Source organism: Bradyrhizobium sp. CCBAU 45384, from assembly GCF_028128665.1.
Taxonomy (GTDB): Bacteria; Pseudomonadota; Alphaproteobacteria; order Rhizobiales; family Xanthobacteraceae; genus Bradyrhizobium; species Bradyrhizobium manausense.
In genome coordinates, this window is sequence record NZ_LBIZ01000117.1 from 285,885 (window position 1) to 343,555 (window position 57,671).

48 protein-coding genes and 1 pseudogene (1 of these 49 only partly in view) are annotated in these 57,671 nt (G+C 63.4%); 27 read left to right on the plus strand and 22 right to left on the minus strand.

Translation table 11 applies throughout. The features are described 5' to 3' along the window. Positions 1 to 96: 96 nt before the first annotated feature. Positions 97 to 315: a hypothetical protein gene (locus XH80_RS32840; RefSeq protein ID WP_271602181.1), complete on the minus strand. Its 219-nt coding sequence runs from the start codon at positions 313 to 315 to the stop codon at positions 97 to 99. Positions 316 to 574: 259 nt separating this feature from the next. Between XH80_RS32840 and XH80_RS32845 the strand changes: the two genes are divergently transcribed. Beyond that, positions 575 to 2,485 (plus strand): flavin-containing monooxygenase, encoded by a 1,911-nt coding sequence (locus tag XH80_RS32845; RefSeq protein WP_271602182.1) that lies wholly within the window; start codon positions 575 to 577, stop codon positions 2,483 to 2,485. Between the two features lie 10 nt (positions 2,486 to 2,495). On the opposite strand, the gene ald is transcribed toward XH80_RS32845, so the two are convergent. Continuing rightward, positions 2,496 to 3,611 carry an alanine dehydrogenase gene (ald, locus tag XH80_RS32850; protein WP_271602183.1) on the minus strand — a complete coding sequence of 372 codons (1,116 nt, stop codon included), beginning with the start codon at positions 3,609 to 3,611 and terminating at the stop codon, positions 2,496 to 2,498. 136 nt (positions 3,612 to 3,747) lie between these two features. On the opposite strand from ald, the gene XH80_RS32855 reads away from it, so the two are divergent. Beyond that, positions 3,748 to 4,227: an Lrp/AsnC family transcriptional regulator gene (locus XH80_RS32855; RefSeq protein WP_057759127.1), complete on the plus strand. Its 480-nt coding sequence runs from the start codon at positions 3,748 to 3,750 to the stop codon at positions 4,225 to 4,227. Between the two features lie 149 nt (positions 4,228 to 4,376). Continuing rightward, a pseudogene (locus XH80_RS32860) lies at positions 4,377 to 4,517 on the plus strand (GNAT family N-acetyltransferase); the annotation flags it as partial. A gap of 3 nt (positions 4,518 to 4,520) precedes the next feature. On the opposite strand, the gene XH80_RS32865 reads toward XH80_RS32860, so the two are convergent. The 3 genes from XH80_RS32865 to XH80_RS32875 form a co-directional block, all read right to left on the minus strand. Continuing rightward, positions 4,521 to 4,733 carry a hypothetical protein gene (locus XH80_RS32865; protein ID WP_271602184.1) on the minus strand — a complete coding sequence of 71 codons (213 nt, stop codon included), beginning with the start codon at positions 4,731 to 4,733 and terminating at the stop codon, positions 4,521 to 4,523. Positions 4,734 to 4,851: 118 nt separating this feature from the next. After that, positions 4,852 to 5,301, minus strand: coding sequence for a flagellar basal body rod protein FlgC (locus tag XH80_RS32870; protein WP_271602185.1), 450 nt, complete (start codon positions 5,299 to 5,301; stop codon positions 4,852 to 4,854). Between the two features lie 105 nt (positions 5,302 to 5,406). Further along, on the minus strand, positions 5,407 to 6,456 hold the full coding sequence (locus XH80_RS32875; RefSeq protein ID WP_271602186.1) for a hydroxyacid dehydrogenase: 1,050 nt from the start codon (positions 6,454 to 6,456) through the stop codon (positions 5,407 to 5,409). A gap of 252 nt (positions 6,457 to 6,708) precedes the next feature. Here XH80_RS32875 and XH80_RS32880 point away from each other — a divergent pair, with 252 nt between their 5' ends. After that, positions 6,709 to 7,266: a thiamine pyrophosphate-binding protein gene (locus XH80_RS32880; RefSeq protein WP_271602187.1), complete on the plus strand. Its 558-nt coding sequence runs from the start codon at positions 6,709 to 6,711 to the stop codon at positions 7,264 to 7,266. 8 nt (positions 7,267 to 7,274) lie between these two features. After that, positions 7,275 to 7,871, plus strand: coding sequence for a thiamine pyrophosphate-dependent enzyme (locus XH80_RS32885; RefSeq protein WP_271602188.1), 597 nt, complete (start codon positions 7,275 to 7,277; stop codon positions 7,869 to 7,871). A 76-nt stretch (positions 7,872 to 7,947) separates the two neighbouring features. Here XH80_RS32885 and XH80_RS32890 read toward each other — a convergent pair whose 3' ends face one another. From XH80_RS32890 to XH80_RS32910, 5 genes are all read right to left on the minus strand, one after another. After that, a complete protein-coding gene (locus XH80_RS32890) occupies positions 7,948 to 8,331 on the minus strand; it encodes a DUF1236 domain-containing protein (protein WP_057742034.1) in 384 nt (127 codons plus the stop codon). A gap of 115 nt (positions 8,332 to 8,446) precedes the next feature. Then, entirely contained in the window at positions 8,447 to 9,334 is an 888-nt protein-coding gene (locus tag XH80_RS32895) for a 2-hydroxy-3-oxopropionate reductase (RefSeq protein WP_271602189.1), read from the minus strand. Between the two features lie 95 nt (positions 9,335 to 9,429). Further along, positions 9,430 to 10,215: a hydroxypyruvate isomerase gene (hyi, locus tag XH80_RS32900; protein WP_271602190.1), complete on the minus strand. Its 786-nt coding sequence runs from the start codon at positions 10,213 to 10,215 to the stop codon at positions 9,430 to 9,432. An 11-nt stretch (positions 10,216 to 10,226) separates the two neighbouring features. After that, on the minus strand, positions 10,227 to 12,011 hold the full coding sequence (gcl, locus tag XH80_RS32905) for a glyoxylate carboligase (protein ID WP_271602191.1): 1,785 nt from the start codon (positions 12,009 to 12,011) through the stop codon (positions 10,227 to 10,229). 153 nt (positions 12,012 to 12,164) lie between these two features. After that, on the minus strand, positions 12,165 to 13,967 hold the full coding sequence (locus XH80_RS32910; RefSeq protein ID WP_271602192.1) for an adenine deaminase C-terminal domain-containing protein: 1,803 nt from the start codon (positions 13,965 to 13,967) through the stop codon (positions 12,165 to 12,167). A 236-nt stretch (positions 13,968 to 14,203) separates the two neighbouring features. On the opposite strand from XH80_RS32910, the gene XH80_RS32915 reads away from it, so the two are divergent. Beyond that, positions 14,204 to 14,503 (plus strand): hypothetical protein, encoded by a 300-nt coding sequence (locus XH80_RS32915; RefSeq protein WP_271602193.1) that lies wholly within the window; start codon positions 14,204 to 14,206, stop codon positions 14,501 to 14,503. Positions 14,504 to 14,618: 115 nt separating this feature from the next. Here the strand turns inward: XH80_RS32915 and XH80_RS32920 are convergent, their stop codons facing one another. Together XH80_RS32920 and XH80_RS32925 are read right to left on the minus strand one after the other, a co-directional pair. Continuing rightward, on the minus strand, positions 14,619 to 15,458 hold the full coding sequence (locus XH80_RS32920) for an IclR family transcriptional regulator (RefSeq protein WP_271602194.1): 840 nt from the start codon (positions 15,456 to 15,458) through the stop codon (positions 14,619 to 14,621). A gap of 137 nt (positions 15,459 to 15,595) precedes the next feature. Continuing rightward, complete coding sequence (locus XH80_RS32925) at positions 15,596 to 17,725, minus strand: acetate--CoA ligase family protein (protein ID WP_271602195.1); 2,130 nt, start codon at positions 17,723 to 17,725, stop codon at positions 15,596 to 15,598. A gap of 345 nt (positions 17,726 to 18,070) precedes the next feature. Here XH80_RS32925 and XH80_RS32930 point away from each other — a divergent pair, with 345 nt between their 5' ends. From XH80_RS32930 to frc, 3 genes are all read left to right on the plus strand, one after another. Next, positions 18,071 to 18,766: a GntR family transcriptional regulator gene (locus XH80_RS32930; protein WP_164933761.1), complete on the plus strand. Its 696-nt coding sequence runs from the start codon at positions 18,071 to 18,073 to the stop codon at positions 18,764 to 18,766. Between the two features lie 75 nt (positions 18,767 to 18,841). After that, the gene (gene oxc, locus XH80_RS32935; protein WP_271602196.1) at positions 18,842 to 20,575 is read left to right on the plus strand and encodes an oxalyl-CoA decarboxylase; all 1,734 of its coding nucleotides are present in this window, start codon (positions 18,842 to 18,844) and stop codon (positions 20,573 to 20,575) included. A gap of 60 nt (positions 20,576 to 20,635) precedes the next feature. Beyond that, the gene (gene frc / locus XH80_RS32940) at positions 20,636 to 21,913 is read left to right on the plus strand and encodes a formyl-CoA transferase (RefSeq protein ID WP_271602197.1); all 1,278 of its coding nucleotides are present in this window, start codon (positions 20,636 to 20,638) and stop codon (positions 21,911 to 21,913) included. Between the two features lie 230 nt (positions 21,914 to 22,143). Here the strand turns inward: frc and XH80_RS32945 are convergent, their stop codons facing one another. The 6 genes from XH80_RS32945 to XH80_RS32970 all read right to left on the minus strand — a co-directional run bounded on the left by XH80_RS32945 (position 22,144) and on the right by XH80_RS32970 (position 32,189). Then, entirely contained in the window at positions 22,144 to 24,249 is a 2,106-nt protein-coding gene (locus XH80_RS32945; RefSeq protein WP_271602198.1) for a tetratricopeptide repeat protein, read from the minus strand. Positions 24,250 to 24,622: 373 nt separating this feature from the next. Next, entirely contained in the window at positions 24,623 to 24,892 is a 270-nt protein-coding gene (locus tag XH80_RS32950; RefSeq protein ID WP_271602199.1) for a hypothetical protein, read from the minus strand. A 60-nt stretch (positions 24,893 to 24,952) separates the two neighbouring features. Next, positions 24,953 to 25,402, minus strand: coding sequence for a hypothetical protein (locus XH80_RS32955; RefSeq protein WP_271602200.1), 450 nt, complete (start codon positions 25,400 to 25,402; stop codon positions 24,953 to 24,955). After that, positions 25,399 to 26,904, minus strand: coding sequence for a DUF1254 domain-containing protein (locus XH80_RS32960; protein ID WP_271602201.1), 1,506 nt, complete (start codon positions 26,902 to 26,904; stop codon positions 25,399 to 25,401). The genes XH80_RS32955 and XH80_RS32960 overlap by 4 nt, the downstream gene beginning before the upstream one ends. Positions 26,905 to 26,947: 43 nt before the next feature. Then, complete coding sequence (locus XH80_RS32965) at positions 26,948 to 29,413, minus strand: arylsulfatase (RefSeq protein WP_271602202.1); 2,466 nt, start codon at positions 29,411 to 29,413, stop codon at positions 26,948 to 26,950. A gap of 91 nt (positions 29,414 to 29,504) precedes the next feature. Beyond that, positions 29,505 to 32,189, minus strand: coding sequence for an arylsulfatase (locus XH80_RS32970; protein ID WP_271602203.1), 2,685 nt, complete (start codon positions 32,187 to 32,189; stop codon positions 29,505 to 29,507). A gap of 338 nt (positions 32,190 to 32,527) precedes the next feature. Here XH80_RS32970 and XH80_RS32975 point away from each other — a divergent pair, with 338 nt between their 5' ends. From XH80_RS32975 to XH80_RS32990, 4 genes are all read left to right on the plus strand, one after another. Continuing rightward, positions 32,528 to 33,571, plus strand: a complete 1,044-nt coding sequence (locus tag XH80_RS32975; RefSeq protein ID WP_271602348.1) for a SphA family protein — start codon at positions 32,528 to 32,530, stop codon at positions 33,569 to 33,571. A gap of 421 nt (positions 33,572 to 33,992) precedes the next feature. Next, entirely contained in the window at positions 33,993 to 34,364 is a 372-nt protein-coding gene (locus tag XH80_RS32980) for a hypothetical protein (protein WP_271602204.1), read from the plus strand. Between the two features lie 689 nt (positions 34,365 to 35,053). Next, positions 35,054 to 36,076, plus strand: coding sequence for a methyltransferase (locus XH80_RS32985; RefSeq protein WP_271602205.1), 1,023 nt, complete (start codon positions 35,054 to 35,056; stop codon positions 36,074 to 36,076). Between the two features lie 246 nt (positions 36,077 to 36,322). Continuing rightward, positions 36,323 to 37,600 carry an MFS transporter gene (locus XH80_RS32990; RefSeq protein WP_271602206.1) on the plus strand — a complete coding sequence of 426 codons (1,278 nt, stop codon included), beginning with the start codon at positions 36,323 to 36,325 and terminating at the stop codon, positions 37,598 to 37,600. Between the two features lie 298 nt (positions 37,601 to 37,898). Here XH80_RS32990 and XH80_RS32995 read toward each other — a convergent pair whose 3' ends face one another. After that, the gene (locus tag XH80_RS32995) at positions 37,899 to 39,113 is read right to left on the minus strand and encodes a TAXI family TRAP transporter solute-binding subunit (protein WP_271602207.1); all 1,215 of its coding nucleotides are present in this window, start codon (positions 39,111 to 39,113) and stop codon (positions 37,899 to 37,901) included. Positions 39,114 to 39,515: 402 nt separating this feature from the next. On the opposite strand from XH80_RS32995, the gene XH80_RS33000 reads away from it, so the two are divergent. Beyond that, a complete protein-coding gene (locus XH80_RS33000; RefSeq protein ID WP_271602208.1) occupies positions 39,516 to 39,959 on the plus strand; it encodes an SRPBCC family protein in 444 nt (147 codons plus the stop codon). A gap of 135 nt (positions 39,960 to 40,094) precedes the next feature. Here the strand turns inward: XH80_RS33000 and XH80_RS33005 are convergent, their stop codons facing one another. Together XH80_RS33005 and XH80_RS33010 are read right to left on the minus strand one after the other, a co-directional pair. Next, complete coding sequence (locus XH80_RS33005; RefSeq protein WP_271602349.1) at positions 40,095 to 40,361, minus strand: DUF3551 domain-containing protein; 267 nt, start codon at positions 40,359 to 40,361, stop codon at positions 40,095 to 40,097. A 155-nt stretch (positions 40,362 to 40,516) separates the two neighbouring features. Beyond that, positions 40,517 to 41,842: an Hsp70 family protein gene (locus XH80_RS33010; RefSeq protein WP_271602209.1), complete on the minus strand. Its 1,326-nt coding sequence runs from the start codon at positions 41,840 to 41,842 to the stop codon at positions 40,517 to 40,519. Positions 41,843 to 42,121: 279 nt separating this feature from the next. Between XH80_RS33010 and XH80_RS33015 the strand changes: the two genes are divergently transcribed. From XH80_RS33015 to XH80_RS33075, 13 genes are all read left to right on the plus strand, one after another. Continuing rightward, a complete protein-coding gene (locus XH80_RS33015) occupies positions 42,122 to 42,259 on the plus strand; it encodes a hypothetical protein (protein WP_271602210.1) in 138 nt (45 codons plus the stop codon). 247 nt (positions 42,260 to 42,506) lie between these two features. Continuing rightward, positions 42,507 to 43,796: an oxalate/formate MFS antiporter gene (gene oxlT, locus XH80_RS33020; protein ID WP_271602211.1), complete on the plus strand. Its 1,290-nt coding sequence runs from the start codon at positions 42,507 to 42,509 to the stop codon at positions 43,794 to 43,796. Positions 43,797 to 44,056: 260 nt separating this feature from the next. After that, entirely contained in the window at positions 44,057 to 45,391 is a 1,335-nt protein-coding gene (gene oxlT, locus XH80_RS33025; protein ID WP_271602212.1) for an oxalate/formate MFS antiporter, read from the plus strand. 177 nt (positions 45,392 to 45,568) lie between these two features. Further along, a complete protein-coding gene (locus XH80_RS33030; RefSeq protein WP_188099180.1) occupies positions 45,569 to 45,997 on the plus strand; it encodes a CBS domain-containing protein in 429 nt (142 codons plus the stop codon). A gap of 97 nt (positions 45,998 to 46,094) precedes the next feature. Continuing rightward, positions 46,095 to 47,114 (plus strand): 2-dehydropantoate 2-reductase, encoded by a 1,020-nt coding sequence (locus XH80_RS33035; RefSeq protein ID WP_271602213.1) that lies wholly within the window; start codon positions 46,095 to 46,097, stop codon positions 47,112 to 47,114. Then, on the plus strand, positions 47,114 to 47,899 hold the full coding sequence (locus XH80_RS33040) for a fumarylacetoacetate hydrolase family protein (RefSeq protein WP_271602214.1): 786 nt from the start codon (positions 47,114 to 47,116) through the stop codon (positions 47,897 to 47,899). The genes XH80_RS33035 and XH80_RS33040 overlap by 1 nt, the downstream gene beginning before the upstream one ends. A gap of 263 nt (positions 47,900 to 48,162) precedes the next feature. After that, entirely contained in the window at positions 48,163 to 49,569 is a 1,407-nt protein-coding gene (locus tag XH80_RS33045) for a hypothetical protein (protein ID WP_271602215.1), read from the plus strand. 181 nt (positions 49,570 to 49,750) lie between these two features. Then, positions 49,751 to 49,954: a hypothetical protein gene (locus XH80_RS33050; protein WP_057753092.1), complete on the plus strand. Its 204-nt coding sequence runs from the start codon at positions 49,751 to 49,753 to the stop codon at positions 49,952 to 49,954. A 43-nt stretch (positions 49,955 to 49,997) separates the two neighbouring features. Beyond that, a complete protein-coding gene (locus tag XH80_RS33055; RefSeq protein ID WP_271602216.1) occupies positions 49,998 to 50,660 on the plus strand; it encodes a hypothetical protein in 663 nt (220 codons plus the stop codon). A 457-nt stretch (positions 50,661 to 51,117) separates the two neighbouring features. Then, on the plus strand, positions 51,118 to 52,113 hold the full coding sequence (locus tag XH80_RS33060) for an NAD(P)H-dependent flavin oxidoreductase (protein WP_271602217.1): 996 nt from the start codon (positions 51,118 to 51,120) through the stop codon (positions 52,111 to 52,113). A 25-nt stretch (positions 52,114 to 52,138) separates the two neighbouring features. Next, a complete protein-coding gene (locus XH80_RS33065) occupies positions 52,139 to 53,110 on the plus strand; it encodes a zinc-binding dehydrogenase (protein WP_271602218.1) in 972 nt (323 codons plus the stop codon). 319 nt (positions 53,111 to 53,429) lie between these two features. Beyond that, the gene (locus XH80_RS33070) at positions 53,430 to 54,803 is read left to right on the plus strand and encodes a cation-efflux pump (RefSeq protein WP_271602219.1); all 1,374 of its coding nucleotides are present in this window, start codon (positions 53,430 to 53,432) and stop codon (positions 54,801 to 54,803) included. Positions 54,804 to 55,028: 225 nt separating this feature from the next. Beyond that, complete coding sequence (locus XH80_RS33075) at positions 55,029 to 57,356, plus strand: PAS domain-containing sensor histidine kinase (RefSeq protein WP_271602220.1); 2,328 nt, start codon at positions 55,029 to 55,031, stop codon at positions 57,354 to 57,356. Positions 57,357 to 57,453: 97 nt separating this feature from the next. Here the strand turns inward: XH80_RS33075 and XH80_RS33080 are convergent, their stop codons facing one another. Next, a protein-coding gene (locus tag XH80_RS33080) for a LysR family transcriptional regulator (protein WP_271602221.1) crosses the window boundary here: on the minus strand, positions 57,454 to 57,671 show its 3' portion. The gene runs 676 nt beyond the window's last position; only the last 218 of its 894 coding nucleotides appear in the window; its start codon lies off the right edge, out of view; the stop codon is at positions 57,454 to 57,456.

The following is a 57,671-nucleotide window of genomic DNA, read 5'->3' on the forward strand; positions in this document are numbered from 1 at the left end:
CGGCGCCCGCGTTGGGGAATAAGTTTTCGACATATCAGGGCCGAGGGAAGTTTGATCCTCGGCGTGGAATAACCCGGCTCAAAACAGCGGTTCGTCTCAGAAGAGCAGGTCCTTGGCGAGCGAAGCCACGTGGCTGAACCTGTCATAGACGCCCGGCTCGAAGAACGCCGCACGTGCGAGCACGATGCCTGCGACCAGCGTCCAGAATACGGTGGTGCCGGCCCGAAGCAGCAGCTTTGAGGCACGCGATTGCGATTGGCTGTCCGTCGCGGACACCAGCTGCTCGCCGAAGGGCTCAAATCCAGTGCGTTCCATGGCCGTCAATCCATCAATTTCTGGATGGAATGTCGTCGTTTCGGCCCAAAACGGCAATGGAAGCGATTGGCGTTTTTGGTCCCTTGAGGGGAAACTCCTTCCGCAGGAACATCCCACGGCAATAGTTTTCTTCTTTCGCCCCATTTGGCACCTGGAGCCTGGACCCGGAAGCCGGCCGCATGGACGATTCCATCCGGGTCGACTAGCCTGCCGTCGCCCACAGGTCCGTCACGGGATCGCCGGAGATCAGAAGAAGAAGATGAACATCGAATCTCCCCGCAAGCCCCTCGACCTCGCCTCGGCCATTGCGGAAGGGGACATCCGCTGCCTCCTCATGGTGTTGGTGCACATGACCGGCGACGAGCGCTGGCTCGAGCCTCCTTATCTTCCCAAGCGCGACATCCGTCTCATCCCCGATCCCGAGGCCGGCGTCCCCCGACAGATCCAGGACGAGATCCGTGCCGCCGTGGTCGAGCTCTTTGCCGACGATACGCCAACACCCGTCATCACCGATCCCGGCGAAGAGCTGCTGCTCAAGATGATGCGCGCCTGCCTCGGCGAGAATGTCGCACCGGAATATGCGCCGCTGATGCGCGAGGAGATGGGCTTTGTGTCGCGCGAAGCGCAATGGACCAGGCGGCCATCGAACGAGAAGCTCACCGCGCAGCACGTGCTGATCGTCGGCGCCGGGGTCTGCGCCATCGCGCTCGCCGTGGCGCTCCGCCATCTCGGCATCCCCTACACCATCGTCGAGAAGAACGCCGAGCTCGGCGGCACCTGGTGGATCAACCGCTATCCCGGCTGCGGCGTCGACACGCCGAACCACTCCTATTCCTACTCGTTCGGCCCACGCAATGCCTGGACACGCTATTTCTGCCAGCGCGAGGAGCTGCTCGGTTATCTCCTGAAAGTCGCCGATGAATACGGCATCCGCAAGCATCTGCGCGTCAACACGGGGCTGACCTCGTCGCGCTGGGATGAAGGCAAGCGGCGCTGGATCTCGACGCTGAAGACGTGCAATGGCGAAGAAACCTTCGAATCCACCGCGCTCGTCGCGGCCATCGGCCAGCTCAACGATCCCTCCCGCGCGCGCTTCAAGGGGGAAGAGAGCTTCGAGGGCACGATCCTGCACTCGGCGTTGTGGTCGGACGACATCAAGCTCGACGGCAAGCATGTCGCCGTGATCGGCACAGGCGCGACGTCGATGCAACTGGTGCCGTCGATTGCCGGCCGCGTCGCCTCGGTCACGGTCTATCAGCGCAGCGCGCAATGGGCGCGACCGGTGAAGGGCTATGCCGATCCGATCACCGAGGGCGCGCGCTGGCTGCTCGCGCACCTGCCATTCTATGTGCAATGGTATCGCTTCAACATGTTCTGGCGCTACGGCGATGGCCTGCTGCCGTTCCTGCGCAAGGACCCGGCCTGGCCGCATCCGGAGCGCGCCGTCAACAAGGGCAACGATCGACACCGCCAGGAGCTGACCGACTTCATCCTGTCAGAGCTGAAGGACCGGCCCGACCTGATCGCAAAATGTGTGCCGACCTATCCACCCTATGGCAAGCGCATCCTGCTCGACAACAACTGGTTCAAGACATTGACGCGGGATAATGTCGAGCTCATCACCGATACGATCGACCATTTTGACGAAAGTGGCATCGTCACCGCCGACGGCACGCACCGCCCCGCCGACATCATCGTGGTTGCCACCGGCTTCAAGGTGACCGAGATGGCCGCGCGCCTCAACATCAGCGGCCGCGACGGCAAGGCTTTGCGGCAGGCCTGGGCCAACGACAATCCGACGGCGTTCCTCGGCCTGACCGTGCCCGATTTCCCCAACTTCTTCTGCATGCTCGGGCCCAATTCCGGTCCGGCGCATGGCGGCAGCGTCATCTTCCAGTCGGAATGTCAGAGCCGCTACATCTCGGCTTGCCTCGTCGACATGATCGAGCACGACATCGCCGCGATTGATGTCCGCCAGGATGTGCTCGACGACTACGTCAGCAAGGTCGATGCAGAGCACGAGGCGATGATCTGGACCCATCCGGGCATGAGCACTTACTATCGCAACGCAAGCGGCCGCGTTTTCTCGGCGATGCCATGGCGCTTCGTGGACTATTGGCGCATGACACACGATCCGGACATGCGACAGTACAGGCTGACGAAAGCGTAGGTTCGCGGCTCTACGCCGCGAGCCCGCTTTCCACCGGTGCGAATTCCAGCCCCAGGCTGTCCGCCACCGCCTTGTTGGTGACACGGCCGCGATGCACGTTCAGTCCGTTGCGCAAATGCGGGTTCTCCAGCATCGCGGCAAAGCCCTTGTTCGCCAGCATCAGGCCGAACGGCAGTGTCGCATTGTTGAGCGCCTGGCTTGAGGTGACCGGCACCGCGCCCGGCATGTTGGCCACGCAATAATGCACGACGCCATCGACCTCATAGGTCGGCTCCGCATGCGTCGTCGCATGCGAGGTCTCGAAGCAGCCGCCCTGGTCGATCGCGACGTCGACCAGCACCGCGCCTGGGCGCATCGATTTCAGCATCGCGCGCGTGACGAGTTTCGGAGCGCTCGCGCCCGGCACCAGCACCGCGCCGATCACGACGTCGGCGCTGAATACTTCTTCTTCGACGGACTCGATCGTCGAGAAGCGCGTGCGCACACGTCCGGTGAAGAGATCATCAAGCTCGCGCAAGCGCGGAATCGAGCGGTCGATCACGGTGACTTCGGCGCCGAGGCCTGCGGCCATCCGCGCGGCCTGCAATCCCACCACGCCGCCGCCAAGCACGACGACGCGCGCCGGCTGCACGCCCGGCACGCCGCCGAGCAGCAGCCCACGACCGCCGGCCGTCCGCTTGAGCGCGGCGCCGGCGGCCTCGATGGCGAGGCGGCCGGCGACTTCGCTCATCGGCGCGAGCAGGGGGAGGTGGCCGGCCGCGTCGGTGACGGTTTCATAGGCGATCGCTGTGCAGCCGGAAGCGAGCAGGCCCTTGGCTTGCTCCGGATCCGGCGCAAGGTGGAGATAAGTGAACAGGATCTGGCCTTCGCGGAGCTGGGCCCATTCGCCCTTCTGCGGCTCCTTCACCTTCACGATCATCTCGGACTTGGCGAAGATGTCGCTTGCACTCGCCGCAATGGAGGCCCCTGCCCGCTGGTACACCTCATCGGACGCGCCGATGCCGTTGCCAGCGCCGGTCTCGACCGTCACCTGGTGGCCGGCTGCGACATATTCGCGGACGGCGCCCGGGGTGAGCCCGACGCGATATTCCTGGACCTTGATTTCCTTGGGTACACCGACACGCATCCTGCTGGTCTCCATTTGATTCCTGCTGAGATCGTAGCGGCGCAGGCGGTTTGGTTTCGTGCAAATATCCGCTAGCTTTGACCTTCCCGCGCCGGTTTCGGTCGCGGAAACGCCCTTTCACGCCGGAAACGAAACCTTGGCCCTCGACCGCAAAGACCTCGCGATTCTCGCGGAACTCACGACCAATGCGCGCGCCAGCCATACCGAGCTCGCCAACAAGGTCGGCCTGTCAAGCACAGCGCTGGCGCGGCGGCAGAAGGCGCTGGAGGATGACGGTTACATCCAGGCCTACCAGGCCGCGCTCGACCTCGCCCAATTCGGCCTCACCACGACGGTGCTGGTGCGCATTGCGCTTGAGAGCCAGAGCGACGAGGCCCTGAAGGCCTTCGAGGCGGAGGTGGTGAAGTGTCCTTCCGTCGTGCGCTGCTTCCTGATGTCAGGCACCGACGATTACATCCTGATCGTGCTCGCACGTGACATCCAGGATTTCGAGCGCATCCACCGCACCGAGCTGTCGCGATTGCCGCGCGTGGCGCGGGTGCAATCGAGTTTTGCGTTGCGGGAGGTCGTCAACCGCGCAGTGCCGACCGTGGTGTTCGGCGAGACGAAGCGGTAGATCACGGTGCTCGATTGCCGCCAACTGTCATAGGACAGTCATCGAATGTGCAGAGACCTGTCGGCTCCGCAGATTCGGGACATGCCATGGACTATTTCAAGCGTTTCAACTTCCTGTTCGCCGCACCTGTGTTCGACGCCGGCGACCTCGAAGGCGTCGGTTTCGCGCGCGCTGGCCTGCTCTGCGGCGTCGCCTATCGCCACGGCCGCTGCTCCGACACCGTCATGGTGCAACGTTCGCTCGGTGCGGGGACGACGGCTCCCCCGCCGGTCACAGCGCCGGGCCGCTAGCCCTCACGACGGAAAATCGGACGGTCTGACCTGGATGCGATCGGCATGTAGCGACCAGTGATGCAACGCCTGGTCCTTGCAGAATTTTGCCTTCGCTCGCTCCGTGGCCTCGATCTCGTCGGTAGCGTCGATCTCGAGCGTACCCTGACAAACTTCGCTCTGCCGGCCGTACTCACCGAGCACGTCCTTCATGAACCTGACGACATAAGTTGACATGGGACCTCCTGCTGCGCCGCCGGCACTCTAATCCCATTTAGGCCGGTTGGGGGAGGGAGATTTTGACGCGGATCAAGGCAAGGCGGCGGTTCCCGCCACCGATACAGTCCGTCAGCAATCAGGCGGTGATGTCGAGCAGGGACTTTTCCGTCTCGGAATAGGCCTGAATGACCTTGGCATTGGCCATGAAGCTGTATTTTGCGGTCGCCAGCTGAACGAATTGGTCAGCGAGATCGACATTAGGCGCAGCGACCAGGCCATCCTGGTTTGCGAAGGGAGCGCTCGGGTCGGACTGCGCGATATAGCTCGGCGACACCGTCGACACGGTCGCAACCGTACCGCCCGGCGTCGAGCCGTTCGATTGGTCGACCTGATCGACGCGTAGCGGCACATAGGCCGCCGGAAACGTGGGAGCAATGCCCGAACTGCCCGCACCGGCCGGTGCGGGCGATCCGCTTGACGCGGGCAGCGGACCCGTCGTTCGAACATTGGCGATGTTGCTGGCGGCCACGTTCGCTCGCAAACTCGCCGCAGAAAGTCCTGACGTCGCAATCGAAGAGATGCTCATGGGCGCTGATCTACAGGACAAGTCATACGCGTTCACTGACGCAATCAGTAAAATCCGTTGCGTTCTGTTTTCATCCGCGTAACCAGCGCAGAGAGCGCTTCGCCCCTACCCCGGCGTCACGCCAAAGGCCTGCCTGAAGCGCTCGGCATAGACGGGCCAGACCTCGGGATTGATGATGCGCGGCGGCCGCTTGCCGTCGAGCGTCTCCAGCACCTGCTCGGCTGCGATGCGGCCCATGTTCCGGCGCGCTTCGATCGTCACACCCGCCGTATGCGGGCTTGCCAGCACGTTGTCGAACTGCAGCAGCGGATGCTCCGGCGGCGGCGGTTCCTTGGACCAGACGTCGAGACCGGCACCGGCGATGCGCTTGTCGCGCAGCGCCTGGAGCAGCGCATCCTCGTCGTGGATGAAGCCACGTGCGGTGGTGATGAAATAGGCGTGCGGCTGCATCAGGCCGAATTCGCGCACGCTGATCATGTTGCGGCTGCCCTTGTTGAGCGGGCAGGAGATCGAAACGAAATCGGCTCGGCGCAGCAGTTCGTCAAGCTCGACCTTCTCGCCACCCCGCTCGGCCATTGCCTCTTTGGTGAGAAAGGGATCGTAAGCCAGCACCGTCATGCCGAGCAGGCCCTTGCAGAGCGCGGCGATGCGGCGGCCGACATTGCCGAGACCGATGATGCCGACGGTCTTGTGCTCGACCTCGTTGCCGACGAGCTCGTTGCGATTGACATTGGCCTCGCGGCGCAGCCGGCGATCGGACTGGATGATACGCTTGGACAAGGTCAACATCATCGCCAGCGCGTGCTCGGCCACCGAATGCGCGTTGCCGCCGGACTGGTTGACGACCAGCACGCCTGCATCCGTGCAGGCCTCGACATCGACGGGATCGAAGCCCGCGCCGTTGCTGGAGACCAGGAGCAGGTTTGGTGTGCGCTTCAGGAAGGCGGCGTCGACATGGAAGTGCGGCGCCAACTCGTCTCGCGCGGCACCGATCTGGTAGACATGCGCCGCGCTCAGGATCGGCGCGTAAAAATCCTCTGGGCTCTCGTTCTCGATGCGGTCGAGCCGTACGTCGGACCGCGTCTTCAGGATGTCGATGTAAACAGGGTTGGCCAGGTATTTGACGTAGAAGACGCGCTTGCTGTTGACCGACATCAGGACCCTTCCGGCTCTGTCGCGGAGGCTCGCAAGGTCAGCGCAATGCGCGTCCGTTCCTAGCGTTCCTCCCGTTTCTCATTATCCCGCTTATGGCACGGCGGTGCCGGCCACGGGAGCCCGTCTGGCGCAGATCACGGTGCCGGCCCGGACATGTTGACAATCCCGTCCGCTCCGTCAAGTTCGGCAAACGCCAGGACGGCAAAAGAAGACGGCCAAAGAAGAAGCATGTGCGGCGCGAGGGAGAACGCAATGGCGATTGCGGAGCAGCATAATTCGACGCAGGCATCCGGCGACAAGAGCTGGCATGGCATCGTCCTGCAAACCCTGAAGCGGAATGAAATCAGTCTCATTCCCTACGTGCCCGACCGGGTGTTGACGCCGCTGATCAAGAATCTGCACGCCGATGCTTTCTTTACGACCTTTGCCACCGCCCGCGAGGAAGAGGCCGTCGGCATCGTCTCGGGCGCCTGGATGGGCGGACGGCGCGGCGCGGTGCTGATGCAGACCTCGGGCTTTGCAACGCTGGCAAACACCCTCGCCTCGCTCGCGGTGCCCTACCAGATCCCGCTGATCATGTTCGTCTCCGAGCGCGGCACGCTTGGCGAATTCAACTACGGCCAGTCGCTGGTCTGCCGCACCATGCGCCCGGTGCTGGATTCGCTGGCGATTGAGCACCACACCATCACCCGGCTCGACGAGCTGGAATTCATCGTCGACCGCTCGATCAAGCAGGCCGTCACCACACAGGCGCCGGTGGCGCTGATCCTCAACCCGCTGCTCACGGGCGGCAAGATCTTCGACAAATGAGCGCCGTCATGAACACTGGCAATACCAAGATCATGAATCGCTTCGATGTGACGTCGCGCCTGATCGCAAAACTCAAGCATGAGGAAGCGGTGATCGGCGGCATCGGCAATACCAATTTCGACCTCTGGGCCGCTGGCCACCGCCCGCAGAACTTTTACATGCTGGGCAGCATGGGGCTCGCCTTCCCGATCGCACTCGGCGTGGCGCTGGCGCAGCCCGATCGACGCGTCTTCGCGCTGGAAGGCGACGGCTCACTGCTGATGCAACTTGGCGCGCTCTCGACGATCGCGGCCTTGAAGCCGAAGAACCTGACTATGATCGTGATGGACAACGGTATCTACCAGATCACCGGTGCGCAGCCGACGCCCGCCGCTGGCGTCGCCGATCTCGTTGCAATCGCACAGGGCTCGGGCCTCACCAACAGCGCATGGGCCGCGGACGAAGAGGATTTCGAGCGGCTGGTCGATCAGGCGATGTCGGCTGACGAGCCCAGCCTGATCGCGCTCCGCATCGACGACAAACCCGGCGTCGGCACCACCCGCCGCGATCCCGTGCAGATCCGCGAGCGCTTCATGCACGGCCTCGGCGTGCGCGAGCCGCTCTGACATTCAATGGTCGACGACAAGGCCCCGCGGAGCGTCACTCCGCGGGGGCCATTTCAATTCCTGACGTTCAACCGGATCAGTCGATGATCTTGATCACCCGGCGCGTGCGCGGCTCGACGATCACGCGGCGATCATTCACCACTGCGTAGCGATACTGGGTGTAGTTCGGCACGGGGCGCAGCACCACGGTCGGGGGCAGCGGCTCGCCGACCTCGACGCGCTCGTGAATCACGACTGAATCATCGCGCGGGATGCCGCCGAGGATCGCGTTCGGAATCTCGAGACCGGCGCCGACCGCCGCACCCACGGTGCCCCCAACCATCGCGCCGATCGGGCCGCCGACTTCACCGCCCGTGCGTGCGCCGTTCCTGGCGCCTTCTTCGGTCGTCGACTGAGCAAAGGCTGCACTCGACGCCAGCAGCGACGCGGCAGCCAACGAAATCACAAGACGGGTCTTCATATCTACACTCTCCAGTGTTGTTGTATGCGCTTTCAACCCGCGGGGGCGCACCATTGTTCCGGTTCCCCTGTGACGAAAGTTGCATTAAACCTTGAGAGTGTTACGCCGTAACAATTCAGCTGGCTGCGATCTCGTGGCCCGCCATCAGTTCCAGCGCACGCACCATCGCCGAATGATCCCAGCCCTTGCCGCCATGCGCGGTGCAGGACGAGAACAGTTGCTGCGCGACTGCCGTGCTCGGCAGCGACAGGCCGAGAGCGCGCGCGCCTTCGAGCGCGAGATTGAGATCCTTTTGGTGCAGCTCGATGCGGAAGCCGGGATCGAAATTGCGCTTCACCATGCGCTCGCCATGCACTTCGAGAATCCGCGACGAGGCGAAGCCACCCATCAGCGCCTTGCGCACCAGCGCCGGATCGGCGCCGGCCTTGGAGGCGAACAGCAGCGCTTCACTCACCGCCTCGATCGTCAGTGCCACAATGATCTGGTTGGCGACCTTGGTCGTCTGGCCGTCGCCATTGGCGCCGACATGCGTGACGTTCTTGCCCATTTTGTCGAAGATCGGCTTCGTGGTGCCAAAGGCCCGCTCGGGACCGCCGACCATGATGGTGAGGCTCGCGGCCTTGGCGCCGACCTCCCCGCCGGACACCGGCGCATCGAGGTAGTCCGCACCGAGTGCCTCGATCTTCCTGGCGAATTCCTTCGTCGCCAGCGGCGAGACCGAGCTCATGTCGACCACGATCTGGCCCTTCGAGAGGCCGCCCGCAACGCCGTCCTTGCCGAACAGCACCGCCTCGACGTGCGGCGTGTCGGGCACCATGATGATGACGACATCGGCTTCCTCCGCGACCTCCTTGGCCGATTTGCAGGCGACGCCGCCTGCGGCAATCAACTCGGGGGCGACGGGCGCAATGTCATGCAGGAATAGGCGATGGCCCGCAGCAAGGAGATGGCCGGCCATCGGCCGTCCCATGGTGCCAAGTCCGATGAATCCGATGTCGATCATGGTCTCGTTTCCTCTCGATCAGGTAAGTCGATCCGCGCGCTCGCTCAACGCTCCCCCAAGCGCGAGAGGGAGCGCACCGCCGCTGTGGCTGCGTCTCACGTCTCAAATGTCTGCGCGGCGTGCCAGGACAGGCCTTCCAGCGTCGTGGTGCGCGGCTTGTATTCGCAGCCGATCCAGCCACGATAACCGATCGCGTCGAGATGGCGGAACAGGAAGGGATAGTTGATCTCGCCGGTACCGGGCTCGTGCCGGCCGGGATTGTCGGCGAGCTGGATGTGGGCGATCTGCGGAAGGTATTCCTGCATGGTGCGAGCGAGATCACCCTCCATGATCTGCATGTGATAGATATCGTATTGCACAAACAGGTTGTTCGACCGCACCTCGGAGATCAGCCGTAGCGCCTGCTCCGTGCCATTGAGGAAGAAGCCGGGAATGTCGAGCGTGTTGATCGGCTCGACCAGCAGCTTGATGTTCTCCCGCGCCAGCGTCGAAGCCGCAAAGCGCAAATTGCCGACCAACGTCTCCTGAAGCTCGCGCGGATCGGCGTCCGCAGGTGCGATGCCGACGAGGCAATTGAGCTGCTCGCAATCGAGCGCCTTGGCATAATCGATGGCGCGAAACACGCCGTCGCGGAATTCGGCGGTGCGATCGGGCATGATCGCGATGCCGCGCTCGCCGGCGGTCCAGTCGCCGGCGGGGAGATTGTGCAGCACCTGGGTCAGCCCGTGGGCCTCAAGCTGTTCGCGGAGCTGCGCCTTGTCGAAATCGTAGGGAAAGAGATACTCGACCCCGACAAAGCCTGCGGCCTTCGCCGCGGCAAAGCGGTCGATGAACGGCATCTCGTTGAAGAGCATGGTCAGGTTGGCGGCGAATTTCGGCATGATGCTGTCCCCTATTCTGCCGGCTGCAGCACGCGCGCAGACCCGACCTCGTCGAGCGGCAAATTCAGCACCTCCTCGAACTCGACGATGTTGTCGATCTCGGTGCCCATCGCAATGTTGGTGACGCGTTCGAGGATGAACTCCACCACCACGGGCACGCGGTGCTTCGCCATCAATTCGCGTGCGGTCGCGAACGCGGCCTGCGTGTCCTTGGGATCGGTGACGCGGATCGCCTTGCAGCCGAGGCCTTCGGCCACCGCGACATGATCGACGCCGTAGACGCCGATCTCCGGCGCGTTGATGTTCTCGAAAGAGAGCTGGACGTGATAATCCATCTCGAAGCCACGCTGGGCCTGGCGGATCAGGCCAAGATAGGAATTGTTCACGACGACGTGGATGTAGGGCAGATTGAACTGCGCTCCGACCGCGAGCTCCTCGATCAGGAACTGGAAGTCGTAGTCGCCGGACAGCGCGACGATGTCGCGATCCGGGCACGCCGCACGCACGCCGAGCGCTGCCGGCAAGGTCCAGCCCAGCGGACCAGCCTGCCCGGCATTGATCCAGTTACGCGGCTTGTAGACGCCCAAAAACTGCGCGCCGGCGATCTGCGACAGGCCGATCACCGTGACATAGGTGGTGTCGCGGCCGAACGCCTTGTTCATCTCCTCATAGACGCGCTGCGGCTTGATCGGAACGTTGTCGAAATGGCTCTTGCGCAGCATGGTCTTCTTGCGGTCGCGGCAGGACGCGGGCCACGCCTGGCGCTCGCGGAGCCTGCCGGAACGTCGCCACTCCCGGGCGACGGCAACGAAGAGTTCGAGCGCGGCCTTCGCGTCCGACACGATGCCGAGATCGGGGTTGAACACGCGCCCGATCTGCGTCGGCTCGATATCGACGTGAACGAATTTGCGCCCCTTGGTGTAGGTCTCGACCGAGCCGGTGTGCCTGTTGGCCCAGCGATTGCCAATGCCGAGCACGAAATCGGACTCCAGCAGCGTGGCGTTGCCATAGCGATGGCTGGTCTGGAGACCGACCATGCCCGCCATCAGCACGTGATCGTCGGGGATCGTGCCCCATCCCATCAGCGTCGGCACCACAGGCACATTGGCGATCTCGGCGAATTCGACCAGCAGGTCCGAGGCGTCGGCATTGATGATGCCGCCGCCGGCAACGATCAGCGGACGCTCGGCGGCGTTGAGCATCTCCAGTGCCTTCTCTACCTGCTTGCGCGTGGCGGTGGGCTTGTAGACCGGCAGCGGTTCATAGGTCTCGTCGTCGAACTCGATCTCGGCGAGTTGCACGTCGAGCGGCATGTCGACCAGGACCGGCCCCGGCCGGCCCGAACGCATCACATGAAACGCCTGGCTGAAGACGCGCGGCACCAGCGCCGGCTCGCGCACGGTCACCGCCCATTTCGTCACCGGCTTTGCGATCGACTCGATGTCGACAGCCTGAAAGTCTTCCTTGTAGAGCCGCGCCCGCGGCGCCTGGCCGGTGATGCAGAGGATCGGAATGGAATCGGCGATCGCCGAATAGAGGCCGGTGATCATGTCGGTGCCGGCCGGCCCCGAGGTGCCGATGCAGACGCCGATATTGCCGGCCTTGGCCCGTGTATAGCCTTCGGCCATGTGCGAGGCACCCTCGACATGGCGCGCCAGGATGTGGCGGATCGAGCCACGCTTCTTCAGCGCCGAGTAAAGCGGATTGATCGCCGCCCCAGGAACGCCGAAGGCGGTCGAGATGCCTTCCTTCTCCAGGATACGCACGGCTGCATCGACGGCTCGCATCTTCGCCATATCGGACCTCGCTCAAGTTTAAGTCAGCGAGCGAGATCATCAGGTGCGCAGATGCACATCTCAACGAGATCGATTTTATTTTCCACGATGCGGCAGCCGCTGGAAAAACGCGGCGGTCTCAATTGGTTAGATCGAGAAATGCGTGAAAGCTGGTCATTCGAACAACGGCGCCAGCTCCATCTGCGGCACCAGCACGAGGCCCTTGTCGGTGATGCGAATTTCCGGAATGACCGATAGCGGAATCAGATTGAATCCCATGTAGGGGATGGTGCAGCCGGCCTCGGCCCATTCCTTCTTCAGCACTTTGACCTCTTCGGCCACTTCGATGACGCGCTTGTCCGAGAGCAGCCCCGCGATGGGCAGCGGCACCAGCGCCCTCACCTTGCCGTCGGCGACGACGCAGACGCCGCCCTGCTGCTCCTTGATCGCAGCGATCGCGACCTGCATGTCGGGCTCGTTGGTGCCAGCGACGATGATGTTGTGGCTGTCGTGGCCCACGCTGGAGGCAACCGCGCCGCGCTTCAGGCCAAAATCCTTTAGCAGGCCGTAAGCGACGTTGCCGGCCGACTTGCCATGACGCTCCACGACAGTGACGAAGCACAGGTCATACCGCGCGAACAGCGACGGCCAATCCTTGGCCGGCTCGATCGCGACCTTCTCGTGGATCAGCGTAATGCCGGGCAGCGCGGTCTTGATGGCGTTGACGGTGCAGGCCTTTGTCGGTAGCTCCGGCGTCAGCTTGATCTTCTCCGGCAGCTTCACGGTCGCGTATGCCGCCTTCGGATATTGATAGCGCTGCGACAGCGCCTGATCGAGGCGCGGCGTGATCTTGCGGTTCTCCACCACGAGCTCGCCGCCATACCAGGTCGATTGCGGCTTGAGATTGTCGTCCATCAGCACGAGATCGGCGCGGCGGCCGCCGCCGAGCCCGCCGATATCCCCCTCCATGCCAAAGCGGGTGGCGCCGTGCAGCGAACCCATCGACCAGGCCTGTTCCGGCGACATCCCCGCCTTCACGGCTTCGCGCACCACCCAGTCGAGGCCAAAGAGCAGGAGATCATCGGCATCGCGGTCGTCGGTGCAGACTGCGGTGCGCTTGTGCGAGGCCCCGAGTTCGGTGATCGTCCGGATCGCCTGCGGCAGCGAATGCCAGGGCGTCGTCGGCGGGCCGCCGCGCAGGAAAATCCAGACGCCTGCATCGAGCAGATCGTCGGCGATGTCGCGGTCGATCGCTTCATGCGTGTCGGTGACGCCGGAAGCCGCATAGGCCGCGACGAATTCACGGCCGTAGATATGCCCGGACACGGGTCGCCCGCGCTTCAGGGCTGCCGCGAGGATCGCGTGGCTGCGCTCGTCGCCCATGGTCACTGGCACGAAATCCATCTTTTCGCCGAGCGCGACGGCTTCAGGCCAGCGGTCGAACAGACCGGCGATCTTGTCGGGCGTGAGGTCGCCGCCGGCGGTCTCCAGTTCCGCCGAGGTTGCCGGCACCGTGCTCGGCACCGTCAGAAAGATCGAAAGCGGCGCCTCACGGGCGTCCTCCAGCATCGCCTCGACGCCGGCGACGTCCATGACGTTGCCGATCTCGTGGCTGTCGCAGAAGATCGTGGTGGTCCCGTTGAGCAGCGCGGCCTCGGCGTAGGCGCAGGCCGTCACCATTGAAGATTCGATGTGAATATGCGGATCGACCAGCCCCGGCGCGATGATCCCGCCCGCGGCGTCATACAGCGGCACGTGGCTCCACATCTTCTTCGCCGTTCCGGCCGGTTTCACCGCGGCGATGCGGCCGCCCGTGATCCAGACCTCGCGTCCCGGATGGATCCGCTCCGAATAGGTCGAGAGTACCCTTGCACCTGAGATGACGAGGTCGGGTGCGAGCCGCGCAGAGGCGACATCGGCGAGACGTCGCGTCATCGAATGCAGTGGCGCGACGGCAAAGCGGGTCAGTTTGGTCATCGGAGCTCCCGGCGGACGTGGTTCGTCCGGCAATGGTTGCGCCCTCATGCAGGAGGGGCAACTCAATTAAAACGGCACTTCTGCTTACGCATTGGGCAGGACCGGCCGCTGGCACGTGGCCGGCACAGCCCATCGATGGCCGCGGAAGCATAGCACGGCGCCGCTACGGCCGCCCTTCCCTCATCCGTTACAGCCCGAAATGAACTTCGCCCGCGCCGCCGCGATCAACTCAGGCCATGCTCAGACTCCTCGCCCTTCCCATCGAGATGTTGCGGATCGCCTTTTATGCGTTACAGGGCCTTTTCGACACGCTGCGGGCGCGCAACCGGCTGAACCTGGAATTCAACGTCCTCGTCAACGCGCCGCGGGATGACTTGTGGCAGTTCAGCACGGCCGATCATATGGTACTGGATGGCCCGCCTGTGCTCGAGATCTCGCGCGCGCCCGTCCCTGATAGTGACGGCCTTTGGCTGACACGCGTCCTTGTCAGCGGCCAACGCAGGGCGTCTCGCGCGAGCTCGTGCGCGACGAGGTGAGCGGCGTTAAGACGTTTCAGCTCGAACGACTCTCAATCGGGGGCGGCTTCGCGCTGGCCTGCGCCTCGATCACGACGTTTGTCCTGTATGTCTACGTGATCAGGGCCGTACTCGACTAGGACGCCTTCGGCTCCGGCGCGACGCCGCCGAGTGCGGCCGTTAGTTCCGCCGCTACCTCGCGGACCATGCGGCCAACCTCCGGCAATCGCTCATCGGTGATGCGGCTGGTCATCCCGGACACCGAGATTGCCGCAAGCGGCTCGGCCAGCGCGTTGTAGACCACGGCGGCGACGCAGCGCAGGCCCATCTGAGCCTCCTCGTCGTCGATTGCAAAGCCCTGCTTGCGAACCGTCGCGAGTTCTCTAAAAAGGTCGCTGGGCCGCACGATGGATTTTTCCGTGAGTCTCGGCATGCCGTGATGGCGGATGACCGCGCCCACATCCTCGTCGGAATAGGTCGCGAGCACGGCCTTGCCGACCCCCGATGTCACCATCGCGACGCGGCCGCCGACCTTGGTCAGCGAGCGCATGATCTCGCGGCTCTCCATGCGGGTCAGCACGATGATGAACTCGTCATCGACAACGGCGAGATTGGCGGTCTCGCGGGTGAGATCGCGCAGTTTGCGCAAATAAGGAATCGCCTGCGCGGTGAAATTGCGCCGCCGCGCGAAGCTCGCCCCGACGGTGAAGCTGCGGACGCCAACATGCCATTTGGACTCGGCGCGGTCGAACTGCACGAAGCGGCGGCTTTCCAGCGTCGCCAGCAGGCGGTGCACGGTCGAGGCCGACAGGCCGGTGCGAACGGCGAGATCGCTGAGGCGATAACCTTCGTCGTCCTCGGCCAGCGTCTCGAGGATCGACAGCGCGCGGTCGACAGACTGCACGCCGCCGTCACGATCGGCCTCCGCAGCCGATCGTGTCTCAGGCGATTTGCGCCGGATCACGTTCTTGCCCATCGCGACCTGCCGCTGTGGCTGGCGTCATTCGGGGGCGCGCGAAAGCGCGAACCCGGAATCTCGAGATCCTCAAGCGCACAAGTGCGCACCATAGTTCGACGCTTCGCGCCGCCCCGGGATGACCGGAGAGATTAGGCTCAGAGCAGCCCTGCCCCGCGCGCCCACTTGTACTTGGCACCTAACACCTCGACCGGCAGCTCGGTCGAGTAGGCATAGGCCGGGATGCCGTTCTGGTAGAGATATTCGGCGGCTTCCTCGACTTCGACGTCGCCGGCCAGTGAGGCCACGATTGGCTTCACAAAGCCCTTGGCCTCCATCTCCTTCTTCACCTCGACCATATTGCGGGCGAACACCATCGGCGGGGTGACGATGGTGTGCCAATAGCCGAGGATCAGTGAGTGGATACGCTCGTCCGACAGACCGAGCTTCACCGTGTTGACGTAGGTGATCGGCGGCTCGCCACCGGTGATATCCACAGGGTTACCAGCCGCGCCGAACGGCGGGATGAACTTGCGGAAGGCCGCATCGAGATCCGGCGGCATCGACATCAGTGACAGGCCGTTGTCGACACATGAGTCCGACAGCAGCACGCCCGAGCCGCCGGCACCGGTGATGATCAGCACGTTCTCGCCCTTAGGCGTCGGCAGCACCGGCACGCCGCGGGCGAATTCGAGCAGCTGCCGCAGGCTGCGGGCGCGGATCACGCCCGATTGTGCCAGCACGTCCTCGTAGATCTTGTCGTTACCGGCGAGCGCGCCGGTGTGCGACGAGGCCGCCTTCGCGCCGGCCGAGGTGCGGCCGGCCTTGAGCACAACGACCGGCTTCTTCTTGGAGACCCGCTTGGCGGCTTCCGCGAAGGCGCGACCGTCCTTGAGGTCCTCGCAGTGCTGCGCGATCAGATTCGTATTCGGATCCTGCTCGAAGAAAGCGAGCAGATCGTCCTCATCGATATCGGACTTGTTGCCAAGGCCGACGATCGCGGAGACGCCCATCTTGGCCGAGCGCGAGAAGCCGATGATGGCCATGCCGATGCCGCCCGACTGCGACGACAGCGCCGCGTGGCCCTTGACGTCGTAGGCGGTGCAGAAGGTCGCACAGAGATTGGCGGGCGTATAATAGAAGCCGTAGATGTTCGGTCCCATCAGGCGGATGTCGTACTTCTTGCCGACCTCGACGATCTCGGCCTGCAGCTCCGGCGCGCCGGCCTCGGCAAAGCCTGACGGAATCAGCACCGCACCAGGAATCTTCTTCTCGCCGCATTCAGTGAGCGCACCGGCGACGAACTTCGCGGGAATCGCGAACACCGCGACGTCGATCACGCCGGACACGTCCTTGACGCTCTTGTACGCCTTGTAGCCGAGGATCTCGGCTGCCTTGGGATGGATCGGAATGATCTCGCCCTTGTAGCCACCGTTGATGAGGTTCTTCATCACGGAGTTGCCGATCTTGCCGTCCTCGGCCGAGGCGCCGATCACGGCGACCGCCTTCGGCTGCATGATGCGGTTCATGGCTGCGACGATCTCTTCGGTCGGACGCGGCTTCGGCTTGGGTTTGTAGGCGAAGTCGACGACGATACGCACGTCCGCCGCAATCGCGTCCTTGGCGGTGGCGAACACAGGGTTGAGGTCGAGCTCGACGATTTCAGGGAAATCGGTGACGAGCTGCGAAACCTTGACGATGACATCGGCCAGAGCGGTGCGGTTCACCGGCTCGCCGCCGCGCACGCCCTTCAGAATTTCATGCGCCTGGATGCCGTCGAGCATCGACAGCGCGTCTTCCCTGGTCGCGGGCGCGAGGCGGAAGGTGATGTCCTTCAACACCTCGACCAGCACACCGCCGAGACCGAAGGCGACCAGCTTGCCGAACGAGCCGTCGGTGATCGAGCCGACGATCACTTCGGTGCCACCGGCCAGCATCTGCTGCACCTGGATGCCCTCGATCTTGGCGTCGGCTTTATACTTCTTGGCGTTGCCGAGAATGGTCTCGTAGGCCTTCTCGGCATCTTCAGCCGTCTTGACGCCGACGATGACACCGCCCGCTTCGGTCTTGTGGAGAATGTCCGGGGAGACGATCTTCATCACCACCGGGAAGCCCATCGACGACGCCATTTTGCCGGCCTCGCCGGCCGACTTCGCCACGCCCTCTTTCGGCACGGGAATGCCGTAGGCATCGCAGACCACCTTGCCTTCCGGCGCTGTCAGGCTGGTGCGTTTGTCGGCCTTGACCTGGTCAAGGACCTTGCGGACGACGTCTTTGGAATTCGACATGAGCTTCTCCCTTGACCTTCAGTTCTTGCTTTGCAAAGCGCGCGTGATGCGGCTGCCCGTGATACTTGCCATCTCCGCGCCCTGTTCCACCTAGCGGAACGGAGGGCTGAAAGGCCTTGATGACTCCGCCAGCTTGGATCAAAAATGGCTAACGATGGCATTTGGTATGCCAGGAGCCAACTTGTCAAGCCAGAGCACGGCCGATAACGCCGCAAAAAATAGGCAGCTTGACATTCTGGCATGTGGTATGCCAAAAACTTTCCGGCAAATATTCCTGTAAAAGACGACTCCCACTGGAGGAGAATCGTCGTGTCACTGCGGAAACCAACCAAGGCGTTGCCGAACATGGCCGAGGCAGACATCGCAATCGTTCGTATTGCCCCGGAGAGTAGCTTCAAGAACAAGGCGTATGACGCCTTGAAGGAAGCCATCCTCAAGATGGACATCTATTCGACGCCCGAGCCTGTCATGCTGGACGAGCGCGCGCTGTCCGAACGGCTGGGCGTCAGCCGCACGCCCATCCGCGAAGCGATCGCGATGCTCGAGCAGGATGGTTTCGTGAAGACCGTGCCGCGCCGCGGCATCATGGTGGTACGCCGGACCAAGAGCGAGATCGTCGACATGATCCGCGCCTGGGCGGCGCTTGAGAGCATGGCGGCGCGCCTGATCACCACCACCGCGCGCAAGAAGGACATCACGGCGCTGCGCGACTACTTCAAGGATTTCGGCAAGGACCGCCTGCCCGAGGATCACGTCGAGGAATATTCGAAGGCGAACATCGCCTTCCACCAGGCGCTGATCTCGCTGTCGGAATCCCCTGTGCTGGTCGATCTCACCAACGACCTCTTGCTGCACGTGCGCGGCTATCGCCAGCTGACGATCGGCCGCAAGGACCGCACCGCGACCTCCCTGCCCGAGCATCTCGGCATGATCGAGGCGCTGGAAGCGCGCGACACCGAGCTCGCCGAGAAGCGCGCCCGCGACCACACCCTTGGCCTTGCCGCTTACGTCGAAGCGCACGGCCAAGAACTGTTTACTTAACTGCTCACCTAGCGACCTTCACCAGAAGGGCGAACCATTCGCCCCACCTACCTTGAGATCAGGGAGACAAGGCCCATGCTGAACACCGCGACCAAGTCCGAAGCACCGGGCACCGAGCAGGAACTGACGGATGGCTTCCATCTCGTCATCGACGCGCTCAAGCTGAACGGCATCAACACCATCTATAATGTGCCGGGCATCCCGATCACGGATTTGGGCCGCATGGCGCAGGCCGCCGGCATTCGTGTGATCTCCTTCCGTCACGAGCAGAACGCCGGCTACGCCGCTGGCATCGCCGGCTATCTCACCAAGAAGCCCGGCGTCTGCCTCACGGTGTCCGCCCCGGGCTTCCTGAATGGTCTCACCGCGCTCGCCCACGCCACCACCAACTGCTATCCGATGATCCTGGTCTCGGGCTCCTCCGAGCGCGAGATCGTCGATCTGCAGCAGGGCGACTACGAAGAGATGGACCAGCTCGCGATCGCAAAGCCGCTGTGCAAGGCGGCCTATCGCGTGCTGCACGCCCAGGACATCGGCATCGGCTTTGCCCGCGCCATCCGCGCCGCCGTCTCGGGCCGTCCGGGCGGCGTCTATCTCGACCTGCCGGCAAAGCTGTTCGGCCAGGTGATGAACGCCGAGGCCGGCCAGAAGTCGCTGGTCAAGGTGATTGACGCTGCGCCCGCGCAGATCCCCTCACCCGCGTCGGTGAAGCGCGCGCTCGACGTGCTCAAGGGCGCCAAGCGTCCGCTCATCATTCTCGGCAAGGGCGCGGCCTACGCGCAGGCCGACGAGGAGATCAAGAGCTTCGTCGAGAAGAGCGGCGTGCCGTTCCTGCCGATGAGCATGGCCAAGGGCCTGCTCCCCGATACGCACCCGCAATGCGCCGGCGCTGCGCGCTCGACCGTGCTGAAGGACTCCGACGTCGTCATGCTGATCGGCGCGCGGCTGAACTGGCTGCTCTCGCATGGCAAGGGCAAGAGCTGGGGTGATCAGCCGAAGAAGTTCATCCAGGTCGATATCGAGCCGAAGGAAATGGACTCCAACGTCGAGATCGTCGCGCCCGTGGTCGGCGACATCGGCTCGGTGGTCTCCGCCTTCAACCAGGCGATGGGAACGGGCTGGACCGCCCCGCCAGCCGAATGGACCAAGGCGGTGTCGTCCAAGCGTGAAGAGAACGTCGCCAAGATGGCGCCGAAGCTGATGAACAACAAATCGCCGATGGACTATCACGGCGCGCTCGGCGTGCTGAAGAACGTGATCAAGGATCATCCCGAAGCGATCCTCGTCAACGAAGGCGCCAACACGCTCGACCTCGCCCGCGGCGTCATCGACATGTACCGCCCGCGCAAGCGTCTCGACGTCGGCACCTGGGGCGTGATGGGCATCGGCATGGGCCAGGCGATCGCGGCCGCGCTCGAGACCGGCCACCCCGTTCTTGCAGTGGAAGGCGACTCGGCCTTCGGCTTCTCCGGCATGGAGGTCGAGACCATCTGCCGCTACAACCTGCCGATCTGCGTCGTCATCTTCAACAATGACGGCATCTATCGCGGCACCGACGTCAACGGCGCCAACTCCGATCCCGCGACCACCGTGTTCGTCAAGGGTGCGCGCTACGACAAGATGATGGAGGCCTTTGGCGGCGTCGGCGTGAACGCGACCTCGCCGGATGAACTGAAGCGCGCTGTGAATGAAGCCATGGCATCCCGCAAGCCGACGCTGATCAACGCCGTGATCGATCCGGCCGCGGGCTCGGAAAGCGGCCGCATCGGCAACCTCAATCCGCAGAGCGTTCTGCAGAAGAAGAAGTAGTCCCCCCTCAACCCTTATTCCCTGCGGGTGCAGGGGCAGACAGAGTACGGAGCATACAAGATGACCAAAGCGCTCGAGGGCGTTCGCATTCTCGACTTCACCCATGTCCAGTCAGGACCGACCTGCACGCAGCTGCTGGCCTGGTTCGGCGCCGACGTGATCAAGGTGGAACGCCCCGGCGTGGGTGACATCACCCGCGGCCAGTTGCAGGACATCCCGAACGTGGACAGCCTGTATTTCACCATGCTCAACCACAACAAGCGTTCGATCACGCTCGACACCAAGAACCCCAAGGGCAAGGAAGTCCTCACCGAGCTGATCAAGAAGTGCGACGTGCTGGTCGAGAATTTCGGCCCCGGCGTGCTCGACCGCATGGGCTTCCCCTGGGAGAAGATCCAGCAGATCAACCCGAAGATGATCGTCGCGTCGATCAAGGGCTTCGGCCCCGGACCGTACGAAGACTGCAAGGTCTATGAGAACGTGGCGCAGTGCACCGGCGGCGCCGCCTCCACCACCGGCTTCCGCGACGGGCTTCCGCTCGTCACCGGCGCGCAGATCGGCGACAGCGGCACCGGCCTGCATCTCGCGCTCGGCATCGTCACCGCGCTCTACCAGCGCACCCACACCGGCAAGGGCCAGCGCGTCACCGCGGCGATGCAGGACGGCGTGCTCAACCTCGCCCGCGTCAAGCTGCGCGACCAGCAGCGCCTCGCCCACGGCCCGCTCAAGGAATACAGCCAATACGGCGAAGGCATTCCGTTCGGCGATGCCGTGCCGCGCGCCGGCAACGATTCCGGCGGCGGCCAGCCCGGCCGCATCCTGAAGTGCAAGGGCTGGGAGACCGATCCCAACGCCTACATCTACTTCATCACCCAGGCCCCGGTCTGGGAGAAGATCTGCGACGTGATCGGCGAGCCCAGCTGGAAGACCGATCCGAACTACGCCAAGCCGGCGGCCCGCCTGCCGCGCCTCAACGAGATCTTTGCTCGCATCGAACAATGGACGATGACCAAGACCAAGTTCGAGGCGATGGAGATCCTCAACAAGGACGACATCCCCTGCGGCCCGATCCTGTCGATGAAGGAGCTCGCCGAGGACCAGTCGCTGCGCGCGACCGGCACCGTGGTCGAGGTCGATCACCCGACCCGCGGCAAGTACCTCTCGGTCGGCAACCCGATCAAGCTGTCGGATAGCCCGAGCGACGTCACCCGCTCGCCGCTGCTCGGCGAGCATACCGACGAGATCCTGCGCGCGGTGCTCGGCTTCTCCGATCACCAGGTCGCCGAGATCCACAAGTCGGGCGCGCTCGACCCGCCGCAGAAGCAGGCCGCCGAGTAAGCGGCACCACATTGCGTCAAAACGAAAGGGCCGCCCTTCGGGGCGGCCCTTTTTGCATCAGCAAGACCGTGCGGCTGCGAGCACACGCCAAAGACCAAAAACAACCCCATGCACAGTAGCCAACCTCGCCGGGCCAAGAGCAAATTTCGTATTTAGCGAATTTTCTTGACTCGTCGGGCAAAACAGCGGTAAAAGGCTATCATCGAGACGTTTCTTCCTGATGCCCTGCCCTATCGCTTCAGCTCCCTGATAACGTCGGCCATGCGCGTGTCGCCAGGCAAGAGGCGCCCAAGGTGCTCGGCATACTCCAGAGCGGCAACGGCGTCCCCTTTCTCACGGCTGAAATTCAGTGCGGCTGACAGCAGTTCCAGATTGTCGGGATGCCCGCGCAGACCTTCCTTCAGGACCGCAAGCGCATCATCGTGCCGGCCGGCCGAATGCAGCCCGATTGCATACACGTAGGCGTAGCGCGGCTGGCCCGGGTCCAGCGCCGCAGCCTGCTGCAGCTCTTCGATTGCTGCTTCGTTGCGCTTCTGGCGCACCAGCGTCAGACCGAGCGCGTGGTGGAGAGATGCCTCCTGCGCCGACACAGATAGAGCCTCGCGCAGGACCCGCTCGCCGTCGCTGTCGCGTCCGAGTTGCCGATACAGGTCAGACAGATTGATGGCGGCGGCCGCAAACGAGGGATCGAGCTTGAGTGCGGCGCGGTATTCGGCTTCCGCCCGATCGGCGCTGGCCTGGCGGGCGAGGAAATTGCCGAGCGCCGTGCGCGCCTCCGGCCGATCCGCGTTCAGCTTCTGCGCCTCGACGAATTCGGCAGCCGCCTGTGTGAACTTGTCGCGATCGGCCGCAGGCTGGCGTGCAGCGGGCACGGCGGCGAGAAGCTCGGCGGCGCGGATGCGCACGCCACGCACGGGATCGGTCAGTTGCGACGCGGCGAGCGACCAGAGCTGATCGGTCGGGGCTCCTTCTAGCCCATCGAGCGCGCCGAGCCTCACGAGCGGATCAGAATCAGAAAGTCCGCGCCGGGTCAGATCTAAGATCGGCGCGGGAAGCTCGGCCAGCGCGCTGGCGCGGACGATTCCGGCAACGTCGTCCGATGCTGCGATCGCCGCCAGCAACGCTTGCGCGTCGGACGCCTCGCGCCAAGCGGCGTGAAATGCGCCCGCGTAGGTCTGATAGCCGCGCCGCCCAGGGCCAAGCCAAGTTTCGAACTGTTGCGCGGCCCAATTCGCGGATCTGTCACGATGGCAGTCGTTGCACGCATTCGGTGCGCCCGTCTGCACGGAAAGATCAGGGCGCGGAACGCGGAAGCCATGGTCGTGGCGATGGTCGATGACCATATAGCGACGCTCCGGCATGTGGCAGGACGGGCAACCCGGCGGCGGGGAGACGTCAGCATGATGCCGGTGAGCGGGCGACTGATACTTGTCCGGCGCATGGCACTGCGCACAGGCGCCGTCCCCGGGCGCCTTCAGCGCTGCGCTATGCGGATCGTGGCAGTCGCTGCAAGTTACGCCTTTGGCAAACATCCTGCTCTGCTTGAACGGGGCGTAGTTGTAGGTCTCCTCATCGTCGCGCATCTGGCCGTCGGCATGGAAACGCTGGCGGTCGAGCAACGACACGCGATGCGTCTCGGAGAGCGGCCGTCCCGGCGTCCAATCTTCCGAAAGCTGTCCGCGGCGGGCATGGCAGCGCCCGCAGGTCTCGACCTCCTTGCGCAGCGCTGCTGCTGGCGCACTCCGTGTCGGCGTCGGCGTCCCGGCGGAGGCTGACCACGTGATGCCGGTGCGCTCGTCAAAACGGACCAGCAGGCCGTTTTCGGCGCTACGTGCGGAGGGCGTCTGGCGGCCCCACGTGACATGGCGCGAACCCGCCCCGTGACAGGCCTCGCAGCCGATGCTGATCTCCGAGAACGTGGTCGCGAAGCTATTCTTGTCCGGATCATAGTTCTTGTGCACGTCGGTCGAATGGCACTCGGCGCACATGAAGTTCCAGTTCTGGTTCAGCTTCGTCCAGTGCAGAGGATCGTCGTGGGTGATCGCGCCGTCCGGATAGAGATGAAACCAGCGCTGGCCGCCATGCTCTTTCGGCCGCGTGTCCCATGCGATAGACAAGGCCTGCACACGGCCGTCCGGAAATTCGATCAGATATTGCTGCAGCGGATCGACGCCGAAGGTGTATTTCACCTCGAACGTGGCGAGCTTGCCGTCCGGTCCGTCGGTCTCGACCAGAAACGTCCTATCCTTGCGGAAGAAACGTGTGAGCGTGCCGGCATAGTCGAAGGTTGCACCATTGAAATCCCCACGCACGGACTCCTCGGTGGCATGATCCATAGCGTGACGGTGCTGGGAGCTCTGCCAAAGCTTCGCTTCCGTCGCGTGGCACCCGCTGCAGGTCTGGCTGCCGACGAAGCTCGGCGCCGCCGCGTGCGACGGGATCGGAGAATCCGGTCTCGCGAACCAGTAGAACGCGCCGGCAGCCACAAGAGCCAGCAAGCCGAAACCGATCGCCGGTCCGAGGCTTCGCTTGCGCGCGACGGGTTGAGGCCGTTGCGGCGTCTCAGACGGCGACGCCGGCCGCGGGCTTGCCGGGGGTTTCTGACGCTTGCGGTTCTTTCCGGAGCCTTTTGCCACGTCCGTCTGCCGATCCGAGCGCCTTACCTTATGCGGGTTCCTGGTCGGGAAAGAGGTTTGACGTGCAGTCGCATTATCGAAGCGGCTCGACCTTGGCCGCCATGTCCGGCGCGCGGCTGATCCTGTAGGTCGCGTTGCTGCACTTGAGCACCCAAACCCCGTGATCGGGCTTTGATCGTCGCCGGTCGACGGTGGCGCTGAGCGCCTTGTCGCAGACGAAGCCTTGCGAGCGGATCTGTACTCCGAGCATGGACTGCAGGGTTTCCTGAACGGTCTCGGCACGGGAAGTCGTCGATCCAACCATCGTGCCTGCCAGCACCAGCAAACTGAGTGTCTTGTACATGTCGCTTTTCCAATATCGCGAGGGACCTGCAGTCGTGCAGGAACACCGTCAAGCTCCAGTTCAACCGCTAAATCGAGAAGTCTTCGCCGTCTCCCAGTCTCTCATTCCACGCCATGAGCGACCGAGGAGGAAGGAGAATATCGCGTGCAGCGCGACCGCCGGCCACAGCAGTATGCCCGTCAACTGGCCCCCGATGCCAACATAAGCAAGGTAGATCGTCGCCAGCACGTTGTAGAGCAGTAGCGCACGAATGGATGACGTCAGGCTGCTCGCAGTGGCCGATGGCCAAGTAGCGAGCGTCAATCCGAGTAAAGCGATAGCCGTCAACCGGCCGAGCGCCATGCCGGCGTCGGAGAATTCGGCGCCGAACACCAGCCACGCGAACCATGATGGCCGAACGAACAGAACTAGACCGGTAGCCGCGGCCTCCGCGGCCGCGGCTACAACCGTCCATCTCGTCGCGGACCCGTGTTCAGACACGTCGAAACTCTCCGCCCAGACGAAACTCATCCCACTCGCTTGATTGGCGGAATCTTGTAGCTGCCATCAAGCAGCGGCTTGCTCGGCTGATACACGCGCATCGTCAGGTTGAACGGAAGGCTCGGCGGGCATGGCAGCCAGTTCGCCTCTTTGTCGGCGCCGGGCGTTTGAGCCTGGATGTAGATGTCCAGCGAACCATCCGCGTTATACTTGAGCGGCATTCCCGAAAGAATCCCGTAGCGGTTGATCGCGTTCCGCACGTAGAAATTCTCGCGATAGGGCGAGACGGACCAGACGCCGCTGGCTGAGGGCGGAAACTCATCCTTCCCGAAATGCAGAACGTACTTGGCGGCGCTGTCCAGGACGTTTCCGTCGCCATCGACCAATACGCTTGGGTAGACGCAATCATCCGACGTCAACGCGCCGAGCCCGAACCACGCGATAAGCGCGCGGGTGTCGTAGTCGGTACCATATCTCCCGATGTTGAGGATGTTTAGCCAGCCGTTTACGTTCGGCGCTTCGTAAGGCCCCTGCTGAAACTTCAGCCAAACCTCTCCCGGCGCGTCGTTCAGCCCCTTGATAATGGCACGATCCAGCTTGCTGGTGTCCAACTCCCTGCCCGGTTCAATGCCAAGCTTCTTGAGTTTCTCGAGCATCTTGGTGTCGGCCGGATAGGGCGGGTTGTCTTTCAGCAGCGTCGCCAAACGCTTGAAGAACATCTCCCCCGTCATCAGTCGGACCTGATCGTACGGCGTCGCGGTGAGGTCCACGGTCGGATCGATCGGAACGTCGTTGGGCGGTGTGTACGGCTTGCCCCATGCGCTGAGTGGCGTGATGAGGAGCTGATCTTGCAGGGCATGGATTTCCGGAAAGTCCTGCGGGCCGGCGGCCGACATCTGCACGAGCAACCATGCGAATCGCGTCGGGCATCGGTAGACGTCCTTGATGTCCGACGGGGACGTGCCGTTCCATTTCGGTCCGGCGACGAGGAACTTGCCGGCTCCGGTGCCGGTCGTGCGGCTGCCGATCGAAGCGAAATCATCGGTCCACATGTTCATCAACTGCAGCACGATGTAACGCCCCTTCGTGTCGGGGTGCGACGCAACGAGCGGCTCCTTGTCGAGATCGAGGATGGCGAACGACCACACCGAGTTGACACTGACTCGGACGACATCCTTGAAATCGGGACTGACATAGCCCCTCATTCGACCGAACTGATTGATCGGCGCCTTGTATTCGCCGGACTTCGACGTCGCTGTCATGACGCCGTTCGTCACATCCATCAAGACCAGCGGGAAGCCATAGACGTAGCACTCCATGCCGAGCAGGTACGCGACCTCCTCTTTCACATCGTCTTTCAGGTCCTTAAGGTCTCCCAGCTCTCCCTTCAGGAATTGTCCCAGCTTTTCCGCTCGAGTCTGCGCTGTACTCGATCCTGGCAACGTGGCGGCGGCACCGAGCGCCAGAGCGCCCAGCCCCAGGTCACGACGCCTCAGGCTGATCGAATTCATCAACTGATTGGCGATGTTCATGGCGTTCTCCTGCCTTGAGGTCGATCGCGGGCTCAATGGAGTGCTAGTTCTTGCTGCCTATCGTTTGTGGCTTCTGCTCCGGCTCGAGCTTGAACGTCAGCTTGTTGATCTTGCCGGTGAACTTGAATGGAGGATCGTAGCGATATTCCACGAGCGCTACGCCGGTGCGCGTGTCCTGGCCGACGTCGAAGGTTTCATCCTCGGGAAGCGTGACCGGGACGGAGTTCTCCATCGAATTCCGAGCCACTTCCTTGCCGTCCATGGAGAGCACACCCGTTCCGCCCTTGCCCAGGCCTGGACCATCGGGCTTGTAATCGAAGACAATGGTGTGCTTGCCGACGCTCAGTTCGGGCCCCTCCCACGTCGTGCGCTTGAGGTCGAGCAGGTTGTAGAGGAACACGACCTTGCCGCGTCCGACGCCGAATTCGCCCTTGCTCAGGAACAAGCCGTAGCCGCCGAAGCGCCCGCCATGGGTGACGATCATCCCTTCCGCTCCGCCTTCGGGGATGTCGACTTCAGCCGTGATCGTGTAACTCTTGTTCAGGATATCCGGCGCTGCACTGGCCGGCGTGCCGATCAGTTCGCCCGAATAGGTGAAGACCGTCCGCCCGGCGGTGAGACTCGGGCGCGGCGTGTTCCAGCGCGCCAGCGTCGAGTTGTCGAGCGGCAGAACGTTGTACTTCCTGGCTTCAGTGTAGAACAGATCCTGCATCCGCTTGAGCTTGTCGGGCATCGTCGCAGCGAGATCATTGAACTGCGTCGGGTCCTCCTTGACGTTGTAGAGCTCCCAGTTGTAGCCGGTGATCACATCGGGCGGCGTCTTGGTGCTGAGCTCCCAGGGGAGCGTCGCAGGCGTCGTGGCCGCCACCCATCCGTCCTGATAGATGGCGCGATTGCCGAGCATCTCGAAATATTGCGTGCTGTGGCGCGACGCCGTGTCGGCGTTCGCCTTGTCCCACGTATACGTCATGCCGACGCCTTCGATGGGAATCTGCTTGATCCCGTTGATGGTGTCGGGCTGCGAAATGCCGGTCGCTTCGAGAATGGTCGGCACGATGTCGATGACGTGATGGAACTGGCGGCGGATGCCGCCCACATCGTTGATATGCCCGGGCCAGGACATGACCACGCCTTGGGCCGTCCCGCCGAAGTGGGATGGCACCTGCTTCACCCACTTGAAGGGCGTATCCATCGTCCACGCCCAGCCCGCCGCGAAATGCGGGAACGTGCGCTCCGATCCCCAGAACGGGTACCAGAGTAACTGGTCCTTCACCGGCACGGGAACGCCGTTGAAGGTGGTGAACTCGTTCGGCGTGCCGCTGAGCATGCCTTCGGCGCTGGCACCGTTGTCGCCACCGATGTAGATGATCAGGGTATTGTCGAGTTCGCCGAGGTCTTCGACCGCCTGGATGACCCGTCCGATCTCATGATCGGCATAGGCGAGATAGGCTCCGTAAACATCCGCCTGCTTGATGAAGAGCTTTTTCTCGTCCCAGCTTAGCGTATCCCATTCCGGCAGGTCCTTCGGCCAAGGGGTGAGTTTGGCGTTCTCGGGCATGATGCCGAGCCGCTTCTGGTTGGCGAAGATCTTTTCGCGCACCTTGTTCCAGCCCTCGTCGAACAGATGCATGTCGCTGATCTTCTTGACCCACTCGGACGTCGGGTGATGCGGCGCATGGGTGGCGCCCGGCACGTAATAGATGAAGAACGGCTTGTCCGGTGCGACCTCCTTGAGCTGCTTCATATGCTGAATGGCTTCGTCGGCCATCGCAGTTTCCAGATTCCAGCCGGGATTGCCCTGGAAGGGATAGATCGCGGTCGTGTTGCGGAAGAGGTTCGGCTGCCACTGGCTCGCGTCGCCACCGACAAACCCGTAGAAATAGTCGAAGCCCATTCCGTTCGGCCACTGGTCGAACGGTCCGGCCTGGCTCGACTGATAGGAGGGCGTGTTGTGGTCCTTGCCGAACCACGAAGTCGCGTAGCCGTTCGCTTTCAGGATGGTGCCGATCGTGCCTTTCTCGATTGGGATGATCGAGTCGTAACCCGGAAAACCAGTTGCGATCTCGCCCACCACGCCGTAACCGACCGAGTGGTGATTCCGCCCGGTAATCAGCGCTGCGCGCGTCGGCGAGCAAAGTGACGTCGAATGGAAGTTCGTGTAGCGCAGTCCGGCCTTCGCGATCCGATCCATGCTGGGTGTTGGTATGACACCGCCGAAGGTGCTGGGCGCGCCAAAGCCCTGGTCATCAGTCATGATCAGCAGCACGTTGGGTGCCCCCTTCGGCGGCACAACGCGCGGCGGCCACCAGGGCGTCGAGTCGGAAGCCTTCTCCTTGATCACCCCGCCAAATTTCGGATCGGGCGGCGGGAGCTGATTGCCGGGAATTGTGATCGTCGCACCAGGTGCACCAATTGGCGCTGCGGTCTGTGATGCCTGCTGTGCAAACGCCGTCGCCCACGCGAGCGATGATGCCGACACGATAATCGCAAAGACCTTGCGCGTATTCATCGTAAATCCTCCTAGAGGACGAAGTCTTTCCTGATCATGTGAAGTCAATTTTGCCGCGGGACCGCCCGAGGCGGCCCGGCGGCATACGGCATCACTGCTTGACGCATTCCTGGACGAACTTGATACGCTCCATCATGCCGAGATCCTTCGCCTCGGCCTGCTTGCGGCAGCCTTCGCGCTTGTCGATCCGCAACTGGATCTTGTCGACGAGGCTGAGGCCAACGGTGCCGACTTGCGGCTCGGCGGAGGCCGTCTTGCTAGCATCGGCCGAGGGGCCATCACCGGCCGCGCGCGCGGCCTCCTGCAATCGCTTGACGTCGTCCGGGCTCAGCTTCGGCCGCTCTATGTCGAGCGTGAGCTTGTTGATCTTGCCGGTGAAGGCGAACGGCGTCTGATAGTCGTTGTCGTCAACCGGGGTGCCGGTGTCGGAGCCGATGTCGAACGCTTCATCCCATTGCAGGATGAACGGCAGCGTCTGCTCCATCTTCTCCGTGGCCACCGCCTTGCCGTCGACCTTCAGCGTGCCGGTGCCGCCCTGGCCGATGCCGGTATAATCGCCGAACATCATCGTGGCCGCGCCAAGACCATCGTACTTGAAGTCAAACTCGATCAGGTGCTTGCCGGGGGTCAGATCAGGTCCCTCCCAACGCACGCGCTTCAGGTCGACGAGGTTCCACGTGAAGACTGGCTTGTTCTTGAGGACATAGAAGCCATAGCCCCCGAAACGCCCTCCCTGCGTCACGAGCATGCCCTCGGCGCCGCCATCTGGAATATCGACGTCGACCTTGAAGTTATAGGAGGCGTTGAGCAGGCTCGGCGCGTCGCCGTTCGGCGTGCCGGTCATCGGTCGGGTCCAGGCAAAGTTCGTGCGGCCCGCGCTCAGACTGGGACGCGGAGTAATCATGCGCGACGCCACCGTCGAATCGAGCGGCAGCACCTGATATTTTTCCGCCTCCTTCCAGAACAGCGCCTGCAACTCCTTCAGCTTGTCCGGATTCTTGGCAGCAACGTCCTCGGCTTGCGTCCAGTCGTTGCGCAGGTCATAGAGCTCCCAGGGATAGTCGCCCGGGTTCGGCAGCTTCGCGACCGTCACCCACGGCGGCCGCAGGACCTTTGTGCTGGCGATCCAGCCGTCATTGTAGATTGCCCGATCAGCAAACATCTCGAAATACTGCGTCGTGTGTGTCGTTGCCGCATTCGCGTTCTTGGCATCGAACGTGTACATCATGCTGACGCCCTCGATCGGGCTTTGCTTGATGCCGTCGACGATGTCCGGCTGCTTGATCTGTGCGGCCTCAAGAATGGTCGGCACGATGTCGATGACGTGATGGAACTGGGCGCGGATGCCGCCCTTGTCCTTGATGGCAGCCGGCCAGGATACCGCCATGCCCTGCCGCGTGCCGCCGAAATGCGAGACGATCTGCTTGGTCCAGGAGAATGGCGTGTCGAATGCCCAGGCCCAGCCGATCGACATGTGGTTGTAGGTCTTGTCAGTACCCCACACGTCGTAGAAATATTTGAGCTGATCCTCGACTGACGGGGTGACCTGGTTGAACATCGCCACTTCGTTAGGCGTACCGGTCGGCTGGCCCTCCGCGCTCGTGCCGTTGTCGCCCTCGATGTAGATGACCAGGGTGTTGTCGAGCTTGCCCAGATCATCGATCGACTGGATCACACGACCGATCTCGCTGTCAGCATAAGCCACGTAGGCCGCGAACACATCGGCCTGGCGGATGAAGAGCTTCTTCTCGTCGTCCGAGAGCTGGTCCCATTCCTTGATCAGGTCTTTCGGCCATGGGGTCATCTTCGCATTCTGCGGAATGACGCCGAGCCGCTTCTGGTTCTCGAAGATCGTGTCGCGCAGCTTGTTCCAGCCTTGGTCGAACAGGTGCATGTCGCTGATCTTCTTCACCCACTCGGGCGTCGGATGATGCGGGGCATGCGTTGCACCGGGCGCGAACTTGACGAAGAACGGCGTATCGGGCGACAGCGCATTCATGCGGTTGACGTAGTCGATGGCTTCATCGGCCATCGCCGTCATCAGATTCCAGCCGGGCTTGCCGACATAGGGATGGATCGGCGTCGTATTGCGGACGAGGTTGCCGGGCTCCCACTGGTTGGTGTCGCCGCCCATGAACCCGTAGAAATATTCGAACCCCATGCCGGTCGGCCACTGGTCGAACGGGCCGGCCTGACTCGCCTGATATTCGGGCGTGTTGTGGTTCTTGCCGAACCAGGCGGTGTGATAGCCGTTGTCGGTCAGGATCCGGCCGATCGTGGCCTTATCCTTGGTGATGATGCTGTCATAGCCGGGATAGCCGGTCGCCTGCTCGGCGATCACGCCATAGCCGACCGAGTGATGATTGCGTCCCGTGATCAGCGCAGCTCGCGTCGGCGAGCACAGCGCGGTCGAATGGAAATTGGTGTAGCGCAGTCCGTTTTGCGCAATTCGGTCGAGCGCGGGCGTCGGGATCACGCCGCCGAACGTGCTGGGAACACCGTAACCCGCATCGTCAGTGATGATCAGGAGGACATTCGGCGCGCCTTTAGGGGGCACCACGCGAGCCGGCCAATAGGGTTTCGAATCCCGGGCATCGCGCTCGATCTTCCCGCCGAATTTCTGCGGTTGCGGCGGAAGCTGATTGCCGGGAATGGTGATCGTCGCGGCCGGCGAACCGGGTGGCGGTGCGGTTTGTTGCGCCTGCTGCGCAAATGACGGCGCTGAAAAGGCAAGTGTAAACGCAAATGCAGAGACGAAGGATCGGGCAGCGCTCATTGCAATTCCTCCCTCCAAATGAAGAATCATGATCTGCCCACGGCATCAAAAAGGGCCTTGATGTAGATCAACGCATCAAATGGTGGTTCAAGTTCGGAGCGACTTTTCTGCGCAACGTGAGCGGATGGGCGCGTTGCCGAGATAGCCTGAACCGTTCTTTCTCCCTGGAGGTAAGATAGCGCTGTACTGTGCTTCGTTTGCTACATTCGATTGCCAAATATTCCTGCTGCCTTAGGTAGTTGTGGCCAGCGTAGACGCCTTTGTCATATCGTCGGCATCGTACCAGGCGCTCCCCACTGAGCGAAGCTTGTGGTTCGGGAGAAGTCATCATGGGGATGATGAAGGCGTTTGCGGTCATTGCAATTGCAGCCGTCGCATCAGTACCGACCAAGGCCTCGGCCGATGAAAGCGGTATCAGCTTCTGGATTCCCGGCACATTCGGCAGCCTCGCTGCCACCCCTCAGCAGCCGGGCTGGACGGCCGCCGCGATCTACTATCACACCTCGGTGTCCGCCGGAGCCGACGTAGCCCGCGCGAGAGAGATTCAGATCGGGCGCATCCCTGCAAATCTGACGGCGACGTTGAACGCAAACGTCAATGCCAATGTGGATCTCGGGTTGTTGAACGCGACCTACGTGTTTGCAACGCCGGTGCTGGGCGGTCAGGCCTCTGCCAGCCTGATCGGCATCTACGGGGCGAATACCACCTCGCTTAACGGATTGGTCACGGGCACACTGGCACTGCCGGGCGGCTCGATTCCCTTCTCTCGCTTCGATTCCATCAGCGACTCCGTGACAGGCTTCGGCGACCTGATCCCACAGTTCGCGTTGCGCTGGAATGCCGGTGTCAACAACTACATGACCTATGTCATGGGCGACATCCCGGTCGGGGCTTACCAGTCGACCCGCCTCGCCAATATCGGGCTCGGGCATGGGACGATCGACGCTGGCGGCGGCTATACTTATTTCAATCCGCAGACGGGGCATGAACTGTCCGGCGTGCTCGGCCTCACATACAATTTCAAGAACACCGACACGCAGTATCAGAGCGGCGTCGACATGCATTTCGATTGGGGCGCCTCACAATTCCTGACCAAGCAGGTCCAGGTCGGTCTCGTAGGTTACGTCTACAAGCAACTCGGCTGCGACAGCGGCTCCGGCGATCGCGTCGGTTGCTTCCGCTCGCAGGTCGCGGCCGCAGGCCCGCAGGTCGGCTTCATCTTCCCGGTGGGCGACATGCAGGGCTATCTGAACCTGAAGGCTTACAAGGAGTTCGCCGCGGAAAACCGGCCCGAGGGCTGGAATGCCTGGGTGACCTTTGTCATCTCGCCTGCGGCGCCGCCCCCGGCTGTGACGCCGACAAAGCACATCATCACGAAGTGACAGGCGCGGCATTGTCAGGCGCGTTGTTTGGGTTGATTTGAATCAACGTCGATCCCGAAATGCCGTGGCTCCCTGTCCCATATTGGTTGCAGCGTCCGGGCGGCGCGCGGGCACTGTCAACTGTCAAACGATCCGATCCCTTCTTTTCGATCGTTGAGTACAGCCATGATAAGCGCTCGCTTTGTTGCCGTGCTTGCGACTTTTCAAATTGGGCTCGCTCCGCCAGCCCATGCAGCGGACCATTACGTTCGTCCAACTGGTGCAAAGGCTCAGGTCTCGCGTTCACCGTCCCCTGTTTCTCCAGCCTGGCGCGGCTTCGTGTTGCGGCAGGATCTGTTTGATCGTGCCAATCCAAACAATCTCAGGTCCGATTGGTCCCCACCGCCGGCTCAGCCGGGGCAATTCTAGCAAGGAGACACAGATGAACAGCGCCCTGCTCTCACTTGCACTGCTTGCGGGTTCAATGGTCATACCGGCTTCTGATCGCGTTCCCGAACTGAAGGTCGAAGCGCTTTGCAAGGCGACGTCCGAAACGGACAAGTCGATGGGGCTGGCGTTGGCGCAAAGCTTTACCGATTGCATGCGCGATGAAACGACAGCGCAGCAGCAGCTCAGCACGGTGTGGTTGTCGGCCAAGCCCGCTGTCCGCGATGCCTGCGAAGGTGAGGCCATAACAGGAGGAACCCAAAGCTACGTCGATTTGCTCACCTGCATCCAAATGGCCGAGACCGCAACTGCGCTGGCATCGACGCCGCCGCTCAGAGGGGCTAGCAAGAACCGAAACAAGCAATAGTGGGCGCGGGCGGGCCGCTTTCGCCAGGTAGCACTACAATTCTGCAAGCGATGTCGATCGGCCCCGGCGCTGCTTTTGCCGCCACAAAACCGCGGCCAATTTCTGAATGCTCAGGTTCACTCGAAGGCCGCTGCTGATGTTATACAATGGCCAACCAGCGTACTCGACGCCGCAGAACTGGAGCGACTGCGTTCTAAAGGTCTAGTTGCGGTTAACAGCTACATCTATGAGTCAATCATTATGGCAGCAAAATCACGCAGCTTATGCGATCAAGTCTCCAGGATCATCAGCCGAGGCTTGCTAACGCGCCCGAAGCTGGCGTGCTGAATTCTCATTTGTCCGACCTTGGCTTCGCAGGCGCCGACCAGATCGCTGAGTTGGTGAAGCAAATTGCCGGAGGTCAAGCTCGCAACCGGGTACCGGGCCGTCCTTAGGGCCGACGCGACGTACCGTTAGAGGCGGATTGAGCAGGTACCCGGCCGACAAGTTCAGCTGTCGGACCCAGAACAGACATTGGTGTCTGATCACTGCTCCGAAGTCGAATTGTCGCCATCGCCATGTCACAGATCGTTGAAGGGCGTTCGTTGTGCTACAGCGTGCGACCGCAATTTATGCCGATATCATCCGTTTGCACGAATGCCCGCCCGATGCATCTTTACTATGCGCACAGCCAGGGAGGAGATGAGGCCATGACGACCAATGCTTTCTCGGATCTTACGCGGCTGATTAACGGCTATCAGATTTCGCAAGCCATTCACGTCGCGGCCCGCCTTGGCATCGCCGACCACCTCAGTCAGGGGCCGCTAAGCAGCAATGAACTTGCCCGGCTCAGCGGATCGCATCCGAGGACGCTTTATCGGCTGTTGCGGGCACTGGCTTCAGCCGGTGTTTTCCATGAGGCCGAGAACAGAACGTTCTCGCTCACAGCGATGGGCGAGTGCCTTCGTTCCGACTCGCCCACGCCACTCGACGGCTGGGCCGCCTATGTCGGCCGACCTTATGCCTGGCAGGCCTGGGCCCATCTTGAACACAGCGTCCGCACCGGCGAGAACGCCTTTCGGCACCTCAACGGTCAGAGCGCTTGGGAGTATCGCAGCACCCACCCGGATGAAAACGCGATTTTCAACCGAGCCATGACGGCCAATTCTCGCGGCGCCATCGAGGCTATCATCGCCGCCTGCGACTTCAGCCGCTTTCGTCACGTTGCTGACATCGGGGGCGGTGAAGGCCAACTGCTGGCGGGAATTCTCTCCGCAAACAAGGGCCTGCGCGGAACGCTGTTCGATCAGCCGCACGTGGTCGGCAAGGCGGCCGAAGTTCTGAACAGCCATGGTGTCGCCGACAGGTGCGACATCGTTGCCGGCAGTTTCTTTGAAAGCGTCCCGGGGGGCGCTGACGCGTATGTGATGCGGGCGATCATCCACGATTGGGACGACAAGGAAGCGATTTCCATCCTGAAGACCTGCCGCCGCGCCATGACTGATGACGCCAGACTGCTGCTCGTTGAACGGGTCGTGGAGCCGCCGAACGAGGGACTGATCTCGAAACTCAGTGACCTCAATATGCTCGTCATGCTCGGTGCGCTGGAAAGAACGTACGACGAGTATTCCGCGCTGTGTCGTACAGCCGGATTCGAGACGCGCGGCACGACTCGCGCGGGCTCGCTCTACCAGATCATCGAGGCGGTCCCCAGTAAGGCTGAACGCGTGTGAGGCTTTGCGTCACGGCCGTGAGGCGCGCCTCAGATACGCTTTCGTAGCCTGAGGTTTGGCCATGGCCCGCGGCGAGCCCTAGCTCTCAGCGATGCGAGGTCTGCATGCTTCAGGTGATCCGAAAGACGCCGGCAAACTCGGCGCGGCGCTCCTCTACTGTGCCCTCAATTTCACCTTGAGAGGACACCCGCACCGGCATAGGCTTGTCTTGTTTCAGAGAATTCATTTCTTTTAAGGAATTTGGCCATGCTTGCGGAATTCGCTGCACGACATGCCGCCGCTCGAAACATCCACTACGGCTGGGTGATGGCTGCGGTGGGATTTCTCTACTCCCTGTTTGCAAGCTCGGCGCTCGGCGTGCCCAGCGTCCTGATGCGGGAGATCGCTTCCGACGTCGGCGTCAGCATGGGCGAGTTGTCGGCCTCGCAAGGACTTCGCTTTGCGCTGTTCGGCCTCGTGGCACCGTTCGCCGGCGGCCTGATGCTCCGCTACGGACCGAGGATGATGCTGGCAATCGCCGGCACGCTGGCGCTGGCCGGATTGCTGCTGACGATCGTCATGACCAACCGGTTCGAGATGTGGCTCGGCCTCGGTCTGATTCTCGGCCTGGCGCCGGGGCTGACGGCGCTGCAACTCGCCGCCGTCATTTCGGTACGCTGGTTCACGACCCATCGCGGGCTGGTGGTCGGTCTCCTGAACGGATCGATCGCAACCGGCACCTTGATCTTCATGCCGCTCGGCGCGTGGATCGCCGAACATTGGGGCTGGCGTGTCGCGCTGCTGCCGTCCGGACTCGGTCTTCTGCTGTCGATCATCCTGTTTCTGTTGCTCGGCAAGGACCGCCCGCAGGAATTGGGCCTGGCGCCGCTTGGGGAGACGGTGATGCCGCCGATCCCCGCAATTCCCACACAGAGCTTTGCGACGATCAGCTTCCGCGGCCTGCGCCTTGCTTCAACCCGGCTGGTGTTCTGGGTGCTGTCGCTGACCTTCCTGATCTGCGGCGTATCGAGCTACGGGCTGACTTCGACCCACTTCGTCCCGTTCTGCGGCGATCTCGGCTTGCCGGCCGTGACGTCGGCAGGCCTGCTCGCCATGATCGGCGTGTTCGACCTGGTCGGCACGATCGGTTCTGGATGGTTGTCCGACCGCTTCGACAACCGATGGCTGCTGGCGATCTATTACGGCTTTCGCGGGCTTGCGCTGATCTGGCTGGTGGAGTCGAACGCAACGCTGGGCGCGATGAGCGCTTTTGCGATGCTTTACGGGCTGGACTTCATCGCGACCGTTCCGCCGACGGTAAAATTGACGGTCGGCGCGTTCGGGCGAGAGATGGGCCCGGTCATCTTCGGCTGGATCTTTGCGGCCCATCAGCTCGGCGTTGGCCTGATGGCCTTTGCCGCCGGCGTCAGCAGGGATGCGCTGGGGACCTACGTTCCAGCTTTTCTCGTCGCCGGGGTCCTCTGCCTGCTCGCCGCGGCAGCCTTTACGCTGGTGAAACGCCCGGCGGTGCCGGCTCCGGCATGACGATCAGAAGAAACGACGCAGTCGCGTCACCGCGCATCCGCTGTCTCAACGTGACGACGGTCCAGTCCAGCCTCGTAGGGTGGGCAAAGCGCAAGCGTGCCCACCACCTTTCGCCACGTTGGAAGATCGTGGGCACGGCGCAAATGCGCCTTTGCCCACCCTACGGCACCTGGTGTGCTCGTGCCCACCGTGTGACGTCGACGAATCTTGCGCTCCTGGCGAATTGATCGAGCGGATCTCGAGGCACGGCAAAAAGCCATCGACAGCGCGCCCATGGACAGGCTCTGCCCCACCCGCGCTATGATACCCGGGTCACCTCCCGCGGCTCGGCGGGCGATGAATGGCCGCGAGCGACGATGGCGCGACGAACCAGGCTGATGTGCTCACGGAGCGTATAGGCCTCGCTCGCGAATCCGGCCGGCGTGCGTATTCTGGCGACGGCCTCTTCGATGCGGGCAAGGTCGGCCTCCCACTTGTCCCTCGGCAAATCGCCTGTGCGCGCGGCAATGTCGCGCTCGAGCAGCGCCAGCTCACCGTACCACCGGTAGATGCGCGAGCGGACATGCCAGCGGACCAATTGGGGCAAATAGTGGAACAGCGGCAACAGGATTGCCGCCAGAGGCAACAAGATGATGATTGCGCGCTCGCCCCACGCCGCGATCCAGAACGGCAGATATTGGTAGAGGATCGTCCGACCGAAGCGTCTGTGCTGATCGGCATCGGTCGAGACAGGCAGGTCCACCTGGGCCGTGCCTGGGAATTCGCCGGCCTCCTCGAAAAGACCTTGCCGGCCGTGGATCTCCCTTGCGGCGTCGACCAACAAAAGCGTGATGGCCGGATGGAGATCCCTGCGCGATGCCAGCATCACCTTGGTGCCGATCAGGTCAATGTCCTTTTCCGGAATATGGTCCGCCAGGTCGATCACACCGGATGGCAATTTGAGCGTGCTGATGAAGTTGAGCCGTCGTCGATAGGCCTCGGCTCGCGTGAAGTTCAGCAAGCTCAGGGTCGGATCGCGCAGTGCGTTCCAGACGGCGGGATTGTCCGCTCCGTCGACAAAGACGACGGCGTCCACCTCGCGCGAGCGCAGCGCAATCAGCGCCGGAAGATTGCTCAAAGGCTCCATCGTGACATTGTCGGGAGTGAGACCGTTGAGCGCGAAAACGGACTCGCTGAACGAACGTGCCCCGCTGCCGGGAACACCAATGGCGACCTTGCGATTGCGCAGCTCATTGACGTAGTTCAACGGCTCTACCTTGCGGTAGAAAATCCAAAGCGGCACATAATAGAGGCTCGCCACCATGACCACGTCCTTGGCGTCGGACGCCTGCGACAGGCCGCCTTGGGTGAAGCCGATGTCCACGCCGGACTTCGGGTCCTGCAACAGAGCCAGATTGTCTGCCGGACCATTGGTGATCCGCTCTTCGACCGTGACCCCGGATCGTGCCAGAATTTCGATGTAGCGTTTTGCGTATTGGTGCAGCAGGCCATCTTCCAGGCCGGACGCCAGCACGATGTGGCGCGACGGAGCCGTCTGCCAAACATGCACCACCGCCCAGAGCGTTGCAGCGATCGATGCCAGGAGGACGATCGCGAGGCTCAGGCGGCCACGTGGCGAGAGATGTGCGAGGTATTCGGCCCTCACAACGCGCGCTTCACTGACGAGCGAACAAGGCGGCGGGTGCCGATGACGTGCGGAAAGTCAGCAGTAAATTTCATTGCGCGGCGCTTTCCGTTCATGAAGAAGCCCTCCCCTTTTGGAGAGCTCGCGCCATCGAACGCTTGACATAGGTCAAGACCTCGAGGCTCGCAAGAAATTCCGGGACGAATTGTCGGGTCCCGGACGCCTCGTTCGTCCTCGGGCCATGATCGGCCCCTAGACCTCGACGGCGATCAATTCATGAGGATAACAACCATGCCCAGCACTGTCCGCCTGCACCGCGTTCTCACCACCAGCCCCGAGAAACTCTATCGCGCCTTCGTGGAGGCGGATGCGCTGGCAAAATGGCTTCCGCCCAACGGCTTCACCTGCACCGTGCATCAGCATGAGCCGAAGGTCGGAGGAACTTTCAAAATGTCGTTCCGGAATTTCACGACCGGCAGCGGCCATAGTTTCGGCGGCGAATATCTCGAGCTCGTGCCTGGCGAACGCCTGCGCTACACCGACAGGTTCGACGATCCGAACTTGCCCGGCGAGATCGAGGTGACGGTGATGCTGAGGAAAGTCCTTGTCGGTACCGAGCTCGACATCACGCAATCAGGCATTCCCGACGCGATCCCGCCGGAAGCCTGCTATCTCGGCTGGCAGGAATCGCTGCGCAACCTTGCGCGCCTGGTCGAGCCCGAGATCAAGCCGTAGCTCGCGAACACCTCTCCCCAGTATCGTAGGGTGGGCGAAGCGAAGCGTGCCACCATTTGCCTCTATCGCCAACAGATGGTGGGCACGGCGCAAGAGCGCCTTTGCCCACCCTACGCCACCTGTCAGGATCACACCTTAGCTGGGACCGCCTTGGCGTCGCCGGGAGTTGCGGCCAGACCGTCCCTGCCAATACGGATTCTCCTGGCACATGGCCGAGAGTCCCGAAGCCGTCATCCGGCATTGATCCATCGACGTATAGCTGCAGTCGTAGCTGATGAAGCCCCGCGCGTACCACCTCTGAAGGCACACCGGAAAGCGCGGATCGTAGCGTTGAGCCGTGGCCGGGACGGCGCCGAGGACCGTTGTCGTACCCGCCAGGATCATCCAGCACAGAACACGCATCTCGTGGCCTTTCCCGGATTTCAAATCGGACTCTTTTTGAGCATGATCTTTCCGGAAAACCGCTTCACACTTTTCCGGATCATGCTCCAGCCAGGCCGACGCCGCCTTTGTAACCGCCCGGAGCCATCCAGGTAAAGATCGTGAAGTTGACGCAGCTACGCGCGCGGCTTCAGCCCGCCATCCGCGGTCCAGCGATCCGGCTCGGGACTGTGCCCGATCAGTGCGAGGCCGTAGGCGATCGACTCGAACTGGTCGCCCGACATCAGCCGCTCGTTGCCGAAGCGGTCGGCGAACAGTTTTCGCACCGCCGGCACGAAGGACGTGCCGCCGGTCAAGAACACCTTCTCCACCTCGCGCGCGGTGATGCGGGCCTCGCCCAGCACCTTGTCGACGGTGGCGCCGAGGCGCGCGATGTCGTCGGCGATCCAGGACTCGAACCTCTTCCGCGTGATGGCCGCGCCGATGTCGACGCCGCCACCTTTGAAGCGGAAGTCGACCTCATCCTTGGCCGACAGCGCGACCTTGGCGTCGGAGACCGCGCGGTAGAGCGAGAAGCCGAGGTCGAGGTCGACGATGGTGATGAAATCCTCAAGCTGATCCGGCTTCAGCGCCGTGCGCGCGAGTTCGCGGAGCTCGCGCAGGTCGCCGTTGCTCTTCATCAGCGCGAGCTGATGCCAGCGCGCCAGGTTGGTGTAGTGGCTGTTCGGGATCGGCAGCACCTTGTCGAACGAGCGGAAGCTCGAGCCCTTGCCGAGGCGCGGCGAGACGATGTGATCGACGATGCGATAGTCGAACGTGTCGCCGGCAATGCCGATGCCGGCATGGCCGAGCGGCTCGGCGCGCAAATGGCCGCCGGCGCGCGAGAAACGCATCACCGAGAAATCGCTGGTGCCGCCGCCGAAATCCGCAACCAGCACGGTGGCATCGCGCTCCAGCCTTCGGGCAAAGGAGAACGCCGCGCCGACGGGCTCGTAGACATAGCGGGCATGGCCGGCACCGAGACGTTCGAAGGCGGCGCGGTAGCGCTGCATGGCCAGGTCATCGTCGGGATTGCCGCCGGCAAAGCGCACGGGGCGGCCGACGGTGATGTTCGCCGCCTCGAAGCCGAATTTGTCGCCGCCATGGCGCGCCAGCGTGCGCAGGAACGCAGCGAGGATGTCCTCGAACTTGAAGCGCTGCCGGAACACTTGCGTGGTGTTGAAGCTCGAGCTGGCCGCGAAGGTCTTGAACGATTGCAGGAAGCGGTAGACGTGGCGCCCCTCGAGAAACTGCTCGATCGCCCACGGCCCGCCTTCGGCCTGGGCGCCGGCGCCCGGCCGGTCCTCCCAGAAGCACAGCGCCGAGACATAGGTGCTGTGGCGTTGCCCGCCGTGCTCGAAGCGGATGGCTTCGACCCGGCGGTCGTCTGCCGCGAGGGCGACGACGGTATTGCTGGTTCCAAAATCGATGCCGATCGAGACGGCGGGCGAGGCGCTCGACATGAACCACTCTGACGGTTGGATGGAAGGGGGCGCACCACTACCGGCTCGGCACGGCGCTGCCAAGACCTTTGATTGTGCATCGCGTCAGACGGAATAGCCCGGATTCAGCAGCATTTGGTTGTCTTAAGCCCAAATCGGCCTTTCAGTGCATCATTTTGCTGCAATGCGAAGAGCTCCATGCTGCTATGCACTGGCATGCATGGACATTGGCATCTGGTATACATAAAACAACCTTCGAAATGAGACAGCAGTTCTGACTGTCTCGGGAAAGGGAATTCCATGTCCAAGACCGCTTCCGTCGCGCTCGCACCCTCCGCCTCGCTGTTCGCCCGCCTCATGGCCGCGATCGACCGCTTGCTGATGGCGAGCGCCGAGATTTCGAACCAGAACGGCGACCTGCCCCGGTTCGGCCTGTAAGGACCATCCGAGGTCCCCGCGCGTCGAATTGTCGCGCCGGTTGCAAATCCAGCGAATTCCTACTTTTGAAGAATGGCTCCGCACTGCGGAGCCATTTCTATTTGGGATCGGGCTCACGCGTGCACCCCCGGTCAACGGGGTTGCGTCATAAGCGCACAATGGGTCTGGCGCGCTTGAAGCTTGGCATAATGAATACAAGAATGCCGCCAACGCTCGCTCAAAAGACAGAAGCGCAACTGGAGGATTCATGACGGACATGGTGCAGGCAACAACGGCCTCTACCGCCGCACGCGTCAGCGACACCTATCGCTGGGCGCAATTGGCGATCGGCGTGGCGGCGATGGTGATGATCGCCAACTACCAATATGGCTGGACCTTCTTCGTCCCCGACATCCAGAAGACATTCGGTTGGGATCGCGCCTCGATCCAATGGGCCTTTACGCTGTTTGTTTTGTTCGAGACCTGGCTGGTGCCGGTCGAAGGATGGTTTGTCGACAAATACGGTCCGCGCATCGTGGTGCTGGTCGGCGGCGTGCTCTGCGCGATCGGCTGGGCCATCAACGCGCAGGCCACCACGCTCAACGGCTACTATCTCGGCATGATCATCGCGGGCATCGGCGCCGGCGGCGTCTACGGCACCTGCGTCGGCAACGCGCTGAAATGGTTTCCCGACAAGCGCGGCCTTGCAGCGGGCATTACCGCAGCCGGTTTCGGTGCGGGCTCCGCGCTGACGGTCGCGCCGATCCAGGCCATGATCAAGGACTCTGGCTTCCAGACCACCTTCCTCTATTTCGGCCTCGGACAAGGCATCATCATCTGCATCCTCGCCTTCTTCCTGCTGGCGCCGAAGCCCGGCCAGGTGCCGAACGTCGTGGCCAATGCCGCCTTGCAGCAGAGCCGCCGCAACTACCAGCCGACCGAAGTTCTGCGCCAGCCGATCTTTTGGCTGATGTACTTCATGTTCGTGATCGTCGGCGCCGGCGGACTGATGGTGACGGCGAACCTGAAACCGATCGCGGTCGACTGGAAGGTCGACGCCGTGCCGGTGACGCTGATCGGGATGACCATGACCGCGGTGACGTTCGCAGCGACGATCGACCGCGTGCTCAACGGATTGACGCGTCCGTTCTTCGGCTGGATCTCCGACATGATCGGCCGCGAGAACACCATGTTCATCGCCTTCGGCATGGAAGGCTTCGGCATCTGGATGCTCTATCTCTGGGGCCACGATCCGATCTGGTTCGTGATCCTGTCGGGCTTCGTGTTCTTTGCCTGGGGCGAGATCTACTCGCTGTTTCCCTCGACCTGCACCGACACGTTCGGGGCGAAGTTCGCGACCACCAATGCCGGCCTGCTCTACACCGCCAAGGGCACCGCCGCGTTGCTGGTGCCACTGGCGAACTACATGCAGCAAAGCTCCGGGCATTGGGACAACGTGTTCATCCTGGCTGCCGGCGCCAACATCCTGGCCTCGCTGCTCGCGCTATTGGTGCTGAAACCCTGGCGCAGGGTCGTGGTGGCGCACTCGACCATCTGACTTCGCAATCGCAGCATAACTGTCGTGGAAAACGCCCGGCTTCACCGCCGGGCGTTTTCATTTTCCCGAATACCCTTGAATACCCAAAAGCCGAAGGAACCCTGCACTTTTCCCGGGCTTGCTCCCAAGATAGAGCTTGCATTCTGGGATATGGTATACCAAGCTGCTCGCCGCGCTTGCGACCATAAGCCACAAGATTTGCGACACTCCGTCAGATGGACGGCGCTGTCGTGACCAGACAGGCGCTTGGGAGGTTGTTGATGATTTCCAACACGGATGGCGCCGTCACGGCCGCGCCGCTTCGCACAGGTTTCCGTTGGCTCCAGCTGGTGATGGGCATCGTCTGCATGGCGATGATCGCCAACCTGCAATATGGCTGGACGCTGTTCGTCGACCCGATCGACGCCAAGTACCATTGGGGTCGCGCCGCGATCCAGCTCGCCTTCACCATCTTCGTCGTCACCGAGACCTGGCTGGTGCCGATCGAGGCCTGGTTCGTCGACAAATACGGCCCGCGCATCGTCATCATGTTCGGCGGTGTGATGATCGCGCTGTCCTGGGTGCTCAACTCCTACGCCGACTCGCTTCCCCTGCTCTATACCGCGGCGGTCGTCGGCGGCATGGGCGCGGGCGCGGTCTACGGCACCTGCGTCGGCAACGCGCTGAAATGGTTTCCCGATCGCCGCGGCCTTGCCGCCGGTGCGACGGCTGCCGGCTTCGGCGCGGGCGCAGCGCTCACCGTGGTGCCGATCGCGGCCATGATCGCATCGTCAGGCTACCAGCACGCGTTCCTCACCTTCGGCATCGGCCAGGGCCTGATCGTGTTCGTGCTCGCCTTCTTCATCCAGCCGCCCCGACTCTCGATCCCGCCGAAGAAGAAGCAGCTCAACCTGCCGCAGACCAAGATCGATTTCACGCCTCCCCAAGTGCTGCGCGCCCCGATTTTCTGGATCATGTATCTCGTCTTCGTCATGGTCGCCTCCGGCGGCCTGATGACCGCGGCCCAGATCGCGCCGATCGCGCACGACTTCAAGATCGCCGACACGCCAGTCTCGCTCGCCGGCTTCCAGATGGCGGCGCTGACCTTCGCGATCTCGCTTGACCGCATCTTCGACGGCTTCGGCCGCCCGTTCTTCGGTTTCGTGTCTGATACGATCGGCCGCGAGAACACCATGTTCATCGCCTTCGGCACCGCCGCCTTGATGCTGCTGACGCTGTCGGCCTACGGTCACGTCCCGATCGTGTTCGTGCTCGCGACCGCGGTCTATTTCGGCGTGTTCGGCGAAATCTACTCGCTGTTCCCCGCCACCTGCGGCGACACCTTCGGCTCGAAGTTCGCGACCACCAACAACGGCATGCTCTACACCGCGAAGGGCACCGCCTCCCTGCTCGTCCCGCTCGCCAGCGTGATCTCGACCGCCTATGGCTGGAAGGCCGTGTTCGTGGTGGCCGTGGCGCTGAATGCGACGGCCGCGCTGATGGCGCTGTTCGTGATCAAGCCGCTGCGCCGCTCCTTCATCCTGGGCAAGGAGGCCGAGAGCGCCAGCCCCGCGACCGCCACCGCCGAGACGCGTGCCAAGACCGGGACGGCGTGAGCCGCGACACATCTTCACGTCGATCGAGGGGCGCAGTGATGCGCCCCTTTTTCTTTGTCGATGAGGACGAACGTCAGCATAGCTGCCGCAAGAATTTTCGGATCAACCAAATCCAGCGCTTGACGATTGGCATTATGTATACCACACTCCCTGCATCGTTCACCCAGGGAGGTTGCCATGCTGGTCGGAGACATTCTGCGCAAGAAGACGCCGCGCGTCGTCACGGTGCGAATGAACGAAACCGTGGGTATTGCCGCCAAGCTGATGCGGGCCAACAACATCAGCGCGCTGGTGGTGAAGGACGTGGTCCGCTCGGAAGGAAACACCGCGGTCGGCATGTTCACCGAGCGCGACGTGGTGCGCGCGGTTGCCGAGCACGGCGCTGGTGCCATCAACGTCAAGGTCTCGCAGCTCGTCTCGGTGCAGCAGCTCGTCTCCTGCACCTCCTCTGACACGATCGAGCATGTCCGGCATCTGATGAACCGGAATCACATCCGGCACCTGCCCGTGATCGACGATTACAGCCTCGTCTCCGTCATCAGCATGCGCGACATCGCCGCTGCCGTTGACGAGGCCCTCAACGGCGCGCCGCAAGCGGCAGCTTAAAACGTCTCACTTCCCTGCGACTACCGGCCCCGGCTCGGACGCATCCGAGCCGGACCGGATCTCTCGTCCCAAATTTCCGGTACCCCGCGAGGATTTCATGAAGATCTGCATCTACGGCGCCGGCGCGATCGGCGGATATCTCGGCGTGCAGCTGGCCCGCGCAGGCGCCGATGTCAGCCTGGTTGCACGCGGCGCGCATCTCGCCGCGATGCGCGAGCGCGGCCTGACACTCCTCGCCGGCGAGGAGACGCACACCGTCCATCCCCGCTGCACCGAAAATGCGGCCGAGCTCGGCGTGCAGGACTATGTCGTCGTCACGCTGAAGGCGCATTCGATCACCGGCGTGATCGAGAAGATGCAGCCGCTGCTCGGGCCGCACACCCGCATCGTCACCGCGGTCAACGGCATCCCCTATTGGTATTTTTACAAGCACGGCGGCGCGTATGAGAACGCGACCTTGGAGAGCATCGATCCCGGCGGGCGGCAGTGGCGCGAGCTCGGGCCCGACCGCGCGATCGGCTGCATCGTCTATCCCGCCACCGAGATCGAGGCGCCCGGCGTGATCCGCCACGTCTACGGCAGCAATTTCCCGCTCGGCGAACCATCAGGCGAAATCACCGCGGACGTGCAACGCCTCGCCGACCTCTTCGTCGCCGCAGGGCTGAAGGCCCCGGTGCTCGACCGCATCCGCGACGAGATCTGGCTCAAGCTGTGGGGCAATGTCTGCTTCAACCCGATCAGCGCGCTGACCCATGCGACGCTCGACGTGATCTGCAGCGATCCCGCCACGCGCGCGCTGTCGCGCGCGATCATGGTGGAGACGCAAGCCATCGCCGAAACCTTCGGCGTCAAGTTCCGCGTCGATGTCGAGCGCCGCATCGAGGGCGCCCGCAAGGTCGGCGCGCACAAGACCTCGATGCTGCAGGATCTCGAGCGCGGCCGTCCGATGGAGATCGACCCGCTCGTCACCGTGGTGCAGGAGATGGGGCGCCTGACCAGGATCCCGACGCCCGCGCTCGACTCCGTGCTGGCGATGGTGACCCAGCGCGCCCGCATCGCCGGCCTCTATGACGGCATCTCCGCGCCCCTTGATCCTCGCGCGCTGGCGGTGGCGTGATGAGCACCGGGACGACGAAATGGCTGCGCTTCCGCCACGGCGGCACCACCGGCTTCGGCACACTGACGCCGCCAGGCATCAGTGTGCATGAGGGCGAGATGTTCGGCCGGAATGCTGCGACCGGCAAGATTCTGACGCTGACGGAGGTCGAGCTGCTGGCGCCCTGCGCGCCCAGCAAGATCGTCGCGCTCTGGAATAATTTCCATGCGCTCGCGGCCAAGCTGAACCAGCCCGAACCGCCTGAGCCGCTCTATCTCCTGAAGGCTACCACCACCATTACGACGCCGGGCGCGGTGATCCGCCGTCCCTCCTATTACGACGGCAAGACCACCTATGAGGGCGAGCTCGGCATCGTCATCGGCAAGACCTGCGCGCGCGTCTCGCCTGACGAGGCCGACCACTTCATCTTCGGCTACACCTGCGTCAACGACATCACCGCCAACGACATCCTGACCAGCGATCCCACCTTTCCGCAATGGGCCCGCGCCAAGGGCATCGACGATTACGGCCCGTTCGGACCTGTGATCGCGACCGGCCTCGATCCGGCCAGGCTCACGGTCCGCACCATCCTCAATGGCGCGGAACGGCAGAACTATCCGATCTCCGACATGATCTTTTCCGCGCAAGCCCTGGTCAGCAAGATCTCCCACGACATGACCCTGCTCCCCGGCGACCTCATCGCGGTCGGCACCTCGGTCGGTGTCGGCGTGATGAAGGAGCCGGTGAACATCGTGACGGTCGCGATCGACGGCATCGGCGAGCTGACCAACGAGTTCAGGCTGTAGCCTCTCGGCGTCACGGCCGCGTTCTCCTCCGTCATTCCGGGGCGCGACGAAGTCGCGAGCCCGGAATCCATTTCGCCACCGTCTCTGCTGCCTGATGGATTCCGGGCGCTGCGCTTCCGCGCCGCCCCGGAACGACGATTGCGAAGCACCCGCCTGTGGATCGCGCCGTCCAACACCACCGGCCGCCCGCCCGCCCCTTGATCTCGGTTCCGCTCTCCAATAGCAATTATGGCGAAAATGTGCGCGGACGTGAGGACGTCGCCATGTGGCTGTTTTTGCTGGTTGCCTGGTTTGTCCTGCTCGTCGCCATCGCGTTTCTCGCCCCGCAGGCGTTTGGTTACGACATCACCCATTTGCCTGCCGCCTTCATCGCCCTGCCGGTGCCGCAGCGCATTGCGGCTGGTGCGATCGTGCTGGCCGGACTGGCGCTGATCGGCGCCTCGGCCTTTCGGCTCTCACGCCAGGACCGCCGCCTCGACAGCTTGCGCGACCGCCTCAAGAAGACCCGGGAGGACGTCGTGGTCGCGCACGCCCTGCAAAACCATCTCGACGCCACCGTCCAGCACCTGATCGAGAGCGATCCCCGGGAGGCTGTCGCCGCATTGCATGACAAGCTCGGCGAGACCGAGCAGCGCGCGCTGCTCCAGCAGGGCCGCAACCAGTCGACCGACATGCACGACCAGCTCGCCGAGATCCGCCGCCGCCAGCAGACGGTGCGCGAGATCGTCGGCAAGGTCGCCGATCAGCGCCGCACGGTCGAGCCCGTCTTCACCGAGATCCGCGACCGCCAGAACCAGCTCGAACGCGCGCTGCTCGACCTCGAGACCGACGATCGCAAGAACAATCTCGCCGACCGGCTGAAGGATATTGCCCGTGACGTGTCGACGCTGCTCGGCCGGGTCAACGCGGTGCAGGACACGTTCGCAACGCTGAACCAGTACAAGGAAGATCTGGCGAAATCCCATGCCGAGCTGGTGCCGCTGCGCTCGTCCGACGCCGGCATCAACGCCCTGATCGGCGAGCTCAGCCTCAGCCATGAGCGGCTCGCCAAGACCGTCGACGAGCTCGAAACCGGCGGCGAGACCCCGCTCAGCACACGCGTCGAGACGCTGTCGAAAAACAAGGATGAGATCGAGCAGCGCCTCGCCCGCATCGACGACAGCGCCAACATCCTGAAAAGCATCCGACTCGATTTCGAGGAGCTCGCCCAACGCCGGGCCCAGCTGGAACGCTCGCTCGACGAGATCGAGACCGACGCTGACGGCAGGACCCTCGTCGATCGCCAGAACGCGCTGAACGATTTCGTCCTGCAATCGCGCCAGCGGCTGGCCGCCTTGCAGGAAACGCTGGCGACGCTGAACGCCTTCAAGGCGGAGCTGTCGAAATCGCAAGCCGATCTCGTGCCGCTGAAGGCGCCGGTGTTCGGCATCGAGGCCATGATCACCGAGGTCAGCGCCACCAGGGATCTCCTGGCCAAGACCGTCGGCGAGATCGAGGCGGGCGGCGGCACCACTCTCACCTCGCGCGTCGATGCGCTGGCCAAGAGCAAGCGCGAGGTCGAAGAACGCCTCGCCCGCATCTTCGAGAATTTCAACGCGCTCGATGCCTTGCGCAAGGACATCGGCGGCATCTTCTCGACCATCCGCAACAGCCTGAACCGGATCGGGTGAGTTGCCGCGCGGGATGGGCAGAGTGAAGCGAAACATTTCGACCCACATCACATCTGCGCGCGCCCAAGAGATGCCGCCAACATGTCTCGCCGCTGCCGCAACTTGGTCGCATTCCGACGTCCATCTCTGAGGCGTGTCTGGGGGCACGGCTCAGCCGTGCTTGGGCCAAACTGCTAGGGGTATCACTGTGAAGAAGATTGTATTTGTTCTGGGTGCGACGCTTGCTCTGGTGACGGCTGCGAACGCTGCAGATTTGCCGCGCCGCCAGCCCGTGCCGGTCTATCCGGCCGAGCAGGCTCCGATCGGCAAGATGCCCATCGGCAAGGGGCCCGTTGGCAAGGCCCCGATCGGCAAGGCGCCTGGCCCGGTTGCCGCGCGCTACTGAGGCGCCAGCGAACGAAAAGAGGCCGACAGTCGAGGGGCACAGCGTGACGAACAAGTTTGATCGATCGGGATCCTGCATCCTTGCGGGCCTCGCGCTCGCGACCATGATCGCGTGCGTGATGCCGTCGGCCTCGGCCCAACAAACGAAACACGAAACGAACAAGCGCATGGCCGATGCCAGTGCGCTTGTCTCGACCGACACCGCATCGCGCGCCACGCCGCAAGCGACGCGGCGCTCGGTGACGCGGGCGGAGAAAGGCCCCTACTACGTCGACTTCCGCGCGCGGACGGCGGCGAGCTGGGGCCATGCCTTCGTCTGGTACGGCAAGACCAGCGAGCGCGCCGTCGAGGTCGCGGGGCTGACGCCTGCCGGCGACACCTGGACCTATGTGCTCGGCCATCTCACCTGGGTGCCATCGGAGACCGGCGCCAGCTACGGCGATCTCGATCCGGACTATCTGACCGCGAGCTATCGCGTCTATCTGAACGAAGCCGACGCCAAGCGCGTGTTCGCCTATATCGAGAAGCTGAAGGCAAGCTCGCCGGTCTGGAACGCCGAGACCACCAACTGCACCGGCTTCATCGGCGACATCGCCGAGTACATGGGCCTGAAAGTGCCGTATCGCTGGCAGCGCCCGGAAAACTTCGTCAACAGCCTGAAAGAGATGAACGGCGGCCGGCAGATGGTGCGGCTGTCGGCGGAGTAGCGGCCACGCCGTCATTGCGAGCGCAGCGAAGCAATCCAGAATCTTTCCGCGGAGGGACTCTGGATTGCTTCGCTGCGCTCGCAATGACGAGTCCGTTGACGCAGCAGGGCCAATTCTAGGACCGTCACCCTGGGGTGCGAGCCGCGGTGCGCAGCAGCGCGAGCGAGCCTCGAAGGGCGACGGCCCGGCTCTCGCAGCACGGCCGTTCATCCTTCGAGGCTCCCATGGGACGCGTTGCGTTCCATGCTTCGTACCTCCTGCGACAACCGCTTCGCGGTTGCGCGGGGATGACGGATCGAGATCTCGATTATCCGCCTCACGGAATCACCCCCCACCGTCCGCATGAGGCCCCGCCCTCACCGCACGCCCCCCCAATAGACATTTCCTAACCTCGGCGGCATCCTTCTCCTCATCAACCGATAACAGAGCGCCAGCGCGAGGCGCGGGGGAAACAGGGATGCTGCAAACACGGTTCACAAAACTCGTCGGTGTCGAGCACCCGATCGTCCAGGGCGGCATGCAGTGGGTTGGGCGCGCCGAGCTGGTCGCGGCGGTCGCCAATGCCGGCGCGCTCGGCTTCATCACCGCGCTGACCCAGCCGACGCCGGAGGACCTGACCCGCGAGATCGCGCGCTGCCGCGACCTCACCGACAAGCCCTTTGGCGTCAACCTCACCATCCTGCCGGCGATCAAGCCGCCGCCTTATGCCGAATACCGCGCCGCCATCATCGAGGCCGGCATCAAGGTGGTCGAGACCGCCGGCAACAAGCCGCAGGAGCATGTCGACGAGTTCAAAAGGCACGGCGTCAAGGTCGTGCACAAATGCACCAGCGTCCGCCATGCGCTCTCGGCCGAGCGGATGGGCGTCGACGCCATCTCGATCGACGGGTTCGAATGCGCCGGCCATCCCGGCGAGGACGATACCCCCGGCCTGATCCTGATCCCCGCCGCCGCCAACAAGGTCAAGATCCCCATGATCGCCTCCGGCGGCTTTGCCGATGCCCGCGGCCTGGTCGCGGCGCTGGCGCTCGGGGCCGAGGGCATCAACATGGGCACCCGCTTCATGGCGACCAAGGAGAGCCCGATCCACCAGCTCATCAAGGAGAAGATCGTCGCCAATGACGAGCGCGAGACCGAGCTGATCTTCCGCACCATGCGCAACACCTCGCGCGTCGCCAAGAACGAGGTCTCGACCAAGGTCGTCGCGATGGAGAAGGAAGGCGCCAGGTTCGAGGACATCCGCGAGCTGGTTGCGGGTGCCCGCGGCAAGATGGTCTATGCCACAGGCAATTCGGACGAAGGCATCTGGTCGGCCGGCCAGGTGCAGGGCCTGATCCAGGACATCCCGAGTTGCGGCGAGCTGATCTCCCGCATCGTGCGGGAGGCGGAGGCGATCATCCGCGGCCGGCTCGAAGGCATGATCGTTCAACCAAACGCGCAAGCCGCGGAATAGTCACTGCAAGAAGCGAGAGTAATTCATGAAGGCTTACGTCTACGGCGCTGAAGGCGCTCGGATTTCCGACGTCGCTCAACCAAAGCCTAAAGGCACGCAAGTGCTGGTACGCGTCCGCGCCTGCGGTCTCAATCGCGCCGACACCGGTATGCGCAAGGGCCATGCCCATGGCGCGGCCGGCGGCGTCGGCACCGTGCTCGGCATGGAATGGGCCGGCGAAGTGGCCGAGCTCGGACCCGATGCGAAGGGCGTCAAAGTCGGCGATCGCATCATGGGCTCGGGCGGTGCCGCGTTCGCGGAGTATACGCTTGCCGACCATGGCCGGCTGTTCCGCGCGCCCTCGAACATGAATTTCGAGGAGGCCGCCACCCTGCCCGTCGCGCTCGCCACGATGCACAACGCCGTCGTCACTGTCGGTGGCGTGCAGCCGGGGCAGGCCGTGCTGATCCAGGGCGCGAGCTCGGGCGTCGGCTTGATGGCCATGCAAATCGCAAAGCTCAAGGGCGCAAAGCTCGTGATCGGATCCTCGACCGATGCCTATCGCCGCGGACGACTGAGGGACTACGGCGCCGACCTCGCGGTCGATTCCTCCGATCCCAAATGGGTCGACGAGGTGCTGAAGGCGACTGGCGGCGAAGGCGTCGATCTCATCGTCGACCAGGTCTCGGGCAAGGTCGCCAACCAGAACCTCGCGGCGACCAAGATCCTGGGCCGCATCGTCAATGTCGGCCGGCTCGGCGGCACCCATGCCGACTTCAACTTCGACCTCCATGCCGCCCGCCGCATCTCCTATATCGGCGTGACCTTCCGCACCCGCAGCATCGAGGAGGTCCGCGCGATCTTTGAGGAGGTCCGCAAGGACATCTGGGGCGCGGTGGAATCGCGAAAGCTTCAGCTGCCGATCGACCGCGTCTATGCGTTCTCCGACATCGACAAGGCGTTCGAGCACATGGAGGCGAACAAGCACCTGGGGAAGATTGTCGTGACGGTGCCGTAGCTCCGGCCACGGTCGTCATTCCGGGGCGATGCGACGCATCGAACCCGGAATCTCGAGATTCCGGGTTCGCCTGCGGCGCCCCGGAATGACAGTGTCGTAGGATGGGCAAAGCGAAGCGTGCCCACGTTTTGTGCGCGATCACGCAGGGATGGTGGGCACGGCGCTTTGCGCCTTTGCCCACCCTACGAGAGCCGAGCAAGGACACTCGGCCCGCCTTCAATTCAGAAGCATTCGCAACAGCTTCCCTCCTGCAACTCACTCGCGACTAGTTCTGTGGATCGTCGCTTGATGTTCGCGAACGCCCTGCTAAATCCCCGCCATGAGCGGACAACACGACAAGACATCGGTCGCGGCCATCTCGATCCTGGCCAGCGGCGGCATGGCGGCGGCCAAATTCGTGGTCGGGATCGCGATCGGATCGCTGGCGCTGATCTCCGAGGCGCTGCACTCCTCGATCGACCTGGTCGCGACCATCATCACCTGGGCGGTGGTGCGGGTCTCAGACAAGCCGGCCGACGACGAGCACCATTACGGCCACGGCAAGCTCGAGAGCGTCTCCGCGCTCGGTGTGACCGCCCTGCTCTATGTGCTCGCCGGCGGCATCCTGGTCGAATCCTACAGCCGGCTGCGCGAGGGAACCCCGCCGCCGACGATCTCGGCCGTGCCATTCGTGGTGCTGGTGCTCGACATCGCCGTCAATCTCTGGCGCGCCCGCGCCCTGCACAAGGCCGCGCGGGAAACGCGGAGCCAGGCGCTCGCGGCCGACGCGCTGCATTTTGCCTCCGATGTCATGGGCTCATTCGCTGTCATCATCGGCCTGATCCTTGCGGCATTCGGCTTCTGGTGGGGCGACGCCGCGGCCGCCGCCGCGGTCGCCGTGATGATCGCTCTGCTCGGCCTGCGCATGGCGGGCTCGACGGTGCAGACGCTGGTCGACCGCGCGCCGGAAGGGGCACAGGACAAGGCCACCGCCGCGATCCGCAGCGTGCCCGGCGTGATCGACGTCGAGCGGCTGCGCGTGCGCATGGTCGGGGCGACCACCTTCATCGACAGCATCGTCAAGGTGCCCAGGACCTACCCGATCGACCGCGTCGAAGGCATCAAGCGCAACGCCGAAGCCGCCCTTGGCAAGGCCTTCGGCGATGCCGACCTGTCCTTCACGGCCGTCCCCGTCGCCCGCGACAACGAGACCGTGCGCGACCGCATCATGGTGATCGCGCGCAATTCCGGCCTCGCCATCCACCACGTCACGGTGCACGATCTTGTCGCCAAGCTGATCGTCAGCATCGACCTCGAGGTCGACGCCAACATGCAACTCGAGGCCGCCCACGACGTCGCCAACAGGCTGGAGCGCAGCATCCAGGAAGAGTTCGGCGCTGACGTCGAGGTCGACGTCCATATCGAGCCGCTGGAACCGGAACTGCCGTTCGGCGCCGATGCCGCGCCCGACAGGGTACAGATCATCGCCGCCGCGCTCACCGAATATGCCGCCGGCGGCGAGATTCACGACATCCATAATGTGCGCGTCCGCGACACCGAAGGCGGCGAGATCGTCAACTTCCATTGCCGCGCCGCGCCGTCGATGAGCGTGATCAAGGTGCATGAGCAAGTCGATGCGATCGAGCGCCGCTTGCGCCGCGCGTTCCCGAGCGTGAAGCGCGTCATCAGCCACGCCGAACCACCGCGCGCGTGAGGCGGAAAGCGCGAGGAGTCACACGTTCTCGTTTCGGACTCCTATGCACGTGAGTTTGCGGAGCAGAAGCCGCGCAAACTCTGCATTGGATAAGAATTATTTCGCGTTAACCTTTCGTTGACTCTCGACAGCCTGCGCAAACTGGATTCAAATCGCTGTGATTCGAAAGCGTTGTGGGGCTGCTTTCGAATGGTGTTGCAGACAGGTTTTCAGGGGGCCGAAGGCATGGCGCGCGCAGACGCCGCGAACGCGTGCGTCCAATCCGATTCGATCAAGGGATTGGCGCAATCGATCGCGAAACCTGCCTATCATCGGCTCCTGATCGCGGAGCCGGCGCTGCGTCGCGCCGTGCCGACGCTCATCATTGCCTTCCTCATCACGATCTGCCTCGGCGCGTTCGTCCAAGTCGTCGACCAGACACGCCAGAAGCGCCTGGTGATCCAGAACGACATCTCGATGCTCGCCGAGCTGCTCGCCGAGCGCATCGACCGCGCGACCTCGTTGCGCGCCGAGCGACTGAAGGCCATCGAGAACCTGCCGACGCTGCTGCCCGACATGATCCCGAACAAGGCCAGGGTCTCGGGCCGCCACGTCGTCGTCACCTCGGCCGGCGTCAACGGTCACATCCTCGCCCGCATTCCGATCGACAGCGATCCAGCAGGCAACGACCGCCTGCTCGATGCGATCACCACCGCACAGCTGCTCGCGGCGCCGCCGCGCGACAACGACGTCGCGGACATGACGCTGCCTGACGGCAACACGGCGCTGGCGACCGCGCGGCCGATCAAGTCGTTGCCGGGTCTCGTCACGGTGATCCAGGAGCGCAACGAGCCGATCTGGGGCTCGGACGCAGCACTGTCCGTGACGCTGTCGGCGACCACGGGCTTCGTCGTCCTGATCCTCGGCTTTGCCTTCCACTGGCAGTCGACCCGCGCCCGTGAAGGCGACCTCATCAACGACGCGGTGCGCGGCCGCATCGACACCGCGCTCAACCGCGGCCGCTGCGGCCTGTGGGACTGGGACCTGTCGCGCGGCCGGATCTTCTGGTCGCAATCGATGTTCTCGATGCTGGGCCTCGACGGCCGCAACGAGCTGCTCACTTTCGGCGAGGTCAATGCGCTGGTGAAGTCCGACGACATCGACCTGTTCGAGATCGCCGACCAGCTGATCTCCGGGAAGATCGACCACATCGACCAGACCTTCCGCATGCAGCACGTCGACGGCCACTGGATCTGGCTGCGCGTCCGCTGCGAGCGAACCCGCGGCGCAAGTGATGCCGGCATCCACCTGATCGGCATCGCGGTCGACATCACCGAGCAGAAGAGCCTCGCCGAGCGGACCGTGGAAGCCGACCTGCGCCTGCGCGATGCGATCGAGACCATTCCGGAAGCCTTCGTGCTGTGGGACGCCAGCGACCGCCTGGTGCTCTGCAACTCGCACTTCCAGCGCCTGCACAAGCTGCCCGACACCGCGGTGATCCCCGGCACCTCCTACGAGACCGTGCTGGAAGTCGGCCGCATGCCCGAGGTCCGCACCCGCCACAACGAGACCGGTGCCCAGGGGCCGGGCGCGCGCACCTTCGAGGCCCAGCTCGACGACGGCAGCTGGCTGCATATCAGCGAGCGTCGGACCAAGGACGGCGGCTACGTCTCCGTCGGCACCGACATCACCCGCATCAAGGAGCACGAGCAGAAGCTCGTCGACAACGATCTGCGCCTGCGCGCCACCGTCATCGACCTCAAGCGCTCGCAGGCCGCGCTGGAGCGCCAGACCATCGAGCTCGCCGATCTCGCCGAGAAGTACCAGCGCGAGAAGACCCGGGCCGAGGAAGCCAACCAGACCAAGTCGAAGTTCCTCGCCAATATGAGCCACGAGCTGCGCACGCCGCTCAACGCCATCATCGGCTTCTCCGAGATCATGGGCTCGGGCATGTTCGGCGAGCTCGGCAGCGAGAAGTACCAGGAATACTGCCACGACATCCTGACCAGCGGTCACTATCTGCTCGAGGTCATCAACGACATCCTCGACATGTCCAAGATCGAGGCCGGCCGCATGAAGCTCGACATGGAAGAGCTCGACCTGTCGCAGACGTTGGCTGAATCCTTGCGCGTCGTCGTCGGCCGGGCCCAGGACAAGCACCTCGAGCTCGATGCCGACATCGGGAAATCGATCTCTGTCGTCGCCGACCGCCGCGCCACCAAGCAGATCGTCGTCAACCTCTTGTCCAACGCCGTGAAGTTCACGCCCGACGGCGGCCGCATCGTGGTGCGCAGCCGGCAGCTCGAGGACAGGATCGTGCTGATGATCGCCGATACCGGCATCGGCATCGCGCCGCACTCGCTGGCGCGGCTCGGACGTCCGTTCGAGCAGGTCGAGAGCCAGCTCACCAAGACCTATCACGGCTCCGGCCTCGGCCTCGCGATCGCGCGTTCGCTGGCACAGCTCCACGGTGGCTCGATGAAGCTGCGCTCCAGGCTGGAAGTCGGCACCGTCGTCCGCGTGACGCTGCCGCGCGACGCCGTCAAGGCGGCTGGGATTTCGGCGGCGGCGTGAAGCCTCGAGCACGATGGATCGGCGTCGGATCACCTCTCCCGTAGGGAGAGGTGATCGAGCCCTCGGCTCGCATCGAATCAACGAAACAGATTCCGCTTTACGATTGCAGCGATGGCGCGACTTCGCGGGCGATATTGACCAGCGCTGCGATCAGCGGCGTCATCGGGTCCCGCTGCGGGATGACGAGACCAATGCTGTAGGTGACCTCGGGGTCGACGATCGGGATGGTGCGGACCTTGTCGGACAGGCCGAGCGTCTCGGCGAGCTTGGCCGGCATCACGCTCGCCCACCGGCCGGTCTTGACGTGGGTGAACA

Bases quoted from the DNA above. Each gene is read 5' to 3' on its own strand.
- XH80_RS32955 (WP_271602200.1), bottom strand. From the start codon at position 25,402: ATGAGTTTCGTCTGGGCGGAGAGTTTCGACGTGTCTGAACACGGGTCC.
- XH80_RS32920 (WP_271602194.1), bottom strand. From the start codon at position 15,458: ATGGGCAAGAACGTGATCCGGCGCAAATCGCCTGAGACACGATCGGCT.
- XH80_RS33060 (WP_271602217.1), top strand. From the start codon at position 51,118: ATGCTGCAAACACGGTTCACAAAACTCGTCGGTGTCGAGCACCCGATC.
- XH80_RS32880 (WP_271602187.1), top strand. From the start codon at position 6,709: ATGGCGATTGCGGAGCAGCATAATTCGACGCAGGCATCCGGCGACAAG.
- XH80_RS32895 (WP_271602189.1), bottom strand. From the start codon at position 9,334: ATGATCGACATCGGATTCATCGGACTTGGCACCATGGGACGGCCGATG.
- XH80_RS33035 (WP_271602213.1), top strand. From the start codon at position 46,095: ATGAAGATCTGCATCTACGGCGCCGGCGCGATCGGCGGATATCTCGGC.
- XH80_RS32910 (WP_271602192.1), bottom strand. From the start codon at position 13,967: ATGACCAAACTGACCCGCTTTGCCGTCGCGCCACTGCATTCGATGACG.
- XH80_RS32885 (WP_271602188.1), top strand. From the start codon at position 7,275: ATGAACACTGGCAATACCAAGATCATGAATCGCTTCGATGTGACGTCG.
- XH80_RS32975 (WP_271602348.1), top strand. From the start codon at position 32,528: ATGAAGGCGTTTGCGGTCATTGCAATTGCAGCCGTCGCATCAGTACCG.
- XH80_RS32965 (WP_271602202.1), bottom strand. From the start codon at position 29,413: ATGAATACGCGCAAGGTCTTTGCGATTATCGTGTCGGCATCATCGCTC.
- oxc (WP_271602196.1), top strand. From the start codon at position 18,842: ATGCTGAACACCGCGACCAAGTCCGAAGCACCGGGCACCGAGCAGGAA.
- ald (WP_271602183.1), bottom strand. From the start codon at position 3,611: ATGCGTGTCGGTGTACCCAAGGAAATCAAGGTCCAGGAATATCGCGTC.
- XH80_RS33070 (WP_271602219.1), top strand. From the start codon at position 53,430: ATGAGCGGACAACACGACAAGACATCGGTCGCGGCCATCTCGATCCTG.
- hyi (WP_271602190.1), bottom strand. From the start codon at position 10,215: ATGCCGAAATTCGCCGCCAACCTGACCATGCTCTTCAACGAGATGCCG.
- XH80_RS32870 (WP_271602185.1), bottom strand. From the start codon at position 5,301: ATGAGCATCTCTTCGATTGCGACGTCAGGACTTTCTGCGGCGAGTTTG.
- oxlT (WP_271602212.1), top strand. From the start codon at position 44,057: ATGATTTCCAACACGGATGGCGCCGTCACGGCCGCGCCGCTTCGCACA.
- XH80_RS33040 (WP_271602214.1), top strand. From the start codon at position 47,114: ATGAGCACCGGGACGACGAAATGGCTGCGCTTCCGCCACGGCGGCACC.
- XH80_RS32930 (WP_164933761.1), top strand. From the start codon at position 18,071: ATGGCCGAGGCAGACATCGCAATCGTTCGTATTGCCCCGGAGAGTAGC.
- XH80_RS32970 (WP_271602203.1), bottom strand. From the start codon at position 32,189: ATGAGCGCTGCCCGATCCTTCGTCTCTGCATTTGCGTTTACACTTGCC.
- XH80_RS32945 (WP_271602198.1), bottom strand. From the start codon at position 24,249: ATGGATCATGCCACCGAGGAGTCCGTGCGTGGGGATTTCAATGGTGCA.
- XH80_RS33015 (WP_271602210.1), top strand. From the start codon at position 42,122: ATGTCCAAGACCGCTTCCGTCGCGCTCGCACCCTCCGCCTCGCTGTTC.
- oxlT (WP_271602211.1), top strand. From the start codon at position 42,507: ATGACGGACATGGTGCAGGCAACAACGGCCTCTACCGCCGCACGCGTC.
- XH80_RS32915 (WP_271602193.1), top strand. From the start codon at position 14,204: ATGCTCAGACTCCTCGCCCTTCCCATCGAGATGTTGCGGATCGCCTTT.
- XH80_RS32990 (WP_271602206.1), top strand. From the start codon at position 36,323: ATGCTTGCGGAATTCGCTGCACGACATGCCGCCGCTCGAAACATCCAC.
- XH80_RS33000 (WP_271602208.1), top strand. From the start codon at position 39,516: ATGCCCAGCACTGTCCGCCTGCACCGCGTTCTCACCACCAGCCCCGAG.
- XH80_RS32985 (WP_271602205.1), top strand. From the start codon at position 35,054: ATGACGACCAATGCTTTCTCGGATCTTACGCGGCTGATTAACGGCTAT.
- XH80_RS33065 (WP_271602218.1), top strand. From the start codon at position 52,139: ATGAAGGCTTACGTCTACGGCGCTGAAGGCGCTCGGATTTCCGACGTC.
- gcl (WP_271602191.1), bottom strand. From the start codon at position 12,011: ATGGCGAAGATGCGAGCCGTCGATGCAGCCGTGCGTATCCTGGAGAAG.
- XH80_RS32925 (WP_271602195.1), bottom strand. From the start codon at position 17,725: ATGTCGAATTCCAAAGACGTCGTCCGCAAGGTCCTTGACCAGGTCAAG.
- XH80_RS33010 (WP_271602209.1), bottom strand. From the start codon at position 41,842: ATGTCGAGCGCCTCGCCCGCCGTCTCGATCGGCATCGATTTTGGAACC.
- XH80_RS33075 (WP_271602220.1), top strand. From the start codon at position 55,029: ATGGCGCGCGCAGACGCCGCGAACGCGTGCGTCCAATCCGATTCGATC.
- XH80_RS33045 (WP_271602215.1), top strand. From the start codon at position 48,163: ATGTGGCTGTTTTTGCTGGTTGCCTGGTTTGTCCTGCTCGTCGCCATC.
- XH80_RS32865 (WP_271602184.1), bottom strand. From the start codon at position 4,733: ATGTCAACTTATGTCGTCAGGTTCATGAAGGACGTGCTCGGTGAGTAC.
- XH80_RS32960 (WP_271602201.1), bottom strand. From the start codon at position 26,904: ATGAACATCGCCAATCAGTTGATGAATTCGATCAGCCTGAGGCGTCGT.
- XH80_RS32875 (WP_271602186.1), bottom strand. From the start codon at position 6,456: ATGTCGGTCAACAGCAAGCGCGTCTTCTACGTCAAATACCTGGCCAAC.
- XH80_RS32840 (WP_271602181.1), bottom strand. From the start codon at position 315: ATGGAACGCACTGGATTTGAGCCCTTCGGCGAGCAGCTGGTGTCCGCG.
- frc (WP_271602197.1), top strand. From the start codon at position 20,636: ATGACCAAAGCGCTCGAGGGCGTTCGCATTCTCGACTTCACCCATGTC.
- XH80_RS33030 (WP_188099180.1), top strand. From the start codon at position 45,569: ATGCTGGTCGGAGACATTCTGCGCAAGAAGACGCCGCGCGTCGTCACG.
- XH80_RS32950 (WP_271602199.1), bottom strand. From the start codon at position 24,892: ATGTACAAGACACTCAGTTTGCTGGTGCTGGCAGGCACGATGGTTGGA.
- XH80_RS33005 (WP_271602349.1), bottom strand. From the start codon at position 40,361: ATGCGTGTTCTGTGCTGGATGATCCTGGCGGGTACGACAACGGTCCTC.
- XH80_RS32845 (WP_271602182.1), top strand. From the start codon at position 575: ATGAACATCGAATCTCCCCGCAAGCCCCTCGACCTCGCCTCGGCCATT.
- XH80_RS32980 (WP_271602204.1), top strand. From the start codon at position 33,993: ATGAACAGCGCCCTGCTCTCACTTGCACTGCTTGCGGGTTCAATGGTC.
- XH80_RS32890 (WP_057742034.1), bottom strand. From the start codon at position 8,331: ATGAAGACCCGTCTTGTGATTTCGTTGGCTGCCGCGTCGCTGCTGGCG.